The sequence below is a fragment of the Rhodopseudomonas sp. AAP120 genome (assembly GCF_001295845.1).
Classification (GTDB): Bacteria; Pseudomonadota; Alphaproteobacteria; order Rhizobiales; family Xanthobacteraceae; genus Rhodopseudomonas.
On record NZ_LJIC01000158.1, the window covers coordinates 1 to 56,545 of the forward strand.

At 67.2% G+C, this 56,545-nt stretch carries 50 protein-coding genes (1 of these 50 cut by a window edge); 29 read left to right on the top strand and 21 right to left on the bottom strand.

All coding sequences use genetic code 11. From position 1 onward, the window contains the following. The 3 genes from IP86_RS22435 to IP86_RS22445 all read left to right on the top strand — a co-directional run. Positions 1-2,230: TonB-dependent receptor family protein (locus tag IP86_RS22435; RefSeq protein WP_054164748.1), on the top strand; the 2,230-nt coding region annotated here is incomplete at its 5' end. A gap of 20 nt (positions 2,231-2,250) precedes the next feature. Beyond that, complete coding sequence (locus tag IP86_RS22440; RefSeq protein WP_054164749.1) at positions 2,251-3,462, top strand: sialidase family protein; 1,212 nt, start codon at positions 2,251-2,253, stop codon at positions 3,460-3,462. Then, on the top strand, positions 3,459-3,953 hold the full coding sequence (locus IP86_RS22445) for a TlpA family protein disulfide reductase (RefSeq protein WP_054164653.1): 495 nt from the start codon (positions 3,459-3,461) through the stop codon (positions 3,951-3,953). Before IP86_RS22440 ends, IP86_RS22445 begins: the two co-directional genes overlap by 4 nt. An 18-nt stretch (positions 3,954-3,971) precedes the next feature. Here IP86_RS22445 and IP86_RS22450 read toward each other — a convergent pair whose 3' ends face one another. After that, positions 3,972-5,765: a potassium/proton antiporter gene (locus IP86_RS22450; protein WP_054164654.1), complete on the bottom strand. Its 1,794-nt coding sequence runs from the start codon at positions 5,763-5,765 to the stop codon at positions 3,972-3,974. Positions 5,766-6,054: 289 nt separating this feature from the next. On the opposite strand from IP86_RS22450, the gene IP86_RS22455 reads away from it, so the two are divergent. Together IP86_RS22455 and map are read left to right on the top strand one after the other, a co-directional pair. Beyond that, complete coding sequence (locus IP86_RS22455) at positions 6,055-7,368, top strand: mechanosensitive ion channel family protein (RefSeq protein WP_054164655.1); 1,314 nt, start codon at positions 6,055-6,057, stop codon at positions 7,366-7,368. 98 nt (positions 7,369-7,466) lie between these two features. Next, positions 7,467-8,291: a type I methionyl aminopeptidase gene (gene map / locus IP86_RS22460; RefSeq protein ID WP_054164656.1), complete on the top strand. Its 825-nt coding sequence runs from the start codon at positions 7,467-7,469 to the stop codon at positions 8,289-8,291. Between the two features lie 204 nt (positions 8,292-8,495). Here the strand turns inward: map and ku are convergent, their stop codons facing one another. Then, positions 8,496-9,497 (bottom strand): non-homologous end joining protein Ku, encoded by a 1,002-nt coding sequence (gene ku / locus IP86_RS22465; protein WP_054164657.1) that lies wholly within the window; start codon positions 9,495-9,497, stop codon positions 8,496-8,498. 142 nt (positions 9,498-9,639) lie between these two features. Between ku and IP86_RS22470 the strand changes: the two genes are divergently transcribed. Together IP86_RS22470 and radC are read left to right on the top strand one after the other, a co-directional pair. Then, complete coding sequence (locus IP86_RS22470) at positions 9,640-9,891, top strand: hypothetical protein (RefSeq protein ID WP_054164658.1); 252 nt, start codon at positions 9,640-9,642, stop codon at positions 9,889-9,891. Positions 9,892-9,979: 88 nt separating this feature from the next. Then, a complete protein-coding gene (gene radC / locus IP86_RS22475; RefSeq protein WP_054164659.1) occupies positions 9,980-10,699 on the top strand; it encodes a RadC family protein in 720 nt (239 codons plus the stop codon). 129 nt (positions 10,700-10,828) lie between these two features. Here the strand turns inward: radC and IP86_RS22480 are convergent, their stop codons facing one another. The 6 genes from IP86_RS22480 to IP86_RS22505 all read right to left on the bottom strand — a co-directional run bounded on the left by IP86_RS22480 (position 10,829) and on the right by IP86_RS22505 (position 17,526). Continuing rightward, positions 10,829-11,611 carry a crotonase/enoyl-CoA hydratase family protein gene (locus IP86_RS22480; protein WP_054164660.1) on the bottom strand — a complete coding sequence of 261 codons (783 nt, stop codon included), beginning with the start codon at positions 11,609-11,611 and terminating at the stop codon, positions 10,829-10,831. A gap of 262 nt (positions 11,612-11,873) precedes the next feature. Beyond that, positions 11,874-12,791: a phosphoribosylaminoimidazolesuccinocarboxamide synthase gene (locus IP86_RS22485; protein WP_054164661.1), complete on the bottom strand. Its 918-nt coding sequence runs from the start codon at positions 12,789-12,791 to the stop codon at positions 11,874-11,876. Between the two features lie 66 nt (positions 12,792-12,857). Next, entirely contained in the window at positions 12,858-13,775 is a 918-nt protein-coding gene (locus IP86_RS22490) for a pirin family protein (protein WP_054164750.1), read from the bottom strand. 129 nt (positions 13,776-13,904) lie between these two features. Further along, a complete protein-coding gene (locus IP86_RS22495; protein WP_054164662.1) occupies positions 13,905-15,323 on the bottom strand; it encodes a malonyl-CoA decarboxylase in 1,419 nt (472 codons plus the stop codon). A gap of 147 nt (positions 15,324-15,470) precedes the next feature. Continuing rightward, positions 15,471-16,076, bottom strand: coding sequence for a PAS domain-containing protein (locus IP86_RS22500; protein WP_054164663.1), 606 nt, complete (start codon positions 16,074-16,076; stop codon positions 15,471-15,473). An 85-nt stretch (positions 16,077-16,161) separates the two neighbouring features. Continuing rightward, positions 16,162-17,526: an MmgE/PrpD family protein gene (locus IP86_RS22505; protein WP_054164664.1), complete on the bottom strand. Its 1,365-nt coding sequence runs from the start codon at positions 17,524-17,526 to the stop codon at positions 16,162-16,164. 164 nt (positions 17,527-17,690) lie between these two features. Here IP86_RS22505 and IP86_RS22510 point away from each other — a divergent pair, with 164 nt between their 5' ends. Continuing rightward, positions 17,691-18,806 carry an FUSC family protein gene (locus IP86_RS22510; protein WP_054164665.1) on the top strand — a complete coding sequence of 372 codons (1,116 nt, stop codon included), beginning with the start codon at positions 17,691-17,693 and terminating at the stop codon, positions 18,804-18,806. A gap of 3 nt (positions 18,807-18,809) precedes the next feature. Here the strand turns inward: IP86_RS22510 and IP86_RS22515 are convergent, their stop codons facing one another. From IP86_RS22515 to IP86_RS22525, 3 genes are read right to left on the bottom strand one after another with little or no spacing between them, the layout of a single operon-like run. Beyond that, positions 18,810-19,322: a hypothetical protein gene (locus IP86_RS22515; RefSeq protein WP_245290716.1), complete on the bottom strand. Its 513-nt coding sequence runs from the start codon at positions 19,320-19,322 to the stop codon at positions 18,810-18,812. A gap of 41 nt (positions 19,323-19,363) precedes the next feature. Then, positions 19,364-19,837, bottom strand: coding sequence for a DUF2867 domain-containing protein (locus IP86_RS22520; protein WP_082364209.1), 474 nt, complete (start codon positions 19,835-19,837; stop codon positions 19,364-19,366). Between the two features lie 48 nt (positions 19,838-19,885). Next, complete coding sequence (locus IP86_RS22525) at positions 19,886-20,347, bottom strand: DUF2269 family protein (RefSeq protein WP_054164751.1); 462 nt, start codon at positions 20,345-20,347, stop codon at positions 19,886-19,888. A 284-nt stretch (positions 20,348-20,631) separates the two neighbouring features. Between IP86_RS22525 and IP86_RS22530 the strand changes: the two genes are divergently transcribed. The 5 genes from IP86_RS22530 to IP86_RS22550 all read left to right on the top strand — a co-directional run bounded on the left by IP86_RS22530 (position 20,632) and on the right by IP86_RS22550 (position 27,053). Then, on the top strand, positions 20,632-21,249 hold the full coding sequence (locus IP86_RS22530) for a hypothetical protein (protein WP_156332593.1): 618 nt from the start codon (positions 20,632-20,634) through the stop codon (positions 21,247-21,249). Further along, complete coding sequence (gene chrA / locus IP86_RS22535) at positions 21,246-22,604, top strand: chromate efflux transporter (protein ID WP_054164669.1); 1,359 nt, start codon at positions 21,246-21,248, stop codon at positions 22,602-22,604. Before IP86_RS22530 ends, chrA begins: the two co-directional genes overlap by 4 nt. A 148-nt stretch (positions 22,605-22,752) precedes the next feature. Next, on the top strand, positions 22,753-23,931 hold the full coding sequence (locus IP86_RS22540) for an extracellular catalytic domain type 1 short-chain-length polyhydroxyalkanoate depolymerase (RefSeq protein ID WP_054164670.1): 1,179 nt from the start codon (positions 22,753-22,755) through the stop codon (positions 23,929-23,931). Between the two features lie 105 nt (positions 23,932-24,036). Continuing rightward, complete coding sequence (locus IP86_RS22545) at positions 24,037-26,520, top strand: hybrid sensor histidine kinase/response regulator (RefSeq protein ID WP_054164671.1); 2,484 nt, start codon at positions 24,037-24,039, stop codon at positions 26,518-26,520. A gap of 116 nt (positions 26,521-26,636) precedes the next feature. Beyond that, positions 26,637-27,053 (top strand): DUF1236 domain-containing protein, encoded by a 417-nt coding sequence (locus IP86_RS22550; protein ID WP_054164672.1) that lies wholly within the window; start codon positions 26,637-26,639, stop codon positions 27,051-27,053. A 79-nt stretch (positions 27,054-27,132) separates the two neighbouring features. Here IP86_RS22550 and IP86_RS22555 read toward each other — a convergent pair whose 3' ends face one another. Further along, positions 27,133-27,789 carry an MBL fold metallo-hydrolase gene (locus IP86_RS22555; protein WP_054164673.1) on the bottom strand — a complete coding sequence of 219 codons (657 nt, stop codon included), beginning with the start codon at positions 27,787-27,789 and terminating at the stop codon, positions 27,133-27,135. A gap of 234 nt (positions 27,790-28,023) precedes the next feature. Beyond that, on the bottom strand, positions 28,024-29,145 hold the full coding sequence (locus tag IP86_RS22560) for a vWA domain-containing protein (RefSeq protein WP_054164752.1): 1,122 nt from the start codon (positions 29,143-29,145) through the stop codon (positions 28,024-28,026). 124 nt (positions 29,146-29,269) lie between these two features. Between IP86_RS22560 and IP86_RS22565 the strand changes: the two genes are divergently transcribed. Further along, positions 29,270-29,749: an MmcB family DNA repair protein gene (locus tag IP86_RS22565; RefSeq protein WP_054164674.1), complete on the top strand. Its 480-nt coding sequence runs from the start codon at positions 29,270-29,272 to the stop codon at positions 29,747-29,749. 207 nt (positions 29,750-29,956) lie between these two features. Here IP86_RS22565 and IP86_RS22570 read toward each other — a convergent pair whose 3' ends face one another. Together IP86_RS22570 and IP86_RS22575 are read right to left on the bottom strand one after the other, a co-directional pair. Continuing rightward, positions 29,957-30,511: an ActR/PrrA/RegA family redox response regulator transcription factor gene (locus IP86_RS22570; RefSeq protein ID WP_054164675.1), complete on the bottom strand. Its 555-nt coding sequence runs from the start codon at positions 30,509-30,511 to the stop codon at positions 29,957-29,959. A 106-nt stretch (positions 30,512-30,617) separates the two neighbouring features. Further along, entirely contained in the window at positions 30,618-31,943 is a 1,326-nt protein-coding gene (locus tag IP86_RS22575; RefSeq protein ID WP_054164676.1) for an ActS/PrrB/RegB family redox-sensitive histidine kinase, read from the bottom strand. Positions 31,944-32,043: 100 nt separating this feature from the next. Between IP86_RS22575 and IP86_RS22580 the strand changes: the two genes are divergently transcribed. The 4 genes from IP86_RS22580 (at position 32,044) to IP86_RS22595 (ending at position 36,470) form a co-directional block, all read left to right on the top strand. Further along, on the top strand, positions 32,044-32,829 hold the full coding sequence (locus IP86_RS22580) for an ABC transporter ATP-binding protein (protein WP_054164677.1): 786 nt from the start codon (positions 32,044-32,046) through the stop codon (positions 32,827-32,829). Positions 32,830-33,107: 278 nt separating this feature from the next. After that, positions 33,108-33,938, top strand: coding sequence for an ABC transporter permease (locus IP86_RS22585; protein WP_054164678.1), 831 nt, complete (start codon positions 33,108-33,110; stop codon positions 33,936-33,938). A 118-nt stretch (positions 33,939-34,056) separates the two neighbouring features. After that, positions 34,057-35,382: a polyhydroxyalkanoate depolymerase gene (locus tag IP86_RS22590; RefSeq protein WP_054164679.1), complete on the top strand. Its 1,326-nt coding sequence runs from the start codon at positions 34,057-34,059 to the stop codon at positions 35,380-35,382. Between the two features lie 251 nt (positions 35,383-35,633). After that, entirely contained in the window at positions 35,634-36,470 is an 837-nt protein-coding gene (locus IP86_RS22595; RefSeq protein ID WP_054164680.1) for a M48 family metallopeptidase, read from the top strand. 266 nt (positions 36,471-36,736) lie between these two features. Here IP86_RS22595 and IP86_RS22600 read toward each other — a convergent pair whose 3' ends face one another. Continuing rightward, positions 36,737-39,010 carry a transglycosylase domain-containing protein gene (locus IP86_RS22600; RefSeq protein WP_054164681.1) on the bottom strand — a complete coding sequence of 758 codons (2,274 nt, stop codon included), beginning with the start codon at positions 39,008-39,010 and terminating at the stop codon, positions 36,737-36,739. Between the two features lie 188 nt (positions 39,011-39,198). Between IP86_RS22600 and IP86_RS22605 the strand changes: the two genes are divergently transcribed. After that, positions 39,199-39,450, top strand: coding sequence for a hypothetical protein (locus tag IP86_RS22605; protein ID WP_054164682.1), 252 nt, complete (start codon positions 39,199-39,201; stop codon positions 39,448-39,450). Positions 39,451-39,501: 51 nt separating this feature from the next. On the opposite strand, the gene IP86_RS22610 is transcribed toward IP86_RS22605, so the two are convergent. From IP86_RS22610 to IP86_RS22620, 3 genes are all read right to left on the bottom strand, one after another. After that, complete coding sequence (locus IP86_RS22610; RefSeq protein WP_054164683.1) at positions 39,502-39,708, bottom strand: hypothetical protein; 207 nt, start codon at positions 39,706-39,708, stop codon at positions 39,502-39,504. Positions 39,709-40,009: 301 nt separating this feature from the next. Next, positions 40,010-41,230 carry an ABC transporter substrate-binding protein gene (locus IP86_RS22615; RefSeq protein ID WP_054164684.1) on the bottom strand — a complete coding sequence of 407 codons (1,221 nt, stop codon included), beginning with the start codon at positions 41,228-41,230 and terminating at the stop codon, positions 40,010-40,012. A 143-nt stretch (positions 41,231-41,373) separates the two neighbouring features. Then, positions 41,374-41,736, bottom strand: a complete 363-nt coding sequence (locus IP86_RS22620) for a DUF1304 domain-containing protein (RefSeq protein WP_054164685.1) — start codon at positions 41,734-41,736, stop codon at positions 41,374-41,376. Positions 41,737-41,818: 82 nt separating this feature from the next. On the opposite strand from IP86_RS22620, the gene IP86_RS22625 reads away from it, so the two are divergent. The 3 genes from IP86_RS22625 to IP86_RS22635 all read left to right on the top strand — a co-directional run bounded on the left by IP86_RS22625 (position 41,819) and on the right by IP86_RS22635 (position 46,948). Next, positions 41,819-42,247, top strand: coding sequence for a DUF1330 domain-containing protein (locus IP86_RS22625; protein WP_054164686.1), 429 nt, complete (start codon positions 41,819-41,821; stop codon positions 42,245-42,247). Between the two features lie 161 nt (positions 42,248-42,408). After that, entirely contained in the window at positions 42,409-45,123 is a 2,715-nt protein-coding gene (locus IP86_RS22630) for a hybrid sensor histidine kinase/response regulator (protein WP_054164687.1), read from the top strand. Between the two features lie 208 nt (positions 45,124-45,331). Further along, positions 45,332-46,948, top strand: a complete 1,617-nt coding sequence (locus IP86_RS22635) for a GAF domain-containing protein (RefSeq protein WP_054164688.1) — start codon at positions 45,332-45,334, stop codon at positions 46,946-46,948. A gap of 7 nt (positions 46,949-46,955) precedes the next feature. Here the strand turns inward: IP86_RS22635 and IP86_RS22640 are convergent, their stop codons facing one another. Further along, positions 46,956-49,754 carry a [protein-PII] uridylyltransferase gene (locus IP86_RS22640; RefSeq protein WP_054164689.1) on the bottom strand — a complete coding sequence of 933 codons (2,799 nt, stop codon included), beginning with the start codon at positions 49,752-49,754 and terminating at the stop codon, positions 46,956-46,958. 241 nt (positions 49,755-49,995) lie between these two features. On the opposite strand from IP86_RS22640, the gene IP86_RS22645 reads away from it, so the two are divergent. From IP86_RS22645 to mutT, 7 genes are all read left to right on the top strand, one after another. Continuing rightward, positions 49,996-50,970 (top strand): aliphatic sulfonate ABC transporter substrate-binding protein, encoded by a 975-nt coding sequence (locus IP86_RS22645; protein ID WP_054164690.1) that lies wholly within the window; start codon positions 49,996-49,998, stop codon positions 50,968-50,970. A gap of 232 nt (positions 50,971-51,202) precedes the next feature. Beyond that, positions 51,203-52,060 (top strand): ABC transporter permease, encoded by an 858-nt coding sequence (locus IP86_RS22650; protein WP_054164691.1) that lies wholly within the window; start codon positions 51,203-51,205, stop codon positions 52,058-52,060. Then, positions 52,060-52,845, top strand: a complete 786-nt coding sequence (locus IP86_RS22655; protein ID WP_054164692.1) for an ABC transporter ATP-binding protein — start codon at positions 52,060-52,062, stop codon at positions 52,843-52,845. Before IP86_RS22650 ends, IP86_RS22655 begins: the two co-directional genes overlap by 1 nt. A 70-nt stretch (positions 52,846-52,915) precedes the next feature. Then, positions 52,916-53,425: an OsmC family protein gene (locus IP86_RS22660; RefSeq protein ID WP_054164693.1), complete on the top strand. Its 510-nt coding sequence runs from the start codon at positions 52,916-52,918 to the stop codon at positions 53,423-53,425. A gap of 268 nt (positions 53,426-53,693) precedes the next feature. Continuing rightward, entirely contained in the window at positions 53,694-54,935 is a 1,242-nt protein-coding gene (argJ, locus tag IP86_RS22665; protein ID WP_054164694.1) for a bifunctional glutamate N-acetyltransferase/amino-acid acetyltransferase ArgJ, read from the top strand. Then, complete coding sequence (locus IP86_RS22670) at positions 54,932-55,429, top strand: hypothetical protein (RefSeq protein ID WP_054164695.1); 498 nt, start codon at positions 54,932-54,934, stop codon at positions 55,427-55,429. Before argJ ends, IP86_RS22670 begins: the two co-directional genes overlap by 4 nt. 7 nt (positions 55,430-55,436) lie before the next feature. Then, complete coding sequence (mutT, locus tag IP86_RS22675; RefSeq protein WP_054164696.1) at positions 55,437-55,838, top strand: 8-oxo-dGTP diphosphatase MutT; 402 nt, start codon at positions 55,437-55,439, stop codon at positions 55,836-55,838. A 170-nt stretch (positions 55,839-56,008) separates the two neighbouring features. Here the strand turns inward: mutT and IP86_RS22680 are convergent, their stop codons facing one another. Next, positions 56,009-56,545 carry the 3' portion of a methyltransferase domain-containing protein gene (locus IP86_RS22680; protein ID WP_054164697.1) on the bottom strand. It continues 297 nt past the right edge of the window, so only the last 537 of its 834 coding nucleotides appear in the window; its start codon lies off the right edge, out of view — the gene reads right to left on this strand; the stop codon is at positions 56,009-56,011.

Consider the following 56,545-nt stretch of genomic DNA (forward strand, 5'->3'; position numbering starts at 1 on the left):
GGCGGCACCCGCTCGCAGCCGATCGGCTGCGGGGCCGCGCCGCGCCAATCCGGTGCGCGCCGCCGCGACCGCGCCGGTCGCCGCGCTCGTCCGGGAGACCGCGACCGCGGCGCGCGATCGGCTGCTCCAGGCGCCGAACGGCCAGACCGCGACCACGATCGATCGCAGCCAGTTCGACAACCGGCCGTCGTTTTCGGTCACCGACGTGCTGCGCGACAGCCCCGGCATCTCGGTCAAGCAGGGCAACGGCCCGCGCGATGTCGGCATCTCGATCCGCGGCTCGAACGCGCGCAACGGCTTCGCCATCCGCAACATCGTGATCTTCGACGACGGCTTTCCGGTCACCCAGCCGGACGGCCTGTCGCGCAGCGACCTGATCGATCCGCACGCCTACAGCGCGATCGACGTGATCCGCGGCCCGTCCTCGGCGCTGTACGGCAATTACGCGACCGGCGGCGCGCTCAACTTCCGCACCCGGCCGGGCGGCAGCATCGACGGCGCCGAATACGGCGTCGAGGGCGGCAGCTTCGGCTATCTCAGCAACTATCTGACGGTCGGCAAGAAGGTCGGCACCTTCGAGGCTTCGCTGTTCGCCAGCGACGCGCGCGGCGACGGCTTCATCACCAACAGCTGGTTCAACACCCAGACGGTGAACTTCCTGGCGACCTGGCAGGCGACGCCGGACGACCGTTTCACCGTCAAGCTGATCGACAACGAGCTGTCGACCCGGCTGCCGCTGCGGCTGTCGCTCAACCAGTACAACCTCAACCCGTATCAGGCCGGCTGCATCACCGCGGCAGTCGCCGGCTGCGGAACGGTGTCGCTGTTCAACAACGGTTTCAACGGCACCAAGTCGACGCTGACGGCGCTGCAGGCCGGGCTCAACCGCGACGACCGCCGCACCATCGTGGGCGGGCGTTGGGAGCACGATTTCGACAACACCACGACCTGGCGCAACCAGTTCGTGTTCGACGACCGCAACATCAGCCAGCCGACCGGCTCGACCAGCGCGGTCGGCGACTATCCGTCGTATAATTTCTCCAGCGACATCACCAAGCGCGGCGAGCTGTTCGGCATGGCGTCGACCTCGTTGCTGGGCGCCTGGTACAACACGCTCAGCGCGTCGGGCGACAGCTACAACGTGCTGCCGAGCGGCGACGCCGCGGTCGGCCGGCTGCAGAGCAACCTCGCCAGCACGACGACGAATTACGGCGTGCGCGCCCGGCAGGAACTGCAACTCGTACCGACCGTGACGGCGATCGCCGGCATCGGCTGGGAGACCACGCAGCTCAAGGGCGTCAGCACCGCCTACGCTTATCCGACGCTGAACAATCCGAACGTGGTGGTGCCGACCGTGCTCGGCGCCTCGCCGCAATTCCAGAACACCGCGCCGGAATTCGCGCTGATCTACCGGCCGAGCGCCGAGTGGACCTGGCACGCCCGGGTCGCGACCGGCTACGGCACGCCGCAGGTCAATAATCTGTTCGTGCTGCCGAGCGGCCTTGCCGGCAACAACACCGCGCTGCAGTCGCAGACCAATGTCGGCTACGACATCGGCGCCGACTGGACGCCGAACCGGTCGCTGACGCTCAGCGCCACCGCGTTCTACGAGTTCTTCAATAACGAGATCGTGTCGCAGGCGACGCCGGTCGCCGGCATCAGCTACAGCTTCAACGCGCCGCATTCGGAGCATCGCGGCGTCGAATTCGCCGGCCGCTGGGCATTCGCCGAGGGCTGGGAGGCCAAGATCGCCTATACGCGGCTCGACGAGATCTACACCGACTACACCGAAAGCATCGGCGCCTATCGGTTCAACCGCGCCGGCAATCAGATCCCCGGCATCTCGCCCAACGAACTGACGGCGCGGGTCGGCTACGACCAGTTGCGCGGCGCTCTCACGGGCCTCGGCGGCTTCGTCGAATTGGTGTGGAAGGACTCGTTCTATCTGGACAACGCCAATCTGCTGAAGGCGCCGGGTTACGATCTGGTCAATCTCAATTTGCACTACAAGACCGATCTGCAGTCGGACTATTTGCGCCAGCTCAGCGTGTTCTTCGAGATCCGCAACCTGTTCGACAAGACCTACATCGCGTCGGCCAACAACATCGCCAATACGGTGAATGCGGCCGGCGTGCAGAATCCCGCCAGCATTCTGGCGGGGACGTCCGGGTCGATCTATGCGGGCTCGCCGCGCGCGTTCGTCGGAGGCATGAAGATCGCCTTCCGGTGATCTTCGACAAGGAGGCGGCCATGGCCCGTCGAACTCTCATCGCGGCGCTCGCTCTGGCGCTGTCGGCCGCTTCCGCCGCGGCGCAGTCCGGTCATCGTCACGACAGTGAAACGGCCTGCGCGACGACCGAGTTGCGCTGCGCCTCCAAGGTCACGCCGGCCTTCGCGCGCGACGGCACGCTGTGGCTGATCTGGATGGCGGGCGGCCAGGTCTCGGTCGCGCATTCGGCCGATCTCGGCCGGACGCTGTCGCCGCCGGTGGCGGTGACGCAGGGCATGCCGAAGCTCGACTGGGGTCCGGATGCACGGCCGAAGATCGCGCTGGATCGCGACGGACACGTCGCCGTGACGTTCTCGACCTTCCGCGACGACGCCTTCAACGGCGAGGTGTTCACCAGCCGCTCCACCGACGGCGGCGCCCATTTCGCGCCGCCGCGGCCGATCACCGCCGATCCCGAGAGCCAGCGCTTCGAGGCGATCGGCTTTCGTCCCGACGGCCAGCTGTTCGCCGCATGGCTCGACAAGCGCGACCGGGCGGCGGCGCGCAGCGCGGGCAAGAAGTATGACGGCGCCGCGCTGCTGTTCGCCTCGTCGCCGGATGGCGGTGCGAGCTACACGCCGGCAACGGTCGCAGCACCGCACACCTGCGAGTGTTGCCGGCTGGCGCTGGCCTTCGATCCGGCCGGCCGCGCTGTGGTTGTGTTCCGCAATATGTTCGACGGCGGCGTCCGCGATCATGCGGTGATCACCTTCTCGGAAGCGGGCGTGCCCGGCCCGCTGCACCGGGTCAGCACCGACAATTGGCAGATCGCGGCCTGCCCGCATCACGGGCCGAGCCTGTCGGTGTCGCCGAACGGCACCTATCACGTCGTCTGGTACACCGCCGGCAAGGCGCGCAAGGGGCTGTTCTACGCGCAGTCGCGTGACGGCGGGCAGAGCTTCTCCGAGCCGATGCGGCTCGGCGATCCCGAGCGGGCGCCGGCGTGGCCCTATGTGCTGGCCGGCGCGGACCAGACCGCGATCGTGTGGAAGCAGTTCGATGGTGACGCCACCACGGTCCTGCTCATCACCTCGCCCGACGATGGAAGCAGCTGGTCGGCGCCGCGGGTAATCGCCACCACCAAGGATGCCTCGGACCATCCCTTGCTGGTGACGGACGGACGCGCGATGTATCTGTCGTGGATGACCAAGGCCGAGGGCTATCGGCTGCAACCGATCGGGCGCGAACCATGAGGCGATTTCTGCTGGTGCTGATGCTGCTGGCGGTCGGCCTGCCGCCGGCCGCGGCCTCCGAGAGCGGCGGTCTGAAGCCGTTCGGACGTGGCAGCTGGAAGCCGCTGCTGCAGGCTCATGCCGGACGGCCGACCCTGGTGCATTTCTGGGGCGTGACCTGCGGGCCCTGCAAGGTCGAGCTGCCGCGGCTCGGCGCCTTCATGGCGCAGCATCCGGGCGTCGACGTGGTGACGATCGATGCCGATCTGGTGCCGAATTCCGAGCAGCCGGCGCTGGCGATGCTGCGCGGCGCCGGGCTGTCGGCAGCGGACAATTGGGTGTTCACCGACGGCTTCGCCGAGCGCCTGCGCTACGAGATCGATCCCGCCTGGCAGGGCGACATTCCCCGCACCTTGCTGATCGCTCCGAACGGCGAGATCGTCACGATCGAAGGCATGGTCGAGCCCGCGACGCTGCAGGAATGGTCCGCCAAGCACGCGGCGGCGAAGTAGCATCCGCAGGCCGGCGACTTACGTTCCGGAGAGCGCCGACCAGACGTTCGACAGCTTGCGCCGCACCCGCTGCTTGCGGCTCGGCGGCGGGGCGTCGTCTTCGTCTTCGGGCAGGCGCAGGCCGACCACGTTGACGCGGCCGCCGCCGAGGCTGCGGGCCACCAGCACGATCGAATCCAGCGGCAGCTCGGCGCCGACCGTCGGGGCGCGGTCGAGATTGATGTCGAAATAATCGGCCAGCGTCAGCGCCTCCTCGCCGGGCTTGACGCTGATCCCATAGGCGCCGGCGAGGTCGCCCAGCGAGGTCTCGCCGGGCACCACGAAGTCGCCCAGCAGATGCGGGTCCGGGGCCGACGACGGCGGCATGTCGACGAAGAAGCGGTCGAGCGCCTCGGCCTTCTCGGGCGGCGCCAGCAGATAGACGTAGTCGCCGGCCGCGACCGGCTCGGCCTCCTCGGGGGTGAGGATGCGCTCGTCGCGGATCACCAGCGTCGGCTTCGACCAGGACGGGATCAGGCCGCGCTTGAGGTAAAGGCTCTTGGCGCGAACCGGGTAGCCGACCAGCTGCTTCTCGAGCTGGCCGGGCAGGTCGAGTTCGATGCGGCGCGGGCCGCGGTCGGTGCGCGGCAATGCGACGTGCAGCTTGCGGGCGGCGGGGCCGAGCGTCCAGCCCTGCAGCAGCAGCGAGATGATCACCACCACGAAGGCGACGTCGAAATACAGATAGGCTTTGGGCAGGTTCACCAGCATCGGGATCGAGGCCAGGAAGATCGCCACCGCGCCGCGCAAGCCCACCCAGGCGATGAACAGCCGCTCGCGCCAGTTGAAGCGGAACGGGGCGAGACACAAAAACACCGCGGCCGGCCGCGCCACCAGCATCAGCGCCAGCGCCACCAGCACGGCGGGGCCGGCGCTGGCGATCAGCCGCTGCGGCGACACCAACAGGCCGAGCAGCACGAACATCACGATCTGCGCCAGCCAGGTGGCGGCGTCGAGAAACGCCACCACCGAATTATGCGCGCGGGTCGGCTGGTTGCCGATGATCATGCCGGCCAGATACACCGCCAGAAAGCCGGAGGCGTGCAGCATCTGCGATGTGCCGAACACGACGAGCGCCGCGGTGGCGACGAACGGCGCGTGCAGGCCCTGCGGCAGCGCCACGCGGTTGAGCGCCATCACCACGGCGCGGCCGCCGACCACGCCGATCAGCGCGCCGAGCGCGGATTCGCGGACGAATTCGACGATCACATGCAAGGTTGAACTCTCGCCGCGGCTGATCAGTTCGACCAGCATCAGGGTCAGAAATACCGCGAACGGATCGTTGGTGCCGGACTCGACCTCCAGCGTGGCGCCGACCCGCGGCCGCAGCCGCAGGCCCTGCGAGTGCACCAGCAGAAACACCGCAGCCGCATCGGTCGAGGCGACCACGGCGCCGGCCAGCAGCGCCTCGGTCCAGTTCAGGTCGAGCGCATACAGCGCGACCGGCGCGGTGATCAGCGCCGTCACCAGCACGCCGACGGTGGCGAGGCCCATCGAGGGCGCCAGCACGGTCTTGATGCTGGAGAACCGCGTCCGCAAGCCGCCGTCGAACAGGATCAGCGCCAGCGCCACCGAGCCGACCAGATAGGTGGTCGAGAGATCGTCGAACTTCAGCCCGCCGGGGCCGGACTCGCCGGCCAGCATGCCGAGCAGCAGGAACACCAGCAGCAACGGCGCGCCGAACCGCAGCGCCAGCAGGCTCGACAGGATCCCCGCCATCACCAGGATGGCGCCGAGCAGGATGGCGATGCTGACGGTGTCGAGGGAATCCATGGTCCCTGTGTAGCGGAGCGACTCGCAGCTGTCGTCCCTATCGTCGTGCAGGCGCCGTGCCCGCGTCGCCCTCACCCCAACCCTCCCCCGCGAGCGGGGGAGGGAGCTCGCCGTGCGGGGGGAGAGGGCCTTTGTTTAAAACTTTGCGGTAGCCCCGAGCCGCAGCGGGCTCCCTCTCCCGCTTGCGGGAGAGGGCTGGGGTGAGGGCGCCCCAGGCAGTGAGCTGCTGGCAGAAATTCCGGCCGCCCGCTAAGACAAACCCGCCAACAGCGGGAGCGCGGCGGGGACGATGATTGATCTGACACAGGCCTACGAGGCGTTGCTGGCGGCGGCGAGTTCGGTCGGCGCGGAAATCACCTCGCCGTGGTTCTACACCCAGCTCGGCATGATCCTGGTGGCGCTCGGCATCGGGCTCGGCGGCGGCGCGCTGATCAAGGCGCGGGTCGACATGACCAAGCTGACGATGGGCTGGCCGGCGCCGCTGCGGATGTTCCTGCGGGTGGTGATCGACAGCGCCTGGACGGCGATCTTCGCACTGGTGGTGATCGCGATGCGGCTGGTGATGCTGCAGGCGACCTGGCCGAGCCGCAGCTACCTGATCGGCATCTCGGCCAAGCTGGCGCTGGCCTGGCTGGTGATCCGGCTGGTCACCAGCATCCTGCGCAACGCCTTCCTGATCCGGGTGGTGTCGGTGTCGGCCTGGTGCGTGGCGGCGCTCAGCATCATCGGGCAGCTGTTTCCGGTGCTCGAGGCGCTGGACTCCGTCTCGATCGAGATCGGCGGCTTGCGGCTGTCGCCGCTGCTGGTGCTGAAGCTGACCGTGCTGCTGGCGGTGGCGCTGTGGCTCGCCAATATCGGCAGCAATTTCTTCGAAGGCCGCATCAAGCAGACCCGCGACCTGACGCCGTCGATCCAGGTGCTGCTGATCAAGCTGATGCGGATCGGCCTGATGGTGGCGGCGATCGCGCTGGTGATGAGCGCGGTCGGCATCAACCTGCAGGCGCTGGCGGTGTTCTCCGGCGCGGTCGGCGTCGGCATCGGTTTCGGCCTGCAGAAGATCTTCGGCAACTTCATCTCCGGCGTGATCCTGCTGGCCGACAAATCGGTGAAGCCCGGCGACCTCGTCACCATCGGCGAGAATTCCGGCAAGATCAGCGCGATGAACACCCGCTATATCTCGGTTGCCGCCGGCGACGGCCGCGAATTCCTGATCCCCAATGAGGACCTGATCACCCAGAAGGTCGTGAACTGGACCTACACCGACAAGAACACGCTGGTGAAGGTCGCCTTCGCGACCAATTACGACGCCGATCCGCGCGTCGTCTGCAAGCTGGCGGTCGAGGTGGCAACCGGCGTGGAGCGGGCCTCGAAGACCAAGCCGCCGGGCTGCATCCTGACCGAATTCACCGACACCGGCATGAAGTTCGCCCTGACGTTCTGGATCGCCGAGCCGGACGGCATGGACGGCGTCAAGAGCGAGGCGATGCTCGGGCTATGGGACGCGTTCAAGCGCGAGGGCATCCGCGTTCCCTATCCGGTGCGCGAATTGCGGGTGCGCGGCGGCGCGCTGCCGGTCGAAACCATCGTCGAAATGCCGCAATAAGCGGCTCCGGTCTCGTCCGGAGCGGCTTCGGCTTGCGTGCGGCGCGTCGATGACTAGATTGCCATGAATCCTTCGTTTTCCCGAACCAGACCGGCCCAATGAGCTACGTGGACGCCTCGGACGCCGCCCTGCGCAAGACAGGGCAGATCAAACTGCATGGACCGGCCGGTTTCGCCGGCATGCGCAAGGCCGGGCAGGTCGTGGCGCAGTGCCTCGACGAGCTGGTCGACATCGTCAAGCCGGGCTTGCCGACCTCGCGGATCGACGAGTTCGTGCGCGATTTCGCATTCAGTCACGGCGCCTTTCCGGCGACGCTGATGTATCGCGGCTATCGTTATTCGACCTGCACCTCGGTCAATCACGTGGTCTGCCACGGCATGCCGGGCGACCGGCCGCTGAAGGAAGGCGACATCGTCAATATCGACGTCACCATGATCGTCGATGGCTGGTACGGCGATTCCAGCCGGATGTATCCGGTCGGCCCGATCGCCCGCAAAGCCGAGCGGCTGATCGACGTCACCTACGAGTCGCTGCTGCGCGGCATCGCGGCGGTGAAGCCCGGCGCCACCACCGGCGACATCGGCCACGCGATCCAGAGCTTCGTCGAGCCGCAGCAGATGACGGTAGTGCGCGACTTCTGCGGCCACGGCCTCGGCCGGCTGTTCCACGACGAGCCGAACATCATCCATGTCGGCAGCCCCGGCCAGGGCGCGGTGCTCAAGCCCGGCATGTTCTTCACCATCGAGCCGATGATCAATCTCGGCAAACCCTATGTGAAAATTCTGTCCGACGGCTGGACCGCCGTCACCCGCGACCGCTCGCTGTCCGCGCAGTTCGAACACTCGATCGGCGTGACGGAGACCGGCTGCGAGATCTTCACGCTGTCGCCGAAGGGCTTGGACAAGCCGCCGTTCGTGAGCTGACGGGCGCGGAGACAGCAAGCTCACTGCCTGGGGCACCCTCACCCCAACCCTCTCCCGCAAGCGGGAGAGGGAGCCCGCTGCCGCTGACGAAATGCGGCACCTGCAAGCAGACGCCAAATCATTCATCATCCTCTCCCCGCGCACGGCGCGCTCCCTCTCCCGCTTGCGGGAGAGGGTTGGGGTGAGGGCGACGCGGGCACTGAACTAACTGGCCTTCCGCGCCTTGCTACTTGCCACACTGCGCGCGGGCTTCTTCCCCTTCGCCGGTTCTTCCTTCGCCTTGCCGGCACCGCTGCCCGAGATCGGCAGCAGCATCTCCTTTTGTCCCGGCGCGGTCTTGCGCTTCTTGGTGCGGGCCGGCTTGGAGGGGACAGACTTCTCCGCGCTCTCGGACGCGGCCGGCTTCTTCGCCGATTCCGGCGCCGCCTTGCCGCTTTGCCCGAGGCTCTTGCGCAGCGCTTCCATCAGGTCGACGACATTGTCGCCGCGCGGGCGGGCCTTGGCGGCGATCGGCTGGCCGGCGACTTTCTTGTTGATCAGTTCGGTCAGTGCGGTCTCGTAGTGATCCTCGAATGTGTCCGGCTCGAAATGCCCGGATTTCTGCTCGACGATGTGTTTGGCGAGGTCGAGCATGTCCTTGGTGATCTTCACGTCCTGGATATCGTCGAAGTAATCGGCGGCATCGCGCACCTCGTAGGGATAGCGCAGCAGCGTGCCCATCAGGCCGTTGTCGCGGGCTTCCAACGCGATGACGTGCTCGCGGTTCGTCAGCACCACGCGGGCCAGCGCGACGCGGTCCATCGACCGGATGGTCTCGCGGATCACCGCATAGGCGTCGTGGCCGACCTTGCCGTCCGGCACGATGTAGTAGGGCCGCACCAGATACAAATCGTCGATCTCGGATTTCGGCACGAACTGATCGATTTCGATGGTGCGGGTCGATTCCAGCGCGATCGCGTCGAGCTCGTCGCGGGTGATCTCGATGTAGGTGTCGGAATCGACCTTGTAGCCCTTCATGATATCGTCGGACGACACCTCGTCGCCGGTCTCGGCATCGACCTTGAGGTACTTGATGCGGTGGCCGGTATTCCGATTGATCTGGTTGAAGCTGATCTTCTCGGAGTCCGACGTCGCCGGAAACAGCGCGACCGGGCAGGTCACCAGCGACAGCCGCAAAAAGCCTTTCCAATTGGCGCGAGGGGCCATTGACGCAAACTCCACGAACGCAACACACTGAGCCAGGTCGGCCCTTGGAACCGGGACTCAAGTGCAGGGCCTCGGAATCGTTCCCGGCGCGTCTATATTACCGTTTATCTGGATTACCATTCGTTTGGTTCGGAGTAGCAGGATGGTCGATCGCAGCCGGAATGCGCCCTTAGATCAGCCCCGCGACCTTGCGGAACGCATGGCGCGGCGCAGCAAGGCCGACGGGTTCGTGCGCGAGACCTTCGTGCTGCCGCGGCTCGATGCGCGGGCCAAGGCGCGGGCCTTTTTCGAGGCGTGGCCGAAGGCCGCCTATATGTCGGGCGTTGAAAGCTGGCGCGAACTGCCCGGTGATACCATCGAGTTTACGATGCGGCGGCTGCCGACGGCGGACTGATGGCTCTGCCGATCGGGGCAAACCGAGAATTGCCGGTTGCAAAAGCGGCGGCGCGCGGCATGGTTGGGCGATCAGGAACTGCGCCGTCATGCCAGCAGAGAGCGGTGAGCGTTTGCATCAGCCCGGTTTCGCCGAGGCGCCGCATTACCACGGCCATCGCGAACGGCTGCGCGAGCGGTTTCGCGAGGCCGGCGCCGACGCGCTGTCGGACTACGAACTGCTCGAACTGGTCCTTTTCCGCGCGCTGCCGCGCCGCGACGTCAAGCCGCTTGCCAAGGCGTTGATCGCGCGGTTCGGCTCGTTCGCCGAAGCCATCCACGCGCCGGATGCGCGGCTGCGCGAGGTCAGTGGCCTCGGCGAGGCAGCGATCACCGAACTCAAGCTGGTCGCGGCGGCGGCGGCGCGGGTCACCAAGGGGCAGGTGAAGCAGCGGCCGGTGCTGTCGTCATGGTCGGTGGTCATTGATTACTGCCGCACCACGATGGCGTTCGCCGACAAGGAGCAGTTCCGCATCCTGTTTCTCGACAAGCGCAATCAGCTGATCGCCGACGAATTGCAGCAGGTCGGTACCGTCGATCACACGCCGGTGTATCCGCGCGAGATCGTCAAGCGTGCGCTGGAGCTGTCGGCGACCGCGGTGATCCTGGTGCACAATCACCCGTCCGGCGACCCGACGCCGTCGCAGGCCGACATTCAGATGACCAAACAGATCGCCGCCATCGCCGACCCGCTCGGCGTCGCCGTCCACGATCACATCATCGTCGGCAAGAACGGCCATGCGAGTTTGAAGGGGATGAAGTTGTTTTAGGGCGGCGCCTCCGTCATTGCGAGCGAAGCGAAGCAATCCAGCGGCCGGGCACGGGGCTGGATTGCTTCGTCGCTTCGCTCCTCGCAATGACGGGGAGAGGCTGTGCCGAGCTAATTACTCGCTCGCCGTTCAAAACGCCCCGTGCCGGCCTTCACCCGCGCTGAAGCGCTCGGCACCCTGGAGGGTTTCGCCGCTGTCGATCACCTGCAGGCCACCGCGCATTTCGTTCATGATGGCGTCCTCTTCCGGCATGTCCCATTGCTGCAGGGCCGACAGCCGGTCGGCGCGCAGACAGGTCTGCGGGAACGCGGCGATCTCCTTGGCGAGCGTGATGGCGCACAGCGCCGCTTCGCCGCGGTGAACCAGCCGGTTAGCGAGGCCGATGCGGTGCGCCTCGATGCCGGAGACGGCGCGGCCGGTCAGGATCAGGTCCATCGCGTGCGAATGGCCGATCAGCCGCGGCAGGCGGATGGTGCCGAGGTCGATCAGCGGCACGCCGAAGCGGCGGCAGAACACCCCGAAGGTGGCGTCGTCGGCGGCGACCCGCATGTCGGACCACAGCGCCAGTTCGAGCCCGCCGGCGACCGCAAAGCCTTCGACCGCGGCGATCACGGGCTTCGACAGCCGCATCCGGCTCGGGCCCATCGGCGCGATGCTGCCATGGCCGGCGATGTCGCGCCGCCGCTCGGCGTCGCCCGACGCGACCGCCTTGAGGTCGGCGCCGGCGCAGAAGGTGCCGCCTGTGCCGGTCAGCACCGCAACGGAGGACGTCTCGTCGGCGTCGAACGCCAGGAAGGCGTCGTACAGCTTCTTGGCGGTGGCGCCATCGACCGCGTTGCGGCGCTCCGGCCGGTTGATCGAGACGATCGTCACCGGTCCGTCACGATTGATCAGCACCGTGTCCTTGGGCATGAAAAGCTCCGTCGTCGTGCGAGGTCAGGCGGATGTTGCGGATGTGATATCAGCTGCGGCTGCGTCGTCAGCCTTGATTATTATCAAAGGCCGGCGCCGCGGCGTCGTCATTCCGGGATGCGCCCGGAGGGCGCAGGCCCGGAATCCATACTCCCAGTGCCAATGAAGATGCACTTGCGCCGAGCCGCCGTGCCTTGCTGCGTCGCCAGGGGGTATGGATTCCGGGCTCGCCGCTGCGCGGCGCCCGGAATGACGAACGCTGTTACTTCACCACCAGGTCCGTTCCCGTCAGCCGCCGATAGGCTTCGAGGTAGCGCTGCGAGGTGGCGTTGACGACGTCGTCCGGCAGCTTCGGCGGCGGGGCCTCGCCGTTCCAGCGGCCGGCGCGGCGTTCGGCGTCGAGGTGATCACGCAGCGGCTGCTTGTCGAAGGAGGGCTGCGGCCGGCCGGGCTGATACGCGTCGGCGGCCCAGAACCGCGACGAATCCGGCGTCATCACCTCGTCGATCAGAATGATCCGTCCGTCCTGGTCGCGGCCGAATTCGAACTTGGTATCGGCGATGATGATGCCGCGCTCGCGGGCGATCTGTTCGCCGAGCGTGTAGATCGCGCGGGTCATGTGTTCGAGCGTGAACGCATCCTCCTCGCCGACGATCTCGCGCATCCGCGCCACGGTGATGTTCTCGTCGTGGCCGGTCTCGGCCTTGGTGGCGGGCGAGAAAATCGGCGGTGTCAGCTGGCCGCTTTCCAAAAGGCCCTCGGGCAGTTTCTCGCCGGCCAGCGTGCCGGAGGCGGCGTATTCCTTCCAGGCCGAGCCGGTGATGTAGCCGCGGATCACGCACTCGATCGGGAAGACGATCGTGCGCCTGCACAGCATCGTCCGCCCGGCGATCTCGGCGCGGTGCGGCGCCAGCACCGGCACGGCGTCGATGATCTCGTCGGTGTCGGCGCTGATCATGTGATGCGGCACCACGCCGCCGAGCTGGCTGAACCAGAACGCGCTGACCTGCGTCAGCACCGCGCCCTTGCTCGGGATGGTCTCGCCCATCACCACGTCGAACGCGCTGATCCGGTCGGTGGTGACGAGCAGCAGCCGGTCGTCGTCGACGGCGTAGATGTCGCGCACCTTGCCGCGGCCGATCTTGGTCAGCGGCAGGTCGCTCGAAAGCATCGTGGTCATGGCGGTCTCACGCAGCAGGCGACCGCCGGCGGGCGGCGGTGCGCAACAATCGGGAGCGCCAGTTTATCATTCCGGCAGCGGAATGAACTCGCTCTCGTTCGGAACGGCGGCGAAACGGCCGGTTTTCCAGTCCTGTTTGGCCTGTTCGATGCGCTCCTTGCTGGAGGAGACGAAATTCCACCAGATGTGGCGTGGCCCTTCCAGCGCGTCGCCGCCCAGAAACATCATACGGGTGTCGGTCTTGACCCGGACGGTGATGCGGTCGCCGGGGCGGAAGATCAGCAGCTGCGGCCCGACATGGCGGTCGCCGGCGATCTCGATCTCGCCATCGACGAGATAGATCGCGCGCTCCTCGTGGTCGGGATCGAGCGGCACGGAAGTCCCGGCGCGGGCGTTGACCTCGGCATAGAACCACGGCGACACCATCGTCACCGGCGACGACTTGCCGAATGCCGAGCCGGCGATCACCCGGGCGGTGAAGCCGGAGGTCTCGATCGTCGGCAGCGTCGCGGCGGCGAAATGCTGGAACGACGGCGCGATTTCCTCGCTGCCTTTCGGCAGCGCGATCCAGCTCTGAAGGCCGAGCATCGCCTGGCCGTCACGGCGTTCGACGTCCGGGGTACGCTCGGAATGCGCGATGCCGCGGCCGGCGGTCATCAGGTTCATGGCGCCGGGTGCGATCTCCTGGATGTTGCCCTCGCTGTCGCGGTGCATGATCTTGCCGTCGAACAGATAGGTGACGGTGGCGAGCCCGATATGCGGATGCGGCCGCACGTCCATGCCCTTGCCGGCAATGAACTGCACCGGGCCGAAATGATCGAAGAAGATGAACGGCCCGACCATCTGCCGCTTGCCGTGCGGCAGCGCGCGGCGCACCGCGAAGCCGTCGCCGAGGTCTCGCGTGCGCGGCACGATGACGAGATCGAGCGCGTCGCAGCTCTGCGGATCGCCGAGCTCCGGATCGATCGATGGCATCCAGCTCATGGTGGTCTCCCTGAGATCCGTCATTGCGAGGAGCGAAGCGACGAAGCAATCCAGCTCGGTGCACGTGTCTGGATTGCTTCGCTTCGCTCGCAATGACGGGGTTAGGTCATTGCTAGTATCGGCCGCGTCTCACGCCGGCGGGGCGATCGCCAGCGGCGCGGCTTTGCCGTTGGTCTTGCGCGGCTCGCTGGTCAGCGGCTTCGACGGCAGTTGCTTGCGCACCGATGATGCGGCGGCGATCTGGGCGCGTTCGGCGAAGGCCTCGTGGTTGGCCTCGATCTCGCCGAGTGCGTACAAATAGTTCACCATCAGGCCGTGCGACTGCCGCATGCCGTTGGGCGAGCGGTCGCCGAGGAAGTTGAGGGCTTCGAGCCGTGCGCCGTTGCCGAGATGGAAGCGCGCCACCGGGTCGAGCGGCAGGCCGCGCGGGTTCTTGGCCTGCAGGAAGTAAGCGGCCGCGAGCGGCAGCAGCAGCGGCTTGATGTGATCGGCCGTTTCCTGGTCCTCGAACCAGTTCGGCGTGTCGAGCACCTCGAGCGCCGCGCGGGCAGAAGCGTCAAGTAATACGGAATCAGCGTCGGCGCGTTCGCGCGCCAGCCATTTGGCGAAGCCCGGCACCGGCGACAGCGTGACGAAGCTCTGCACATTGGGCAGCTCGCGCTTGATCTCCTCGACCACCTGCTTGATCAGGAAGTTGCCGAACGAAATGCCGGCGAGGCCCTTCTGCGTATTGGAAATCGAATAGAACACCGCCGTGGTCGCATCCTTCGGCGAGATCGGCGCACGGTCGAGGTCAAGCAGCGGTGCGATCGCGTTCGGGCGCTCCAGCGTCAGCGCGACTTCGACGAAGATCAGCGGCTCGTCGACCAGCTGCGGATGGAAGAAGCCGTAGCAGCGCCGGTCTGCCGGCGCGAGCCGCGCGCGCAGATCGTCCCAGTTGTGAATGGCATGGACCTGCTCGTAGCGGATGATCTTTTCGAGAATATTCGCCGGCGTATTCCAGTCGATCCGTTGCAGCACCAGGAAGCCCCGATTGAACCACGAGGTGAACAGATGCACGAAGTCATCGTCGACATGCTTGAGCTGCGGGTGATCGCCGAGATGCCGCAGCACGCCCTCGCGCATCCGCACCAGTGACGCGGTGCCGCCGGGGGCGAGGTTGAGGCGGCGGATCAATTCTTGCCGGCGCGGCTCGGCGGCTTCGAGCAGGCGACCTGCTGCGTCCGGTGACGCACCGCTGACGTGAAACGCTTCGACCGCCGCGGTGAGCTCGGCGAGGTCGGGGCCGAACTGTTCGGCGAGCGCGTCGAGAAAGCCGATCTGATCCTGCTCGTCGGCGTCGTCGTAGCCGGACAGCAGCGTGCGCGCCAGCACCACACCGGTCGCTTCGCCGCGGCGGGACAGCAGCGTTTCGCCGAGCGCGATCAGCTCCTCTTTGGTCTTGGGCTGATTGCTGTTCGACCGGAACAAGCTGCGGCCGCGCTCGGTGAGGCTGGTGAATAACCCGCCGAGGAATTCCGACGCGCGATCGACGGTCGCTTGCGGCATTCAATTCTCCTTGTGGCTTCGGACGGAATGGCGTCGCGCAGCAGGCGCGGCTACGACGAAAGCATAAAGGCGCGGCGCGACCTGTTCCAGACGCGCGACGCCGCAGATGGTTGCGCCACGGCATCGTGATCGCGGCTGCTGCGACGGTCAGTTCGCCAGCACTTCGGCCGTCACGTCCTCGACATGATGCAGCAGGCAGATCAGCCGTCCCTCCGCGTCATGGATCGGCGTGTTGATCGGCTGCCAATAGCGTTCGACGAACGTCCCGGCGGGGTCGCGCATGTCGTAGCGTTGGACCTGCATGGCGTGCGGCTGCCCGGTCTCCACCACCGAGCTCAGTGACGCATAGAGATTGCTCACGCCGTCGGCGGTGTCGATCGCCGGATTGTCCGGAAAGACTTCGAACAAGGGCCTGCCGATGATGTCGTGGCGGTTGGCGAAGGTGGCCCGTGCGAACGCGTCGTTGATGTCGATGATCTTCAACCCCGGACCGGGATCGATCAGCATGTAGGGATGCGTCGAGGTCTCGAAGCTCGGGCGGAGCTGGGCGATCACCGAGGCGAGATCGCCGTTCGGCCGCTTCGGCGGCAGTGGCGACAGATTGGCGCCGGACATCTGCGAGTTCAGCAGCGCCAGCTCGCGCCTCGCCGAGGACAGCAGCATCAGCAGGGTTCGCCGCAGCGTCGGGTCGGTGGCTTCGCCGAGCAGCCGCGCGAAATGCGCAATGTTCTGTTCGCAAACGAACCGCTGCATCGGCCAGCCCCACCGCACAAGTGTGCCGGCCGAATTAACTACTCAGGATTGTAAGTAAGTCAATACCTTTGGGGGTTAGCGGTGCTCAGCGCGCCAGGCCAGTGACCTCCGAAACCTTGCCGAACCGCTCCAGCGACAGGATCGCGTCGGCGAAGGTCTGCGCGCCGCCGTTCAGCACCGGCCGGGCGAGTTGCAGGAATTTCTGCGCCATCGCCTGGTCGGTCGGGAAGGAGTTCGGCTCACCCGACGGATCGGCGTAGATCCGTTCGTGGACGCCGTCGTCCGTCGTAATCGAGACGCGCGCGCCGAACGGGTGGGTCTTACCTTCGAGTCGGGAGTCCTGAACGACGTCGAAGCGATCGGCCAGCGCGTCGATCGCCGGGTCGCCGAGCCGGCTGTAATCGTCCCAGCCGAAGCTGCCCTGCTCCAGCGCCAGCGCGCCGGTGAAGAACATCGAGAACTGGCCGCCGACGATCGACGACGGATGCCGCTTGGTGGCGGCGTCGCCGGTCAGCGTGATGCCGTTGCGGTGCAGGCCGACCTCGACTTTCCTGACCTGCTCGGGCGTCAGATTGTGCTCGCGGCGCATCGCGATCAGTGCGTCGATCGCCGCATGCGTATAGCGGCAGCTCGGATACGGCTTCACGCCGATCTTCATCGTCTCGTAGACTTTGCCGAGATCGGCCACCGCCTTGTCGTGATGCGGCGTGTCGGTGTAGCCGACCAAGAGGCCGTGAATGCCTTCGACCGATTCGCTGGAGCCGAGGAAGTCGTTCTTGGCCAGCGTCGCGGCGATCACGCCGTTCATCGCGGCGGCGCCGACCTGGTAGCGCTTGTTCCAGGCGCCGTTGACCAGGAATTGCAGCGAGCCGGCGGCTTGGCTGCCGGAGACGCCGAATGCCGAGACGATCTGTTCGGCGCTGAGACCGTACAGCTTGGCGGCCGCGGCGGCGGCGCCGTAGGTGCCGGCGGTCGCGGTCGGGTGGAAGCCGCGGGCGTAATGCGAGGTCGGGTCGAGCGCATTGCCGAGTCGGCAGCAGACTTCGTAGCCGGCGACGATCGCGGTCAGCACGTCGCGGCCCGAGGCGCCGACCAGTTCGCCGACCGCGAAGGCGGCCGGCACCACCGGCGCCGACGGATGCAGCGAGGAGTCGGCGTGGGTGTCGTCGAAATCGAGCGAATGGCCGAACGCGCCGTTAAGCAGGGCGGCGATCGCCGGGGTGCGGCGCTTGGCGTCGCCGAACACGGTGGCGTCGCCGTCGGCGTCGAGCGACAGCGCCTGCAAGGTCGCCAGCAGAGAGGGGGTCGATTCGGCGTCGCGCCGGGCACGGATCGCGCTGCCGAGGAAATCGAGGGTGAGCACCTTGGCCCGGGCCAACACGTCCTGCGGAATGTCGTCGAAGTCGAGCGCGGCGACGTAGGCGGCGAGCGTGGCGGTTTCGTTGGCCATCGAGGGGTCCCTTGTTGTTTTGCGCGGCACGTTAGGCGGGCCGGCGACAGGGTTCAAGCCGCGCGGCTGCACAGCGGGGCTGCGCACCGGCCGAGCCGGCGATTGCGCCGCGGCGGCCGCTATGCTCTGTCAGCCGTCACCTCAAAGGCCGCGATTCCATCTGCATGAAGCCGTTCTGGTCCCGATATCCCGCACAATGGCGCCCGCGCCGGCCGCAATGGGGGCTGGCGCTGCGCGTCACGCTGGCGTCGTTGTTAGCGCTGGCGATCGCGCAGGCGCTGCACCTGCATCTGCCGCTGTGGGCGGTGCTGACCGCCATCATCGTCACCCAGCTCAGCGTCGGCCGCTCGGTGCAGATCGCGTTCGACTATCTGGTCGGCACCATCGGCGGCGCGATCTATGGCGGGGCGATCACCATCCTGCTGCCGCATCACAACGAGCTGGAGCTGCTCGGCGTGCTGGCGCTGGTGGTGGCGCCGCTGGCGCTGCTCACCGCCATCAAGCCGTATTTCAACGTCGCCACCGTCACGGCGATCATCGTGCTGCTGGTGCCGACCATGACCAAGGTGGCGCCGCTGGATTCGGCGATCGACCGGGTGCTGGAAGTCGCGGTCGGCGCCCTGACCGGCCTGCTGGTGTCGTTCCTGGTGCTGCCGTCGCGAGCGCAGGGGCTGGCGCTCGGCTCGGCCGCGCGGGCGCTCGATCTGATGGCGGTGGCGCTCGGCGAGCTGCTCAACGGCCTGACCAAGGGGCTCGATACCGACGCGCTGCATCGCCTGCAGGACGGCATCGGCGAATCGCTGGTGAAGCTCAACCAGATCGGCGGCGAGGCCGAGCACGAGCGCGCCACCGGCCTGTCGGCCGGTCCTGACCTTGCGCCTCTGAACCGCACGCTGCTGCGGCTGCGGCATGATCTGGTAATGGTCGGCCGCGCCGTGACGGCGCCGCTGCCGGACCCCCTGAAGGATCGCCTCGGCCCGTCGCTGGAATCCTTTCGCGCGGCGGCGACGCTGCACCTCGCAGCCAGCGCCGCGGCGCTGCGCGACCGCGCGCCGCCACCGCCGCTGCGCGCCGTCACCGCCGCGCTCGACGCCTATGCGGCCGAAGTCCAGGCGGTGCGGCAGGACGGGCTGACGCGCGGCCTGTCGGGCGAGCAGATGGAGCGGTTCTTCGCGCTCGGCTTCGCCATGGAGCAGCTGCGTCAGAACTTCGTCGACCTGGAAATGCGGGTGGCGGAGTGGGTCAAGGCGAGCGCCGCCGGCAAGGCGTCGGCGGCCTGAGCTTCAGCGCGTGCGCAGCGCTTCCAGCGCGAGCTCGCTGAGCCGCTGCGGATCGTGTTCGCCGCGCGAGGCGTCTTCGAGGATGCGGTCGGACAGAAACTGCAATACGCGCGACGGCGTCTGCAGCGGCAACGTCTCGACGCAGCGTTCCAGCGCCTCCGACATCGCCGCAACGACCTGCGGGCTGAAAGCCTGCGGTGTCGTCGCCGGCTCGGCGGGCGGCGACGGCAGGGGCGCCGCGGCGGCGGTCTTCAATTTGCTGCCGAGCCGGGTGGCTTCCTCCAGCACGCACAGATGGATCAGCGCCGACTGCGCCAGCGTGTCCTCGTCGGTCTCGCCGGCACGCGCGAGCGCGACGATGCGCGCCGCCAGCCGCTTGCGGTTGTCCTCGTTGTCGACCCGCGAGCCTTCGATTTCAATGAAGCGCTCCCACGCGCTGTCGAAGGCGCGCGCCAACGCCGCCGTCGTCGCGTCCACCGCGGCTGCGCCGCTGTTCTGGTCGATTTCGCCGTCCACGTCCGCCAACCGCTGCCGTCCTTTCAAGTTCCGCCGCCGCGTCAATCCGCCAGCTGGCGCAGCATTGCCCGCACCACCATCCGGTGAAACGGCATGATACTCGCCAGATAGATCCGGCCGAGCCGGTTGTTGGTCCGCACCAGCGTCGAGGCGACGACCCGGCGGGCGGGCGCCTCGCCGTCGAGATCGATCACGACGCGGAAGTCGAGGTGGCTGTCGTCGAAGCCGGCGACGATCCGTTCCGGCGTCTGGCTGCGCACCGGGAAGATGCCGATGGTGTCGCCGCGATCGGGCCGGTTCGGATCCGGCGTCTTCAAGCCGAACGGCGCCATGATGAGATTGCGCAGCCGCATCAGCATGCCGATCCAGCTCGGGCCGTGTTCGATCATCCGGATCGCGGCGCTGCGGGCGTCCAGCGTCCGGCTGCCGATGCCGACCGCAAAGGCGTCGACGAAGTCGGCGCCGGGCAGCAGCGCGTCGCGGTCGACGGTCGGGCGGATCTCCTGGACGGGCATCGACAGCTCCTCGATGTTGCTCTGCGGCCGGGCTCGGCGCGTGGCCGGTCAGATCTTGACGACCATCACGAAGATCGCCGCGACCAGCGGCACGGTGGCGACGATCCCCCAGACCAGCCAGCGTTTGGCGTCGCGCCAGTAGCTGTCCGGAATCGGGCTGCCGTCGGCGAAGCCGCGCGCCGCGCGCGCCTGACGGATCTGCAACGGAATCAGGATGCCGAGCCACATCATGCCGGAGACCGCGAACAGCAGCTGGCCGGAGACCAGCCAGAACGACGAGAACAACGGGATGCCCTTGTGGATCGCGGCGCCGTAACCGCCGACCATGACCAGCACGATGCCGACCGCGGTGAAGATGAAATCCGAGACGGTGACGCCGCGCTGGGCGTGGGCGACGATCCTGGGATCGCGCGTCATGTCGGAGAACGCCTTCCAGAACGCGGTGATCGTCACGTTGCCGACCAGCACGACCACGCCGACGACGTGGAGGAACTTGAAAACGTCGTAGATCTGGTCCGACAAAATTCACTCCGGTCCGGGCCCGCCGGTCAGCGCCGCCGCAGCCGTCACGTGCGGCGGCCATGATCTGCTCGGGGTTTTCCGGGCGCTTGTCAAATCGACCTTCGTTGCGCGGCAGGATGGCGCGCGCACGCGGGGGCGCGGAACGTGCTGCGAGCAGTCGTGAAACCTTCGCGCGGCCACCAGTTGAGGCGGCCCCGCAGAGTTGTTAGCGTGACTAATCACGTGAGTCGCGGCGCTGCCGCGTTTCCCTCCCGCTCCATCCGGCGAGCCGCATGAGCAGACCCCAGCTTTTGCCCGAGTCTCCCAGCGAGCTGGAGATTGTTAGATTTTTGCGCCGCTTTTCCGAGCTGATCGCCACCGGCCAGAGCGCCGGCTATCTGCGTCATGCGGCCGGCCTGATCGAGCAGTTGGTGGGGCGTATCGGGGAAACCGAGGCGCTGCTGCAGCAGCAGGCCCGCGAGGCGGAGAGCAGCCGCGCGGCGACGCGCGAGGCCGAGGCGGAAGCGCGGAGCCTGCGTGAGGATGCCGCTCCGCAACAGCGGGCGCTGGCGGCGCTGCAGGACAGGCTGGCATCTGCCGAAACCGAATTCGCCGCCGAGCGCGCGCGCCTGCTGGAGCGGATCGCGCGCGCCGAGCGGCGTGTCGCCGAAGCCGACGGCGAGCTGCGCCGGCTGCGCGGCCAACTCGCGCCGCTCGGCCGCAGCCACGCGGTTGTGGCGGTCGAGACGCTCCGGCTGCTGCGCGGCCAGTTCGATGCGCTGGCGCAGGACCTTCAGCGCGGCGGCGATCTCGTCTCCGGCGCGATGTGCCAGGTCGGCATCTGCGCGATCGACCAGACCCTTGCGGCCAGATCCGCGCCGCGCCTGGCGGCGGCCCGGGAGCGTGCTTGAGCACAGCCGTGCCGCAGCCGGGGGAGGCGGATGCGCGTCGCCACGGCGTCTCGCTCGCCGAGGCGACGGCGGCATGGCTGCGGATCGCGCTGCTGTCGTTCGGCGGTCCCGCCGGGCAGATCGCGGTGATGCACCGCATCGTCGTCGACGAAAAGCGCTGGGTCTCCGAGGAGCGGTTTCTGCACGCGCTGAACTACTGCATGCTGCTGCCGGGGCCGGAAGCGCAGCAGCTCGCCACCTATCTGGGCTGGCTGATGCACGGCACCCGCGGCGGGCTGATCGCCGGCGGCCTGTTCATTCTGCCGGGCGCCCTGGCCATCATGGCGCTCAGCATCGTCTACGTCGCGTTCGGCCAGCTCGGCATCGTCGCCGCGCTGTTCTTCGGCCTCAAGGCCGCGGTGCTGGCGATCGTGCTGCAGGCGGTGGCGCGGGTCGGCGGCCGGGCGCTGAAGACCGGCAGCATGCGGGCGCTTGCGGTGGTGGCGCTGCTCGCGATCATGATCTTCGACGTGCCGTTCCCGCTGATCGTGCTCGGCGCCGGCCTGATCGGCTGGCTCGGCAACCGCAGCGGCTTGATGCCGGCGCGCGTCGCATCGGACGGCGGCGACGACGACTTGGTGACGCCAGCCGATCGCTCGTCGGCCCAGACGCTGCGGGTGGCGGGGGTGTGGCTGGTGCTGTGGCTGGCGCCGGTGGCGGCGCTGCTGGTCGGGCTGGGGCCCGACAACGTCTTCAGCCAGCTCGCGGTGTTCTTTTCCAAAATGGCGCTGGTGACGTTCGGTGGCGCCTATGCGGCGCTCGCCTATGTGGCGCAGCTCGCGGTCGATCACTATGGCTGGCTGCGGCCCGGCGAGATGCTCGACGGCCTCGGCATGGCGGAGACGACGCCGGGGCCGCTGATCATGGTGCTGCAATTCGTCGGCTACGTCGCGGCGTATCGGGCGCCGGGTGTGTTGCCGCCGGTGGCGGCCGGCGTGCTCGGCGGGCTGCTCACCACCTGGGTCACCTTCGCGCCGTGTTTTCTCTGGATCTTCCTCGGCGCGCCCTACATCGAACGGCTGCGCGGCAACGCGGCCCTGTCGGCGGCGCTCGCGGCGATCACCGCCGCGGTGGTCGGCGTGATGCTCAACCTTGCGCTGTGGTTCGCGCTGCACACCATCTTCCGCGAGGTGCGCAAACTGCCGGTCGCCGGGCTGTCGCTGGATCTGCCGGTGCTGGCCAGCTTCAATCCTTGGGCGGCGTTGCTCGCCGGGGTCGCGATGGTCGCGGTGTTCCGCTTCAAGGCCGGCACCGGTGTGGTGCTGCTGCTGTGTTCCGGCGCGGGTCTCGCGCTGCACCTCGCCGGGCTGGTCTGAGCCGGGAGGGCAGGAACCTTCAGGGTATTCGGATCTTGCAATCCGCCTGTGCTGCGCAAACTGCGCACAAAACCGCGACGTCCATTCCATATTGCAGTGCAGCAACTATATGAGCCTGCGCCTGCGGGCTGACCGATCAGGAGCTGCCGTGTCCCTCAAGAACACTATCGATTTCCTCGCTCACATGCGAAAAATGAACGGCTTCAGTGGCTTGGACCGTGGCGGCGGGGATGCCGAAACCGCCAGTCCGCTCACCGAAACGCTCGATTTCGGCGCCAATCCGGGCCATCTGCGGATGCTGTCGTTCGTGCCCGAGGGGCTGTCGCGGCGCATTCCTCTGGTCGTTGTACTGCATGGCTGCACCCAGACGGCGGCGGGCTACGACATCGGCGCCGGCTGGTCGGCCCTGGCGCGGCGCTACGGCTTCGCGCTGCTGATGCCGGAGCAGAGGCGCGCCAACAATCCCAATGCTTGCTTCAACTGGTTCGTGCCCGAGGACATCCACCGCGACCATGGCGAAGCCGGGTCGATCCGGCAGATGGTCGAGCATCTGGCGCAGCATCACGATATCGACCGGGCGCGGATCTTCGTCACCGGTCTGTCGGCTGGCGGCGCAATGGCGGCGGTGATGCTCGCGACCTATCCGGACGTGTTCGCCGGCGGCGCCGTGATCGCCGGGCTGCCTTACGGCGTCGCCACCAATGTTCGGGCGGCGCTGAAAGAGATGCGGCATCCGACGCACCAGTCGGCGCACGCGCTCGGCGACCTGGTCCGCAAGGCGTCGCCGCATCGCGGGCCGTGGCCGAAACTGTCGGTGTGGCAGGGCAGCGCCGATCGCACGGTGCACCCCGGCAATGCCGATGCGCTGATCAGGCAGTGGCTCGATCTGCACGGCCTGCCCGAAACGCCGATGGCGGAGCGCAAGGTCGACGGCTTTCCGCATCGGGTGTGGTGGAACACGAGCGGTGAGCCGACCGTGGAGTCCTACACCATCACCGACATGGCGCACGGCACACCGCTCGGTCTTGCCGACGACGAGCCGTATGGCGTCGCGGGTCCGTATCTGCTCGACGCCGGCATCTCCTCGTCTCGCCACATCGCGGAGTTCTTCGGTCTCACCGGCCGGATTCATCAGCACAAGAAATCGTTGAGCAAGCCGGTGCCCAAACCCGAGCGCGAGGCCGCGACTGCCGAGCCGCATGCCGGCAAGGCCAAACCCCGCAGTTCCGCCGGCGCGCGCGCCGGGCAGGGGCCGCGCGACCGTCGCGGCATCGATGTCAACGCGGTCATCACCCGCGCGCTCACCGCGGCGGGCCTGATGAAGTGAGTGCTTCGCCGCAGGCGCGGCGGTTCCATCTCCAGCCACGGGGTTGCGGCCGCGTCCGACGGTGTTAGGTTGCCGCAGATCGCCGCGGCGAGACCCTCCCGACAGATGCTGGACCCGACACCATCGCTGATCCCGGATTTTCTCGCCCGCGGCGGGGAAATGGGCGCGCTGATACGCCAGCATGACTGGACGAATTCCCCGCTCGGGCCGCCGCAGGGCTGGCCGCAGGGACTGCGCACCGCGTTGCGGATCGTGCTCAACACCCAACATCCGATGCTGGTGTGGTGGGGCCCCGATCAGCTGCAGTTCTACAACGACGCCTATCGCGAAGTGATCGGACCCGAGCGCCATCCGCGCGCGCTCGGCCAGCCGGCGCGCGAATGCTGGCCGGAGTTCTGGCCTCAACTCGCCCCGAAGATCGAGCAGGTCATGGGCGGCGGCGAGCCGATCTGGCGCGAGAACGACCTCGTGCCGGTGATCCGTCACGGCCGGCTCGAGGACGTCTACTGGACCTATGGCTTCAGCCCGATCGATCAGGACGACCGCGTCGGCGGCGTGCTGGTGGTGTGCCGCGACGTGACCGGCGACGTGCTGGCCTCGCTGGCGCTGCGCGAGCGCGAGGCCGAGCTGGCGCGGGTGCAACAGATCGGCCGGATCGGCGGGCTCGAAGTCGATCTGCGCTCCGGTTTCCGCAACAGGCGTTCGCCCGAATATCTGCTGGTCCACGGCCTGCCGCCGGACGCCACCCACGAGACCCACGAGGATTGGGTCCGCCGGATTCATCCCGAGGATCGCGAAGCCACCGAACAGCAGTTCGTCGAAGCGGTGAAGGGCGCCGCGCGGGACTACACGGCGCGCTATCGCATCATTCGCCCGAGCGACGGCGAGACGCGCTGGATTTCGGTGCGCTCGGTGATCGAGCGCAGCGACGACGGCACGCCGCTGCGGCTGGTCGGTGCGCATATCGACGTCACCGAACAGGTCGAGGCCGAGCAGCGGCTGCAGGCCAGCGAAGAGGCCGCGCACCGGCTGGCCGATCAGCTCGCGCAGCTCAACACCACGCTCGAACAGCGCGTTCAGGAGAAGACGCGCGAGCGCGACCGGATCTGGAACGTCTCGCAGGACCTGCTGCTCGTCGCCGGCCGCGACGGCGTGTGGCGCACCGTCAATCCGGCCTGGACCAAGACGCTCGGCTGGAGCGCCGCCGAACTGCTCGACAACACGTCGGACTGGCTCGAGCATCCGGCCGATGGCGGCGTGACCCGGCGGCACTTCGCGCGGCTCGCCGCCGGCCCCGGCACGGTGCGGTTCGAAAGCCGCATCCGCCATCAGGACGGCAGCTATCGCTGGCTGTCCTGGACCGGCGTGTCGGACGCCGAGGCGATCTATGCGGTGGCGCGCGACGTCACCGCCGAAAAAGCCGCGGCCGAGCGGCTGAAGCTCGCCGAGGAGGCGCTGCGGCAATCGCAGAAGATGGAGGCGGTCGGCCAGCTCACCGGTGGCATCGCGCACGACTTCAACAATCTCTTGACCGGCATCGTCGGCTCGCTCGACCTGATGCAGACCCGGCTCGACCAGGGCCGGCTCGACAATCTCGGCCGCTACATCGGCGTGGCGATGACCTCGGCCAATCGCGCCGCGGCGCTGACGCATCGGCTGCTCGCCTTCGCCCGGCGTCAGCCACTGGTGCCGAAGCCGGTCGACGTCAATCAGCTCGTGGTGTCGCTCGAGGATCTGCTGCGGCGGACGATCGGCGAGGCGATCGACCTCTCGATCGCTCCGGCGCCGGATCTGTGGCTGACGCTGTGCGATCCCAATCAGCTCGAAAGCGCGCTGCTCAATCTGGCGATCAATGCGCGCGACGCGATGCCGGACGGCGGCCGGCTGACGGTCGCAACCCACAATGCCAGCTTCGACGCCGCCGAGATGCCGGCGATGGTGCCGGGCGACTACGTCTGCCTCACCGTGGCCGACACCGGCACCGGGATGAGCGAGGAGGTCGCGGCGCGCGCGTTCGATCCGTTCTTCACCACCAAGCCGCTCGGGCAGGGCACCGGACTTGGCCTGTCGATGATCTACGGCTTCGCCCAGCAGTCCCACGGCCATGCCGGCATTACCAGCCGGCTCGGCGAGGGAACGGCGGTGACGTTGTATCTGCCGCGCGAGCACAGCGCGGCAGCGGCTCGAACGGACGCGGCCGCGCGCCCCGAACAGCCGGCCGCGCGTGGCGAGACGGTGCTGGTGATCGAGGACGAGGCGGTGGTGCGCGGGGTCATCGTCGAGATGCTGCGGGATCACGGCTACAACGTGCGCGAAGCGATCGACGGGCCGTCGGGGCTGGCGATCCTGCAAACCGGCGGGCCGGTCGATCTGCTGCTGTCGGACATCGGGCTACCCGGGCTCAACGGCCGCCAGCTCGCAGATCGGGCCCGCCTCGTCAGGCCCGATCTGCCGGTGTTGCTGATGACCGGCTACGCTGAAAGCGCCACGATGACCGAGGGCATCGCCGAGGTCGGCATGGAGCTGATTACCAAGCCGTTCGACCTCGGCGATCTGGCTGCCCGCATTCGCTGCATGTTGGCCACGTAGTTCCTCTCTGAACGTCGGTTCAGGCGGCAAATTTTCGTGTAGTCGGGCGTTCGCGTGCCGGAACAGAACTCGGTTCGGTGACTTGTCCTGCGCATTCCCGAACACGGAGACGAACAATGAATCGCTTTCTCGGTACTGCCGCGGTGATCCTGGCGCTCGCTGCCCCGGCCGTGGCCAACGCTCAGGGCGTCCCTGGCGGCATCGAACAAGGTGCGCGTGACGGCGAACGCGCCGCCGGTCCGCTTGGCGCTGTCGTCGGCGGCACCATCGGTGGCGTGGTCGGCGGCGTAGCCGGCGTCCTCGGCGTCGACGATCGTCCGCGCTTTCACAGCTACGTGGTCGAGCAGCGGCGTCCGTCCTACACCTATCGTGACGAACTGCGCGTCGGCGCCGTCCTGCCGGCCGAAGGCGTGACCTACTACGAAGTGCCGGACCGCTTTGCCGCCGCGCGTGAGTATCGCTACACGGTGGTGAACGGTCGCACCGTCCTGGTCGAGCCGCGCACGCATCGCGTGGTCGAGATCATCGACTAATCATCCTGACGCGGGATGACGAAACGGGCGGGTCGCATTGCGGCCCGCCCGTTGGCTTGTGATCGCCAGGAGCGCGGCGTCAGGTCAGGAACGGATTGGTCTGGCGTTCCTGGCCGATACTCGATCCCGGACCGTGGCCGCAGATGAAGCCGACATCGTCGCCGAGCGGCAGCAGCTTGTCGGTGATCGAGGCGATCAGCGTGGCGTGATTGCCGCCGGGCAGATCGGTGCGGCCGACCGAGCCGGCGAACAGCACGTCGCCAACCAGCGCGAACCGCATCGCCTCGTTGAAGAACACCACGCTGCCCGGCGAATGGCCGGGGCAATGCAGGACCTGGAATGTCAGCTTGCCGACCTCGACGTTGTCGCCCTGATCGAGCCAGCGATCGGTGGTAACGTCGCGTACGCCGCCGATGCCGAAGCTGCGGCCGCTATTGACGACGTTCTCCAGCAGGAACTGATCGTCGCGATGCGGGCCGATGATCTGCACCTTGAGCGCGTCACGCAGATCGGCAGCGCCGCCGACGTGATCGATATGGCCGTGGGTCAGCCAGATCGCCGTCACCTCGACGCCGACCTTTTCGATCGCGGCGAGAATCTCCGGCACGTCGCCGCCGGGATCCACCACCACCGCCTTGCGGGTGGCCTCGCACCACAAGAGCGTGCAGTTCTGTTGAAACGGTGTCACCGGAATGATCGTGGCGCCGGCTTTGGCTTTGGTCTGTGTTTCGGTCATGCGGGGAGAATGCCCTGCAGATGTGACCAAGTCAAAACGAAGCGGCGCCCCAAAACAGTGGTCATCGCCCGGCTTGACCGGGCGACCCAGTATTCCAGTGCGCTGGTTGCAGCGGCAGTGCACCAGCCACGAGCGCTCTGGAACACTGGGCCCTCCGCTTTCGCGGAGGGTGACGGTTTTGGGTGGAGCGGACGTCGTGCCGTACTGCTTGGCGCGGCTATCGCTTCAACTCGGCTACCGCTTCAACTGCAGCTTCAGCGTTGCTTCCACCTCTCGGTCGAACGACGAGGCCTGTTTCGGCTGCTTGTCGCGATGGCTGCGCAGGTACTTGTCGCGTTGTTTGACCAGCGCGGCGAGCTTGGCATTCAGAGCCTGACGCTTGCTGATCTGATCGTCGAGGCGCGCGGCGCGCTGCTCGGCGGACAGGGCGCGAAAAGCTTCCGGCAGGTCGACGTCCTTGACGTCGCCGAGCTTCTGCCGTCCGGACGCGACGTCGCCGACGAGATCGCCGCCGCCGGTGACGGCTTCGGCGGATGCCGGCGCGCGCTTGTTGAGGTAGCTTGCCATGTCGGAGGCGGCGGCCGGCGCGGCGGCGGCGACTTCCGACAATTGCCGCATCTTGCTTTCGGTGCGCTTCTGCAGCGGCGCCGGGCCATAGGGGATCACGGTGCCGTTGATCTCCTTCTGCAGGATGATGATGTCGTCATCATAGGGCGTCTGGATGATCACCACCTGGCCGCCGTCCTGCGGGATCGGGATGTAGCGGCCGCGGCCGCCTTCGGCGATCTCGTGCCACACCCGCTCGGTGTCCTCTGCGCTGCCGGCCTGCACGGCGTTGACGATGATGTCCTTCTGCCGCGCCACCGCCAGCGTGGTCGGGTATTTGGTGTCCTGCGCGTAGTCCATGTGCGGCGGCGCGTCGCCGACCAGGAAGACGATGCGGCGGGTGTCGCTGCCGCTGGTCCATTTCAGCTTGTTGACCGCGACGTCGAGCGCCTCGTTGACGCTCTCCGGCCAGTCGCCGCCGCCGCGCGCCTGGAGCTCGAGCAGCCGACCGTAGAGATCCTGGATATCGGACGTGAGTTCGACGCTGCGGGTGACGTAGTCGTCGCCGATGTCGCGATAGGCGACCAGGCCCATGCGGATGTCGGCGTCGGGATTGCTGTCGACGATCGTGGTGGCGATCGACCAGATCTTGCGCTTGGCGCCTTCGATCAGCCCGGCCATCGAGCCGGTGGTGTCGAGCACGAAAGCGACTTCGACCGCCGGCTTGGCGTATGCGGTCGATGCAAGGGCTGGTATCGACACGGTGAGAGCAGCCAGGGCCAGTGCCCGGAACAGGGTAATGCGGTTCATCTCGATCGTCTCCAACTGCCCCCGCAGCCATGCCTCAAAGCATCGCTGCGCGGCGCGCGGCGATGGCACGTTCCGGGGCGCTCCGCTTGGGAGCCGGCATCGGAATCGGCTAGACTTCGTCGCGATGAAAACGAATGCCGTTCACATGGTGCCGCCGCCCGATTTGCGGCAGTCGGGAACCGCGCTGCAGATCGCGCGCGGCACCACGCGGCTGCTGCGCTCGCTCGGCTTCGCCTGCGTCAGCGAATTGCCGCTGCCGTCGGGCCGGCGGGCCGATCTGGTGGCGCTGAACGAGCGTGGCGAGATCTGGATCGTCGAGATCAAGTCGTCGCTCGCTGATCTGCGCGCCGACCAGAAATGGCCGGACTACCGGGCGCATTGCGACCGGCTGTTCTTCGCCTTCACCCAGGATCTGCCGTGCGAGGTCTTCCCGGGCGACACCGGCCTGATCGTCGCCGACGGCTACGGCGCCCACCTGCACTGCGAAGCCCCCGAACACAAACTCCCGGCGCCCACCCGCAAGCTGATGATGCTCCGCTTCGCGCTAGCCGCAGCGCAACGGCTCGGGCGGCTGAGTGACCCGCAGGGATTTGAGGGAATCTGAGGTTTAGCTTGGTTGGTGAGTGAGACCTCTCCCCGACCGCAGCGCGCCCCTCTCCCGCTTGCGGGAGAGGGCTGGGGTGAGGGCGCCCCAGGCAGTGACTCAGCGACTCGCGGAGAGGAGTGCCCTCACCCGGATCGCCACGCGATCCGACCTCTCCCGCAAGCGGGAGAGGTGCGCGGTGCGCGGGGAGAGGGTGCGAGCTATCGCTTACCGCGGGGCGCGCTTCGCCAAGATCCGCTGCAGCGTGCGGCGGTGCATGTTGAGGCGGCGGGCGGTTTCGGAGACGTTGCGGTTGCACATCTCGTAAATGCGCTGGATGTGTTCCCAGCGCACGCGGTCGGCCGACATCGGATTGTTGGGCAGTTCGGACTTCTCGTTGCCGCTCGCCAGGAGCGCCGCGACGACGTCGTCGGCGTCCGCCGGCTTCGACAGATAATCCACCGCGCCCATCTTCACCGCGGTGACGGCGGTGGCGATGTTGCCGTAACCCGTGAGCACGATGGCGCGGGCGTCCGGCCGCTCTTTCTTGAGCGCCGACACGACGTCGAGACCGTTGCCGTCGCCGAGCCGCAGATCGACCACGGCGAACGCCGGCGCCTGCTTGCCGATCTGCGCCAGACCGCTGGAAACGCTGTCGCAGGAGGTGACCGAGAAACCGCGGGTCTCCATCGCCCGCGACAGGCGCTCGAGGAACGGCTTGTCGTCCTCCACGATCAGCAGCGAGCGATCGGTGTGGTCGTTCAGTTCGGGGATGGCGTTCACGGCACGGGGTCTCCTGAGCGTCAATTCAAAAGATATGGCGACGGGGTGCGACAATGCCAAGTCCCCGGCCGGCCGCGCGCCCTGCGACCGGATCGCGCGCCCCCGGTCAAGCCTCTGCGGTCGCAGCGCTTTCCGTATTCTCGAAGCGGCCGCGCGGCCACGTCAGCTGGACCACCGCGCCGTGGTCGGGGAACAGCTTGTTGCGGAAAGACACTTTGGCGCCGGTGCGCTCCAGCAGGGTGCGGGCGATGAACACGCCGAGGCCGAGCCCGGCGCGGTCGGACGGCCCGTCGTCGTCAGGATGGCGGCGGCGGGACAGATACGGCTCGCCGATCCGTTTCAGCAGGTCCGGCTTGATGCCCGGGCCATCGTCCGAGATCATGATCTGGACAGTCTCGGCATTCCACCAGGCGTTCACCTCGACGGTGTCGCGGGCGAAATCCACGGCGTTTTCCAGGATGTTGCCGATGCCATAGAGGATCGCCGGGTTGCGCATCACCACCGGTTCGGCGACTCCCGACACCGCGACCCGGATCTTGATGGCGACGCCGAAATCGCGATGCGGCGCGACCGCCTCCTCGATCAGGGTCGACAGCGGCATCTTGTCGAACGGCGCGCCGGCGGCGTTGAGGTGCGAGATCTTGGCGAGGATTTCGCGGCAGCGCTGCGCCTGCTCACGCAGCGTCCGCAGGTCGGAGGCCATCTCGGGCGGCGCCGATTTTTCCAGCTCGCGCGAGATCAGGAAGATGGTCGACAGCGGCGTGCCGAGTTCGTGCGCGGCGGCGGCCGCCATGCCGTCGATCTGGGTCAGATGCTGCTCGCGCTCCAGCACCAGTTCGGTCGCCGACAGCGCGTCGGCGAGCTTGCGCGCCTCCTCGGTGACCTGGAAGGTGTAGACGCTGGTGACGCCGATCGCGAGCAGGATCGAAAGCCAGACGCCGATCAGGTAGATTTCCGGCAGCTGGACTGCCTCGTCGCCGGCCCAGGGCAGCGGCTGGTGGGTATAGCCGAGCAGCGCCGCGCAGCCGGCCGCGAAGATGCCGAGCGCGATCGTCATCCGGGTCGGCAGCGCGGTGGCGGCGATCAGCACCGGGCCGAGGAACAGGAACGAGAACGGGTTCTGCAGGCCGCCGGTGAAATACAGCAGGCCGGCGAGCTCGGAGATGTTCAGCGCGAGCAGCAGTGCCGCGTAGATCGGCTCCATCCGCTGCATCGGGTTGAACGCGATCTGCAGCCCGAGATTGACCACCGCCGACGCGCCGATGATGGCGAGACAGGGCAGCACCGCGAAATCGAACTCGAGCCCCTGGGCGACGATGAAAATCGCCGACAGCTGCCCAAGCGCCGCCAGCCAGCGCAGCCGCAGGATGGTGTCGAGCCGGACGTGGCGGCGGGGGTGGCGGAAATCGGCGGAGATCAGATCATCGGACATGCGCCGGACACTACTCGGCGCGCCGGGCGTTCACAATTCGCGCCGTCGTCGCGGCCGCTGTGGCTTGCACTAGGGCGCCGCACTCGTCAAAACGCCTGCCATGACCCTCGAACGTTCCTTCAGCCCGACTGCGCCGACTGGCGCCGCGATCGACGTCGCGGATCTGGTTAAGGTCTACAAGACCGTACGCGCGGTCGACGGCGTGACGTTCCGCGTGCCGCGCGGCAGCATCACCGGGCTGCTCGGCGGCAACGGTGCGGGCAAGACCACGACCATTTCGATGGTCATGGGGCTGGTGCTGCCGACTTCCGGCCGGATCCGGGTGCTCGGGGTCGACATGCCGGAGCGGAGGGCCGAGGTGCTCGGGCGGATCAATTTCGAAAGCCCCTATGTGGACATGCCGTCGCGGCTGACGGTGCGGCAGAACCTCAGCGTGTTCGGCCGGCTCTACGACGTCCCCGATCTGCGTGGCCGGATCGCCGAACTGGCGTCCGATCTCGACCTCACCGAGTTTCTCGACCGCCCCAGTGGCAAGCTCTCCGCCGGGCAGAAGACCCGGGTCGCGCTGGCGAAAGCGCTGATCAACCGGCCCGAACTGCTGCTGCTCGATGAACCGACCGCCTCGCTCGACCCGGATACGGCCGACTGGATCCGCGGCCATCTCGAGACCTATCGCAAGGCGTACGGCGCCTCGATTTTGCTGGCCTCGCACAACATGCTCGAGGTCGAGCGGCTGTGCGACCGCGTGGTGATCATGAAGCGTGGCCGGATCGAGGACGACGACACGCCGGCCGCTATTATGGCCCGCTACAACCGCGCGACACTGGAAGAGGTGTTCCTCGACGTCGCCCGCGGCCGGGACCGCGAACAAGGCGGGTTGGTATGATGGGCTTGGCCGCGAGGCACATCGCAGACACGTCGCACAGAACGCCGATGTTCAGCCGCTGCCCCAGCCAGGTGTCGTCCCCGCGCAGGCGGGCATCCAGAGCCCCTGGCTTTCCAAGTGAAGGCGTCTGCCCCAGCGCAACCGCGATGCTGCGGAGTATGGGTCCTCGCCTGCGCGGGGACGACGTGGGGGGAGGCTGGGCGCAACTCGAACGACGACACTTCGCGGGAGCTCTCATGCGGATAGGACCGCGCTAATTCACGCACAGGTGTAGCGCCATGAAATCGCTGATCAACAGCCTCGAACTCGGCCAAGGTCTTGCCTGGCATCGCATCGCCGCGATGGTGCTGCGCTATTGGTACCTGCTGCTGTCGTCGTGGCCGCGGCTGATCGAGCTGGTGTACTGGCCGGCGCTGCAGATCATCACCTGGGGGTTCCTGCAGAGCTACATCGCCGAGAATGCCGGGTTCTTCGCCCGCGCCGGCGGCACGCTGATCGGCGCCGTGATCCTGTGGGACATCCTGTTCCGCGGCCAACTCGGCTTCTCGATCTCGTTCCTCGAAGAGATGTGGGCGCGCAATCTCGGCAACCTGATGATGAGCCCGCTGAAGCCGATCGAGTTCCTGATCGCGCTGATGATCATGAGCCTGATCCGGCTGGCGATCGGCATCGTGCCGATGACGCTGCTGGCGATGATCTTCTTCGACTTCAATTTGCTCGGCTTCGGGCTGCCGCTGATCGCGTTCTTTTGCAACCTGATCTTCACCAGCTGGGCGCTCGGCATCTTCGTGTCCGGCCTGGTGCTGCGCAACGGGCTCGGCGCCGAAAGCATCGTCTGGTCGCTGATGTTCGGCATCATGCCGCTGGCCTGCGTGTACTACCCGGTGTCGGTGCTGCCGCACTGGCTGCAACTGATCGCCTGGGCGCTGCCGCCGACCTACGTGTTCGAGGGGATGCGGGCGCTGCTGATGCAGCATCAGTTCCGGGCCGATCTGATGCTGTGGGCGCTGGCGCTCAACGCGGTGCTGTTCGCCGCCTCCTTCGTGAGCTTCCTGGTGATGCTGAACAGTGCACGGCGGCACGGATCGTTAATTCAAAGCGGAGAATAGGCCGTTTCCGGACAGCATTCGTCCCCGCTCTGTGCTCAACTTTCGATCTTCCGATTGACGCCCCCCGGCCCAGCGGCCACTATGCTGCGGCGCGAGAAGAGCCCGAGGGACAGATACTATGCCAGTGATTGGTGAATTTGGCCGCCCGCCGGAGATGCCGGCCGAAGTCAGCCCGGCGATGACCACGCCGATGTACTGGTTCTACGAACTCGCCCATGCGTCGCTCAACCCGGCGCGGGCGATCTCGGACGCCACCAAACTGGCGCTGAAGAATCCGCTCAATCCCTGGAGCCACACCGATTTCGGCAAGCAGATCGCGGCGGCCTGCGAAGTGTTCGAGCGCACCACGCGGCGCTACGGCAAGCCCGAATGGGGCCTCGACACCACCGAAGTCAACGGCATGCGCGTGCCGATCGAGATCCACAGCGTGTGGGAAAAGCCGTTCTGCCGGCTGCTGTATTTCGAACGCAAGCTGGAACATCCGTTGCGCCACCCGCATCCGCGGGTGCTGATCGTGGCGCCGATGTCGGGCCACTACGCGACGCTGCTGCGCGGCACTGTCGAGGCCTTCCTGCCGACTCACGAAGTCTACATCACCGACTGGTCCGACGCCCGGATGGTGCCGGTGGCGGCCGGCCGGTTCGACCTCGACGACTATGTCGATTACGTGATTGAGATGCTGCAGGTGCTGGGCGGCAACGTCCACGTCATCGCGGTGTGCCAGCCATCGGTGCCGGTGCTGAGCGCGGTCTCGGTGATGGAGGCCAATCAGGATCCGTTCGTGCCGCTGTCGATGACGCTGATGGGCGGCCCGATCGACACTCGCCGCAACCCCACGGCGGTCAACAACCTCGCGGCCGAGAAGGGCATCGACTGGTTCCGCAGCCACGTCATCACCAAGGTGCCGTTCCCGCATCCGGGTTTCATGCGCGACGTCTATCCGGGCTTCCTGCAGCTCAACGGCTTCATCAGCATGAACCTCGACCGTCACGTCGACGCGCACAAGAACCTGTTCAATCACCTGGTGCAGGGTGACGGGGACCTCGCCGACAAGCATCGCGAATTCTACGACGAATATCTCGCCGTGATGGACCTCACCGCGGAGTTCTACCTGCAGACCGTCGATCAGGTGTTCGTCAAGCACGCGCTGCCGAAGGGCGAGATGATGCATCGCGGCAAGCTGGTCGAGCCGTCGAAGATCACCCGGGTCGCGCTGATGACGGTCGAAGGCGAGAAGGACGACATCTCCGGACTCGGGCAGACCGAGGCCACGCACACGCTGTGTACTTCGATCCCCGACGATCGCCGCGTGCACTATGTGCAGAAGGGCGTCGGTCATTACGGCGTGTTCAACGGCTCGCGGTTCCGTTCGGAAATCGTGCCGCGCATTTCTGACTTCATGGTGTCGGCTGCTAACGGCGCGCGCGCGAGTGCAGCGGAGTAATCAGCAGGCGATCATCCGCATCGGTGTGGATAGTTGCTGCGTGCTTCGAGAATTGTGATGTCGAATCAAAACGAAGCGCGATTAGCACGGTGATCGTGTGCTTGGGGGAATCTGGATTCACCGGGTTCCCAATGAGTGAGGTGTGAGTCACGATTCAGGACGATCATTTGAATCAAAATTCGCTGAAAATCCCGGTTCCGGGGCCCATCTTGTAGGGGGCTGGCGCAGCCAAAACCCTGTATATTGGGCAAATGATTTGTTTTTGCGCCGAGCGCTTCCATTGGTGGCGGATATGGCAGAGTCCAGGCGACCCTTCGTTGTCCGGATCTGCAGAAATGGCCTTCCGCGCATTGCTCTATCGGCGGCCCACCGAGCCGTCGACCATCGCCGTCCGTCACGGCTCGCAGTTTTTCGCCGTTCGCATCAGGCGCCATCGCCGCGCGCGGCGCTATACGCTGCGTATTCACCCGAGTGACCGCGAAGCGATCCTGACGATGCCGCCGCGCGGCACGCTCGCCGACGCCAAGGAATTCGCACAGCGCCACGGCGCCTGGATCGCGGCGCGTCTCGGCCGTCTGCCGAAGGCGGCGCCGTTCCAGCCCGGCACGCTGGTGCCGCTGCGCGGCCACGACCACAAGATCGTGCATCGCGCGGGCCGCGGCACGGTGTGGACGGAAGTTCGCGAGTCCGGCGAGCGGATCATCTGCGTCGCCGGCGAGGCCGAACACATTGATCGCCGCGTCCACGACTTCCTCAAGCGCGAGGCGCGCAAGGATCTGCAGAAAGCCTGCGATCGCTATGCGCCCGAGCTCGGCGTCAAGGTCACGCGGCTGTCGATCCGCGACCAGTCGAGCCGCTGGGGCTCGTGCACCTCGGCTGGGTCGCTGTCGTTCTCGTGGCGGCTGATCCTCGCGCCGTCCTATGTGCTGGATTATCTCGCCGCGCACGAAGTCGCGCATCTGGTCGAGATGAACCACTCGGCGCGGTTCTGGCGCGTCGTCGGTAAGGTCTGCCCGCAGATGGAGCGCGCCAAGAGCTGGCTCGACACCCACGGCAACGATCTGCACCGCTACGGCATCAGCGACTGATGTTCGGCTGATCGCGGCGTCGTGCTCGCGTCGCCCTCACCCCAACCCTCTCCCGCAAGCGGGAGAGGGGGCCCGCAGCGGTCGGGGAGAGGCCAAGCTTACGCAGCTATTTTCAGCTATCAACAAGCGCTTTGTTCGGATGGCAGAGGTTGCTCCGCTTGCGGCGCGCTCCCTCTCCCGCTTGCGGGAGAGGGCTGGGGTGAGGGCTGCCGCGCATGCTGAAGCATGCTGCAAACAGCACTAACCCGCTAGACCTACGTCACGCATCACCGCCCGAACAACCGATCCATCAGCCAGCCATCGAGTCCCGCGTCCGCCTCGGGCCGCACATTGGCGCGCGTCGGCGGCGGCATGCGGCTCGCGCCGGGTGGTGGCGGCATGTTGGTGACCTGCGCCTCGCCGCGCGGGCCGGCTTGCGCGATCGTGCCGCCCCCTGCCGGCACGGCGCCGCCCGTCAGAAAGCCGCCGATCGCCCCGCCAATGCCGGAACTGGTGGGCGCCGCGGCACCGCTCGCCACCAGCGGACCGCCGCTCCAGCCGCCGGGCAGCGGCTGCGGGGCGGTGCCTTTCAGCGCCTCGCGCATGAAGCGGGTCCAGACGTCGACCGGCAGGCCGCCGCCGGTGGCTTTCCTGGTCGGCGAATTGTCGTCGTTGCCGAGCCAGACGCCGGTGACCAGCGTGCCAGTGTAGCCGATGAACCAGGCGTCGCGGAAATCCTGGCTGGTGCCGGTCTTGCCCGCTGCGCTCCAGCCCGGCAGGTCGGCCTTCTTGGCGGTGCCCGATTGCAGCGTCTCCTGCATCATCGTGTTCATCATCCCGATCGCGCGGGGATCGACGATGCGTGCCGCCGGATCGCTCGGCCGCGCATACACCACCTTGCCCTGCGCGGTGCGGATGCGGGTCACGACGTGCGGCGACGCCATCAGGCCGCCATTGGCGAAGGTCGCGTAGGCGCCGACCAGTTCCAGCACCGACACCTCGGAGGTGCCGAGCGCGATCGACGGATTGGCGTCGAGCTTGGAGGCGATGCCGAGCCGGTGCGCGGTGCGCACTACGTTTTTCGGCCCGACCTCGAGACCGAGCCGCACCGCCACGGTGTTCAGCGACATCGACAGCGCCTGGGTCAGCGTGACTGCGCCGAAATATTCGTGGGTGTAGTTCTCCGGTTTCCAGCCCTTCAGATCGAGCGGCGCGTCCTGCCGGATCGTGTCCGGCGTCAGCCCGGCCTCCACCGCGGTCAGATACACGAACGGCTTGAACGCCGAACCCGGCTGGCGCTTGGCGGTGACGGCGCGGTTGAACTGGCTGTCGGCGTAGTTGCGGCCGCCGATCATGGCGCGGACCGCGCCGTCCGGCGTCATCGCCACCAGCGCGCCCTGCGACACCTTGAACTTCACGCTCTTGGCGGCGAGCTCGTCGATGATCGCGGCTTCGGCCTCGGACTGCAGCTTCGGATCGATCGAGGTCTCGACCACCACCGACTGGTCGATCTGGCCGATCAGATCGTCGAGCACCTCGGTGATCCAGTCGGCCACGTAGTTGATGGTGCCGGCCCCGGTCGGCTTCACGGTGTAGACCGGATTGGCGATCGCCGTCCTGGCCTGCTTGTCGGTGATGAAGTCGGCGTCGGCCATCGCGGCCAGCACGATCTGGGCGCGCTTCTCGGCGCCTTCCGGATTGCGGTTCGGCGCCAGTCGCGACGGCGATTTGACGAGACCGGCCAGCATCGCCGCCTCGACCAGCGACACGTCCTTGGCCGACTTGCCGAAGTATTTCTGCGCCGCCGCCTCGATGCCGTAGGCGCCGGACCCGAAATACACGCGGTTGAGATAGAGCTCGAGAATCTCGGTCTTGGAGTGCTTGCGCTCGAGCCACAGCGCCAGCTCGACCTCCTGCAGCTTGCGGGTGATCGTGCGGTCCTGGGTCAGGAACAGGTTCTTGGCGAGCTGCTGGGTCAGCGTCGAGCCGCCCTGCGACACGCCCCGGTGCAGCACGTTGGCGACGGCGGCGCGGGCGATGCCGACCGGATCGACGCCGAAATGCTGATAGAATCGCCGATCCTCGATGGCGATGAAGGCCTTCGGCAGATACGGCGGCAGATCCTTCAGCGAGACGTTGGTTCCCGCCATCTCGCCGCGCACCGCGAGCTGGCTGCCGTCGGCGCCGACGATGGTGATGGTCGGCGGACGCTTCGGAATCTCCAGCGACTGGATCGGCGGCAGATGCGCCCCGACCCAGACCAGCACGCCCACCACGGCGAGCACGCCCCAGATGCCGGCCACCGCGGTCCAGTACACGGTGCCGGTGATGAAGCGGCGGATTCCACCCTTGCGGCGGGATTTGGCTTTCGGCTTGCCGCGGCCCCCTCCGCTGGATTTGGCGGCCGGAGCCTTGTCCGCAGCCTTGGCTTTTTTCCGCATGTCGTCGTCGGCTACGCTCACTCGATCCTGCGGGCTGAGGCGCAGGCCCGCCAGCGACTCGGCAAAGCCGCCGAATGTCGGCTCCCGCCGTTCGCCGGCTTTCTTTTTGCCCAACGCCATACGCTACGCCCACGCCGACCTACCGGCGCACCCTAGCGGGTCGGGTTTAAGGCCCGGTAAAGCCATGGTTAAAGCCGGGTTCCATTGCGGCGACCCGTCACGCGGTGCGCGGCTTTGAGGCATCTCAAGCGGCCTCCGTCGACGCCTGCTTTAGATCGCGGCCGGCATAGTCACGACGAAAGCGAGCAATGACCCGGGTGCTGAAGACCGCCGAGGAGATCGAACATCTGCTGCTGACCGATGTCCGTCAGCAGCGGCATTGCGACAAAGTCGAGGCCATCCGGATCACCCGTTGCCAGCCCGACGACGACAATAATCGCGCCAACTGGAAGGTGGTATCGGTCGATCCCGGCTCGGCCAGCCGCGAATTCGCCGGCGCCGCGGTGATGATCGCGATGGATCGATGGCAGCGCGAGGTCAGCCTGATCCCGTGGGAGTGATCCGGAAGCTCCGCATCCTGCGGGCTGCCGCCGCGTTCCCCTCGTCCGGGCTCAGTGATAATCGCGACGGGGCGGGGCGATGCCCATTTCGCCCATCAGCCAGCTCTTCATCTTGGCCCGGCTGGCGAAGCGCTTGGCTTCCAGCAGCAGCTCTTCGCGCTCGTTGCCCTCCGGCGTCAGCGCGGCCTCGATGTATTTGGCGACCGCGAGCTCTTCGAGCTGTTCGACGGTGAAATAGCGGCTGGCTTCTGCTTTCATCGTGCTTCCGCCGCAACGCGCGGCGCTCCCGAACTCGCTCGCATGCCGTGGCGCCTGCCACGGCGGGCATTCGACGACGATTCGGGAGGTCTGTCTGTCGTGTTTTGAACGACACGGGTTTGCCGTAAGCCGCAGTGGCGGCAAAGCCGGTGACGGAGTTACCGATTAGTTGCCCGCGGCCGCGGCCGATCCTGTGCAAACTACTTGGCTTGGTGGCCATGCCGGATGGGTGGCCGGCTCGTTGCGTCCCGGCGCGTTGCGCGCGGCCTCGCGCCGGGACGTCGTCTCACATCGCTGCGTCTCACATCGCGGCGTCGTCCTCGAGGATCGGGCCGAACAGCTCCCAGCGCTCGCCGTTGAACTTCATCATCCGCAGTTGCTTGTTGACGCGGAAGTCGGTCGGCGAGGTGTTGACCGACATGCCCGGCAGCGACAGATCGGTGGTGACGTTCTTCAGATTGGCGGCCTGGCGCATGACGTTCTCACGGGTGAGGTCGTCGCCGCACTGCTTCAGGATGGTGATCAGCAGCTCGGCGGTGCTGTAGCCGTAGCTGTTGACGGTGTTGAGCTTGTCGCCCTCCGGATAATACTTGTCCATGAAGGCGAAATATTTCTTCACGCCCTCGTCGTTGGCCCATTGCGGATCGGCGGGATCCTTGCCGTAATTGACGCTGATGATGCCCTTGGAAATGTCGAGGCCGGCCGGCTTCAGCGTCGCCGACACCGGGCTGGCGTTGATGTCGAGGATGTGGATCGGATTCCAGCCGAGGTCCGCGACCTTCTTGATCGCCTGCGCGGCGAAGCGCGGCGTCGAGGCGTTGTACAGCAGCGTGGCGCCGGCGGCCTTTAGCTTGACGATCTGCGAGTCGACGGTCGGGTCGGTGAGTTCGTAGGACGCTTCGGCGACGATCATCTTGTCGGCCTTGTCGCCCAGGGCGGTGCGCAGGCCGGTGACGTAGTCGCGGCCGAGATCGTCGTTCTGGAACAGGATGCCGATCTTGGCGTCGGGATGGTTCTGCAGGATGTAGCGGCCGTAGATCCGGCCTTCGGTCTGGTAGTTGGGGTTGAAGCCCATCGTCCAGGGGAAGTTCTTCGGGTCGGTGAAGCGCGTCGCGCCGGTCGAGGCGAGCAGTTGCGGCACCTTCTTGGCGTTGAGATATTTCTGCACGGCGGCGTTCGACGGCGTGCCGATGATCTGGAAGGTCAGCAGCACTTCGTCGCTTTCGACCAGCTTGCGGACCTGCTCGACCGCCTTGGGCGGCGAATAGGCGTCGTCGTATTGGATCAGGTTGATCTTGCGGCCGTTGACGCCGCCCTGATCGTTGATCATCCGCATGTATGCGGCCTGCGTCTTGCCGATCCCCGCATAGGCAGAAGCCGGGCCGGAGAACGGCACGGTCTGGCCGATCTTGATCTCGGTGTCGGTGGCGCCGGTGTCGTATTTCTTCTGCGCAGCCGCGGGCGCGGCGGCGAACACAATCGTGGTCACAGCCGCCGCAGCGGCCCGATACAGGCTCTTCATCGGTGGTCTACTCCCTGAGCTTGTGAACCGGCGATCTTCTGTGAGCCGCCGTTAGTTCGGGAGTGTGGAGCAGTGTCCGGAGTCTTGCAATGCCGCCGTGCGTTTCGCTTCAATACGCCGCGTGAGTGCGTTGCAGCAATCAGCTACACGAGCCACACCAGCAGCAGCGCCAGTGCCGCGGGCGCTGCCTGCACGTAGAGGATTCGCCGGCTGACGCTCCAGGCGCCGTACAGCCCGGCGACGATCACGCAGCCGAGGAAGAAGGTCGCGAGCTGGACCGCAGCAGCAGGGTTCGGATGCAGCAGGGACCAGATCAGGCCGGCGGCGAGGAAGCCGTTGTAGAGTCCCTGATTGGCCGCCAGCACCGCCGAGGCCGCGGCCTTGTCGGGCGTGTTGCGGAAGACCTTCAACCCGAGTGGCCTGGTCCAGAGAAACATCTCCAGCACGAGAAAGAACACGTGCAGCGCGGCGACGGCCGCGACGAGACAAATCGCAAGGGTGGTCAAGACGATTCTCCGGAGCAGACATCGGTGGGCGCGGCGTGATAGTAGCACAGCCAAGACGATTCAGAACAACAGGGAGAGAGCAATGACCGGGCATATCGATCCGACCAAGGAGGTGTTCGCGCAATTCCGCGAGAAAGATCGTCCGGGGCCGATCCATATGCTCAACCTGGTGCGGTTGAAGCCGCGCGCGACCTATCCGGACGGCCGCGAGGCGACCGGCGCGGAGGCTTACGCGGCTTACGGGCGCGAATCGCTGCCGGTGTTCTCGCGGCTCGGCGGCAAGGTGGTTTGGCAGGGCGCATTTGAACTGATGCTGATCGGGCCGCAGAGCGAGCATTGGGATCACATGTTCATCGCCGAATATCCGAGCGTCGCTGCCTTCGTCGAGATGATCCGCGATCCGGTGTATCGCGAGGCGGTGAAGCATCGCCAGGCGGCGGTCGAGGACTCCCGGCTGATCAGGACCAAGCCGCTTCCGGTGGGCGAAGGCTTCGGCCAGATCCCGGAGTAACTGGCGGTGCGGCCGGCGCTCACGCGATGGCGACGCCCTGCGGCGTCGGGCTGCGGCGCTCTGTAGACGATCTGCTACGCCGCGTGCGGTGGCGAGCCGCACCGGCATCATGTAGTTTGTCGATGCAGCTCGCTATTATTTCGAGGCCGGAGTTCTGACGGATGCGCTTGTCGGTGCGCCTGACGCTGGCGATGACGGCGCTGGTGCTGAGCACCGTCGCGGCGCTCGGTCTGCTGGCCTACTACAATATCGGGCACGCGATGGTGCCGGTCGGAATCCAGCGCCTGGCCGACCAGACCAAGGCCCGGGTCGGCGGCATCCAGGCGCTGCTCGGCACCGTCCGCAATGAAGCACTGGCGGCGCGGACATTTCCATCGCACCAACGGATCGTTCGGGCGCACGCCAATGGCGGCGTCGATCCGCAGGACGGCACGCCGGAGACGGCGCTGCGGTCCAATCTCGCGCAGATCTATGCGGGGCAGATGACCGCAAAGGCGGGCATTTTGCGCTACCGCTTCATCGGGGCCGCAGACGGTGGGCGTGAGCTGGTTCGCGTCGACCGGGATTCGCCCGATCACTCGCCGCGGATCGCGGCGGCGGGGGAACTGCAGCAGGTCGGCGATGCGACCTTCTTCCGGCGTGGCATGGCGCTGGCCGAGCGGGAAGTCGATATGACGTGGTCCCGCGCTGCCGCCGCGAGCGACCCGATGCCCGCGCCGCTGGTCAGCTTCGCGACGCCGGTTCGCACCGAGGCCGGCGAGCCGTTCGGCCTGATCGTGATCGACATCGACATGCGGCCGACCTTCGAGCGGATTCGCGCGGCGTTGAGCGAGGACACCAGGTCCTACATCGTCGAAGCCGACGGTCCCTATCTGGTCAATCTCCGCGAAGGTCGGATCGTGCCGACCAGCGCGGCCGGCCGCTGGCAGGACGACTTTCCGGCGCTCGCGGCGGCGCTGGGCGACAAGAACGGCGCGGCGGCCGTGCTCACTGCGCCGGACGGCCAACGCGTCGCCGCGGTGGTCGGGTTCGTTCAACTGCCCGGGGGGATGCGCGCCGGCGTGATCGAGACGGTCGCGCTCGACACCATCATGGCGCCCGCAAAGGCGCTGCAGAGCGCCAGCCTGATCGTCGCGCTGGTGGCCGCGGCGGTCGCGGTGCTGGTGTCGGTGATGCTGTCGCGCTCACTGGCGCGCCCGGTGGTGCAGATCGCCGCCGCCGTTTCGGGCTACACCCGGACCGGCCGGCTCGCGCTGCCGACCGGCCTCAGCGGCGAGTCCAGGATTCTCGCCGCGGCGTTCGCCCAGATGGTCGACCAGGTCGAACAGACCAGCGCGGCGTTGCGGGCCAAGTCGGAGGTGCTCGACAAGACCATTGCCAGCATGGCCGACGCGGTGCTGGTGATCGACGCCGATGGCCGGCGCGTGTTCGGCAATCCGCCCGCCAATGCGATCTTCGGCCATTTCGCCGACATCGGCTCGGAGAAATGGAAGCGGGAGTATCGCCGCTTCCAGCCCGACGGGGTCACGGTGATGCCGGAGACCGACTGTCCGGCGCGCCGCGCCGCCCAGGGCGAGAGTTTCGACAATGTCGAAATCGGCATCCGGCGCGACGGCGGCCAGCTGCTGCAACTGGCCGCCAGCGCCCGCACCATGCAAAAGGCCGACGGCAGTTTCGGCGGGGCCGTGATCGTGTATCGCAACGTCACCGCGCTGAAGGAGGCCGAGCGCCAGCTTCGCCAGGCGCAGAAGATGCAGGCGATCGGCCAGCTCACCGGCGGCGTCGCGCACGACCTCAACAACATTCTGACCGTGCTGACCGGCGGGGTCGAGATTCTCGCCGATGGCGTCAGCGACCGGCCGGCCCTGAAGGACGTCGCCGTGATGGTCGATCAGGCGGTCGCGCGCGCCAGCGATCTCACCAACGGGTTGCTGTCGTTCGCCCGCAAGCAGCCGCTGCAGCCGCGCAGCATCGACGTCAATGCGCTGATGGAAGAAACCGCCCGACTGCTGCGCTCGACCTTCGGCGGCCATATCGATGTCGATTTCAGGCCGACGCCCGAACTGCGGCCCGCGCTGGCCGATCCGTCGCAACTCTCCAGCGCGCTGCTCAACCTCGCGATCAATGCCCGCGACGCGATGCCGGGTGGCGGACGGCTGCTGCTCGAGACCGCCAATGTCGATCTCGACCAGGTCTATGCCGAGCAGCACGACGAGGTCACGCCGGGGCGCTATGTCGTGCTGGTGGTCACCGACACCGGCACCGGCATTCCGGCGGCGATCCGCGACCGGGTGTTCGAGCCGTTCTTCACCACCAAGGCGGTCGGCGAAGGCACCGGGCTGGGCCTCAGCATGGTGTACGGCTTCGTCAAACAGTCCGGCGGACATATCGAGATTCACAGCCAGGAGGGGACCGGAACGGCGATCAGGTTGTATCTGCCGTGCGCGCCGCAGGCAGGGGGCGAACGCATCGCAGCGGCGGCGCAGGCCCAGGGCGGTCATGAAACCATCCTGGTGGTCGAGGACGACGTTCTGGTGCGCAGCTACGTGATGACCGATCTGGCGGCGCTCGGCTACACCGCGCATGCCGCCGCCAGCGCCGTGCAGGCAATGGCGATGGTGTACGACGAGGTCGAGTTCGATCTGCTGTTCACCGACGTGATGCTGGGCGGCTGCATCAACGGCGCACAGCTCGCCGAGGAACTGCGTAAATATCGTCCCAATCTGAAAGTGCTGTTCACCTCAGGCTACAGCGACAATGCGCTGAAGCAGCAGAGCGCCGAGGTGCAGGGCGCGCTGCTGCTGGAGAAACCCTATCGCCGGGCCGATCTGGCCCGCATGTTGCGGCTGGCGCTGGATGGTCCGCCGCCGCCATAGCCACCGGGTCGCTTTCGAACGTCCGAGCCAGGCATTGCCGAAGGCGGCTCGGCGGCAAAGTTCCCGATCGCGGCGGCTCTCGGATCGTCACTGACGGGCGCCGCAGTGACTTGGCCTCGGCCTGCGGCTCGTGGTAACGGCCTTGATGGTGGTTGCGGATCAGCACGAGCAGCCCTACGACCCGAGCCGCAGCGCGCCTGGAGTTCCGTTGGATCCCCCTGACTATACGCACGATCGCGACAGGCTGGCGGCGCTTGCGAGCTTCGCCATTCTCGATACGCCACCCGAGCAGGGTTTCGACGACATCGTCGAACTGACCACGCTGATCTGCGAGACGCCGGTCGCGCTGGTCAGTCTGGTGTCGCACGACCGCCAGTGGTTCAAGGCGCGGATCGGTTTCGCCGAATGCCAGACCGACCTGAACAGTTCGGTGTGTGCGCATGCGCTGATCGAACCGGATCTGCTGGTGGTGCCGGATCTCTCGGTCGATGAGCGTACCCGGCACAATCCGCTGGTCACCGGCGAGCCGTTCATCCGCTTCTATGCGGGCGCGCCGCTGCGGACGGCGGACGGGCATGTCCTGGGCAGCTTGTGCGCGATCGACATCAAGCCGCGGCCGCAGGGACTTTCGTCCGCCCAGGCGAGCGCGCTGCGCATTCTCGGCCGGCAGGTGGTGGCGCAGCTGGAACTGCGGCGCGCCGTGGCGCAGCGCGATGGCCTGCTGATCGAACAGAAGGACGCCGAGATCCGCCGCAATGGCCTGCTCGAGATCGGCGACCGGCTGCGCGACGCCACGAGCGTCGCCGACATCACCCGCGCCGCGACGGCGGTGATCGGACAGACCCTCGGGGTTGGACGCGCGGCGTTCGGCCGGTTCGATGAAACCGCCCAATACGTCGACATCGAGCCGGACTGGACCGCCGAGGGCGTGCAGTCCGCCGCGGGGCGTCACCGTATCGCCGAGTACGGCAATCAGCTGCTGGACGGCGTCCTGCGCGGCGAGATGCTGGTGATCCCCGACGTCACCACCGATCCGGCCACCGCGGACTACACCGAGCCGTTGCGCCGGCTCAGTATCCGCTCGCTGGTCAACGTCCCGGTGATCGATCACGGCCGCACCGTGGCGATGCTGATCGTCCACACCAGCGAGCCGCGCAACTGGCCGTCGGAGACGTTGACCTATCTGCGCAACATCGCCGACCGCATCGAGATGGGCGTTGCCCGGCTGCGCGCCGAGGCGCAGCAGCGGCTGCTCAACCACGAACTCAGCCACCGCATGAAGAACACCATGGCGCTGGTGCAGGCGGTGGCGTCGCAGACGCTGAAGAACGTGCCCGACAAGGCGCCGGTCCAGGCCTTCTCGGATCGGCTGCTCGCTTTGAGCATGGCGCACGACGTGCTGCTGCAGCAGGACTGGCAGTCGGCACAAGTGCGCAGCATCGTCGAAACCGCGATCTGCATCTTCGACGATGTCGGCCGGTTCGACGTGGCGGGCGACAAGGTCACGCTGGGCTCGCGCTCGGCGCTGTCGCTGGCGCTGCTGCTGCACGAGCTGACCACCAATGCGGTGAAATACGGCGCGCTGTCGAACGACGGCGGACGCGTTGAGATCGCCTGGGCGATCGAGCGGGGCAGCGGCGACGACGTGTTCCGGCTGCGCTGGCGCGAATCCGGCGGCCCGGCGGTGCCCCCGCCGACCCGCCAGGGGTTCGGATCGCGGCTGCTGAAGATGGGGCTGACGGGCACAGGCGATGCGCGCCTGCACTATCATGCGTCCGGCGTCGAAGCGGACTTCGCCGCAAGCCTCGCGGAGCTGCAGAGCTAGAGCGCGGTTACGCCGCCGGCTTCTGCTCCGCGTCGCTGTTGGCGAGCAGGTGGACCAGGGCCCGCTTGATCGCGGCCTGCCGGGTCGGCGCGGTGATCTGGGCACCCAACAGATCGGTGACGTAAAACACGTCGCGGGCGCGCTCGCCGAAGGTGGCGACGTGGGCCGAGGCGATGTTGAGGTTGAGCTTCGAGATCGCCGTGGTGAGCTGATAGAGCAGGCCCGGCCGGTCGAGGCCCGAGACTTCGATCACCGTGTAGCGGTCCGACCAGTTGTTGTTGATCGACACTTCCGGCTCGACCACGAAGGCGCGCAGCTTGGTCTTGCCGCTGATGGCGCGGCGCGCCACCGCTTCGGGCAGCCGCAACTTGCCCTCGAGCACTTCCTCGATCATCTCGCCGATCCGGGTGGCTCTCCGTCCCTCGTCCTCGTCGCGGTCGTATTCGCGGCTGATCGAGATGGTGTCGAGCGCGCGGCCGTCGGTCGTGGTGTAGATCTGTGCGTCGACGATGTTGGCGCCGGCCGACGCGCAGGCGCCGGCGATCACCGACAGCAGCCAGGGATGGTCGACCGCCAGAATCGTCAGCTCGGTGACGCCGCGCGCTTCGTCGAAGCCGACATTGATCGCCAGCTTGTGGCCGGCCTGTTCGGAGGCGCGCAGGAAGCGGGCGTGGCGGATCTTGCGCGGCAGTTCGACCTTGAGCCAATACGCCGGGTAGTGCCGGGCGATGTAGCTGTTGAGGTCGTCTTCCGGCCATTCGGTGAAGGCGGCGCGGAACTCGGCCTGCGCGGCGCGAATACGTTCGGCGCGATTGACCTCGGAGAAGCCGCCGGTCAGCACCGGCTCGGTTTCGTAGTACAGCGTGCGGATCAGCTGCGCCTTCCAGCCGTTCCAGACGCCGGGACCGACGCCGCGGATGTCGGCGGTGGTGAGGATGGTCAGCAGCTTCATCTGCTCGACCGACTCGACCACGGCGGCGAAGTTCTCGATGGTCTTGCGGTCCGACAGATCGCGCGACTGCGCCACGGTGGACATCACCAGATGCTTGTCGATCAGCCAGGCGATCAGCTCGGTGTCGGCGGCGTTGAAGCCGAGCCGCGGGCACAGCCGCCGCGCCACCTTGGCGCCCGCCACCGAATGATCTTCCGGCTGGCCCTTGGCGATGTCGTGTAGCAGCACCGCGACGTACAGCGCCGCGCGATGGTCGGGACGGATCTTGCGGATCAGTTCGGACGACAGCGCGAACTCGTCGTTTCCGCCGCGCTCGATCTCCTGCAAATTGCCGACACAGCGCAGCAGGTGCTCGTCCACCGTGTAGCTGTGATACATGTTGAACTGCATCATCGAGACGATGCGGCCGAAGGCGCGGATGAAGCGGCCGAGCACGCCGGTTTCGTTCATCCGCCGCAGCACCTGCTCGGAATTGTCCGAGGTCAGGATTTCGACGAACAGCGCGTTGGCTTCGGGATTGTCGCGCAGCTGCGCGTTGATCAGCGCCAGCGACCGGGTCACCGTGCGCATCGCGTCCGGGTGGAAGGCGAGGCTGTTCTTCTGCGCCAGCCGGAAGATCCGGATCAGATTGACCGGATCGCGCTTGAACACGTCCGGGGTCGCGCAATTGATGCGGTTGTTGTCGATGACGAAGTCGTCGGATTCCGGCACGCGGCGGCGCGTCGTGCCCGGCCGCAGCCGTGCCATCATCCGGGTCAGGGCCGGCGCCGGCTTGGCCTGCTGGTCCTCGAGCTTGGCGCACAGGATCGCGGTGAGGTTGCCGACTTCCTTGGCGATCAGGAAGTAGTGCTTCATGAAGCGCTCGACGTCCTGCATGCCGGGATGCGAAGTGTAGCCGAGCCGCACGCCCATCTCGCGCTGCAGGTCGAACGACAGCCGCTCTTCGGGCCGCCGCGTCAGGAAGTGCAGATTGCAGCGCACCGACCAGAGGAAATCCTCGCAGCGGCGGAAGGTGCGGAATTCGACCGGGTCGAACACGCCGCGCGCCAACAGCTCGCTGGTCTCGCGCACGCGATAAACGTATTTGGCTATCCAGAACAGCGTGTGCAGATCGCGCAGGCCGCCCTTGCCGTCCTTGACGTTGGGCTCGACCAGATAGCGCGACTGGCCGGAGCGGCGATGCCGTTCCTCGCGCTCGGCGAGCTTGGCGGTGACGAATTCGGCCGCGGTGCCTTCCACCACTTCCTTGTCGAACCGCGCGACGAGATCGTCGTACAGCGCCTGGTCGCCGGCGAGAAACCGCGTCTCCAGGATCGCGGTGCGGATCGTCATGTCGGCGCGCGCCTGGCGGATGCATTCGTCGACCGAGCGGGTGGCGTGACCGACCTTCAGGCCGATGTCCCACAGCGAGTACAGCACCACTTCGGCGACCTGCTCGCCCCAGGCGGTCTGCTTGTAGGGCAGGATGAACAACAGATCGATGTCGCTCTCCGGCGCCATCAGGCCGCGGCCATAGCCGCCGGTCGCCACCACCGACATCCGCTCCGAGCTCGACGGCGTCGGCGAGTTGTACAGATACTTGGTCGCCGCCATGAACAGCAGGCGGATGATCTCGTCCTGGACGTAGCACAGCCGCTCGGCACAGCGCCGGCCATGACGGTCGCGCAGCAGCTGCGCTTCGGCCTCGGCGCGCGCGGTCGCCAGTTCGGCCTTCATCAGCTGGGCGAGGGCGTTGCGGAAAGCCTGGTCGTTGCCGGCGTGCTGCTCGGCCAGTCCGGCGATCGCGGCCGAGATCCGCGGGGTATCGAACCGCTCGTCGGCGGCCGGCTTCGAAGGTGTCGCGACTTTGTCCATGAGGACCCCGGATATCGGACGGCGCGGACGCTGTCACGGAGCAAGTTCGGCGGACAGCAAGACCATGCTGAATTTTACCGCTGACGGGTAAAGCTGTTCCTGCCTGGGTGCCGAATCGAGAACTTCATTCTGGTTGACGGTACATCCTAACTAACTGAAAAGATATACGAATTCAGACGGTCAGCAAGGCCGCGCCGGTCACGGGCCGGTGCACGTGAGTTTACCAGGGGAGAGGGGTTCGATGTCCAACATCACACGACGCGCCATGGCGGCGCTGATTGCGGCGGCCGCGCTGGTGCCGGCTGCGGCCTTCGCGGCCGACAAGCCGAAGGAAATCAGGATCGACTGGGCCACCTACAATCCGGTGTCCATCGTGCTCAAGCAGAAGGACCTGCTGGAGAAGGAGTTCGCCAAGGACGGCATCTCCATCGTCTGGGTGCAGTCGGCCGGCTCCAACAAGGCGCTCGAATTCCTCAATGCCGGCTCGATCGATTTCGGCTCGACCGCCGGCTCGGCGGCGCTGGTGGCGAAGATCAACGGCAATCCGATCAAGTCGATCTACGTCTATTCGCGGCCGGAATGGACCGCTCTGGTCACCACCAAGGATTCCAAGATCAATTCGGTCGCCGACCTCAAGGGCAAGCGCGTCGCGGTCACGCGCGGCACCGATCCGCACATCTTCCTGGTGCGGGCGCTGCTCGATGCCGGGCTGAAGCAGGACGACATCACGCCGGTGTTGCTGCAGCATGCCGACGGCAAGACGGCGCTGCTGCGCGGCGACGTCGACGCCTGGGCCGGGCTCGACCCGATGATGGCGCAGGCGGAAGTCGAGGAGGGCGCGCGGCTGTTCTATCGCAAGCCCGAGGCCAACACCTGGGGCATCCTCAATGTGCGCGAGCAGTTCCTGAAGGATCATCCCGATCTCGTCCGCCGCGTGCTGGCGGTCTACGAGGAGGCTCGCAAGTACTCGGTGGCCAACTACGACGAGGTCAAGAAGGCGTTCATCGGTGTCACCAAGCTGCCGGACGCGGTGGTCGACAAGCAGCTCAAAGAGCGCACCGAGCTGACTCACAGCCGCATCGGTGCGCCGCAGCGCGATTCCATCCTCGCCGCAGGTCTTGCCTTGCAGCAGGCCGGCGTGATCGCATCGTCGGTCGACGTCAAGGCGACGCTGGATCAACTGATCGACGACCAGGTGCCGCTGCCGACGAACTGAGCGGGCCGTCTCGGCAGAGGCTCTCTCACCCTCCCCTGGAGGGGGACGGTCGCTCGCGCAGCGAGCGGGGTGGGGTGAGCCGCGGCACGGCGGATGAACTCTTCGCCACCCCACCCCGTCGCGCATCCCACTCCGCGGTCTGCGCGCCGACCCTCCCCCTCCAGGGGAGGGTGAAGGGGCGCCGGGGAGGGTAGTCACGACTTGCAATTGCTTCCGAGAACCGCTTCTCACGATGGCCATGACGCTCGAAACCCCGGCGCTGCAGCGCTCTGATGCGATCGAACCGGCTGCGGCGCGGTGGCCCCGCCGTGCGCCGCGCTGGCGGGGGCCGGTGCTGGGGCTGTTGCTGCCGCTCACGGTCGCGCTGGGCTGGGAAGCAGTCGTGCATTTCGGCTGGTCGAACGGCCGGCTGGTGCCACCGCCGTCGAAGGTGATCGCCACCATCATCGAGCTGGCGCAGACCGGCGAGCTGACCCGGCATATCGTCGCCACCGTCGGCCGCGTCGCCGCCGGCTTCGGGCTCGGCGTGCTGGCCGGAACGCTGCTCGGCGCCGTCTCCGGCTATTGGGGGCTGGCGCGGCAGGTGCTCGATCCGACCGTTCAGGCGCTGCGGGCGATTCCGTCGATCGCCTGGGTGCCGCTGTTCATCCTGTGGCTCGGCATTTTCGAAACCTCGAAAGTCGCGCTGATCGCCGTCGGGGTGTTCTTCCCGGTGTATCTCGGGGTGATGGGGGCGATCCGGTCGGTGGATCGCAAGATCGTCGAGGTCGGTCGGACCTTCCGGCTGTCCGGGCCGGCGATGATCCGGCGCATCCTGCTGCCGGCGGTGCTGCCGGCTTACGTGGTGGCGCTGCGCGTTGGTCTCGGGCTCGGCTGGATGTTCGTGGTGGCGGCCGAGTTCATGGGCGCGTCCGAGGGACTCGGCTTCCTGCTGATCGACGGCCAGCAGCTCGGCAAGCCGGCCCAGATCGTCGCCGCCATCGTGATCTTTGCGCTGCTCGGCAAGACCACCGACTGGCTGATCGAGATTGCCACCGCGCCGCTACTGCGTTGGCAGGATTCGTTCGGCCCGCGCGAGGGAGAGGCCTGATGCTGGTCCTCGACGGCGTCGACAAGACCTACCCGAACGGCGTCCACGCGCTGGCGCAGTTCTCCGCGCAGATTCGGCTGGGCGAAATCATCGCCATCATCGGCGGCTCCGGCTGCGGCAAGTCCACGCTACTGCGCGCGATCGCCGGGCTCGACCGCGCCAGCGCCGGCACGATCACGCTCGACGGCGAGCCGATCGCCGCGCCGCATCCCAAGATCGGCATCATCTTCCAGGAGCCGCGGCTGCTGCCCTGGCTCAGCGTTGCGGACAATATCGGATTCGGTCTCGACGGCGTGAAGCGGCGGCAGCGCGAACCGCGCGTCGCGGCGGCGCTGGCACGGGTCGGCCTCGCCGAGAAGGCGAAAGCATGGCCGCGCGAATTGTCCGGCGGGCAGGCGCAGCGCGTCGCCATCGCGCGGGCGCTGGTGCCGCAGCCGGAAGTGCTGCTGCTCGACGAGCCGTTCTCGGCGCTCGACGCCTTTACCCGCCGCGACCTGCAGGACCATCTGCTCGACCTCTGGGCCGACACGCGGCCGACCTTGATCCTGGTGACGCACGACGTCGAGGAGGCGGTGGTGCTGGCCGATCGGGTGCTGGTGATGCAGCCGCGGCCGGGGCGGCTGTTCGAGGAGATCGCCGTCGATCTGCCGCGGCCGCGCGACCGCAACGCCGCGCAGTTCGAGACCTTGCGGCACCGCATCTACACAGCGCTCGACCGCTCGCTCGATCGCGGTCCGCCCGACCGCGCTGCGAAAGTGAACGTCGGCGACGCGATGTGGTGGTGACAGCGCCGCCAGTCTGTTTCTAAATACCAGTCAGAAAATCCAGCCAGACCGAACCCGAGGGAGAGATACGATGGATGCGGCCACGCTGCGCGCCACCCAGGCGCCCTACAAGGAGCGCTACAAGACCGATCCGGCTGCCGCGCTGATCACCCTGAAGGCCAAGGGCTCGGTCGATCAGGACGGCATCTCCTGCAAGGTCGAAACCGGCCGGGCGCTGGCGAGCGCCGGCCTGCATCCGGCGACCGGCGGCTCCGGGCTCGAACTATGTTCGGGCGACATGCTGCTCGAGGCGCTAGTGGCCTGCGCGGGCGTGACGCTGAAGTCCGTCGCGACCGCGATCGAGGTGCCGCTGTCGCGCGGCGACGTGATCGCCGAGGGCGATCTCGACTTCCGCGGCACGCTCGGCATCGACAAGGAAACCCCGGTCGGCTTCCGCGAAATCCGGCTGCGCTTCGAAGTCGGCACCGACGCGCCGCAGGACAAGCTCGATTTGCTGCTCAAGCTCACCGAGCGCTATTGCGTGGTGTACCAGACCATCAAGAACGGCCCGAAGGTCTCGGTCGCGCTGCAGCGGGTGTGAGGGCATAGCGCTTTGCGCAAAGCCCTATCCCCACGTCGTCCCCGCGCAGGCGGGGACCCATACGCCGCAGCCTCTCGATAAGAGCAAGGCGGCTGAGGCCTTTGTTCAGTCGAGGAGCCAGGGGGTATGGGTCCCCGCCTGCGCGGGGAGGACTCGCGGTGGTGCTGTCACCCTGGCCCGATTTTTTCTTCTCAATGCCATGCGCTTGTGAGACAGGGGTGGGGCTCCGCGCCGCGGGGCTCCGTTAGAACCTGCCGAAAGCGCTCCGATGTCCAGCTCCGTTTCGCCGCTCGCGCCCACCAACGTTCCCACGCTGCCGGAGCTTGCCGGCGTCCGTCTCGGCACTGCCGCGGCCGGCATCCGCTACAAGGGCCGCACCGACGTGCTGCTGGTCGCGCTCGATCCCGGCACGACGGTCGCCGGCGTGTTCACCAAGTCGAAGTGCCCGTCGGCGCCGGTCGAATGGTGCCGCGACAAGCTGAAGGGCGGCACCGCGCGCGTGCTGGTGGTCAATTCCGGCAACGCCAACGCCTTCACCGGCAAGAACGGCCGGCAATCGACCGCGCTGACCGCCTCGATCGCCGCCAAGGCGATCGGTTGCAAGACCGTCGAGGTGTTCCTCGCCTCGACCGGCGTGATCGGCGAACCGCTCGACGCGACCAAGTTCGACGGCGTGCTCGGCAAGCTCGCCGAGAGCGCCGAGCCGGGTCAGTGGATGGACGCCGCCAAGGCGATCATGACCACCGACACCTTCCCCAAGGTCGCGACCAAGACGGTGAAGATCGGCACCACCAAGGTCACCATCAACGGCATGGCCAAGGGCGCCGGCATGATCGCGCCCGACATGGCGACGATGCTGTCCTTCATCTTCACCGACGCGCCGCTGTCGGCCTCCTGCCTGCAGGCCCTGCTGAAGGCCGGCGTCGCCGATACGTTCAATGCCGTGACCATCGACGGCGACACTTCGACCTCCGACACGCTGCTGGCGTTCGCCACCGGCGCTGCCGCCAAGGCCGGCGCGCCCAAGATTTCGCGCGCCTCCGATCCGCGGCTGAAGGCCTTCGTCAAGGCGTTCAACGCGGTGCTGGCCGACCTCGCCGAACAGGTCGCGCGCGACGGCGAGGGCGCCCGCAAGCTGGTGGAAGTCGTCGTCGAGGGCGCCACCACGCCGGCCTCGGCGCGCAAGATCGCGATGTCGATCGCCAATTCGCCGCTGGTGAAAACCGCGATCGCCGGCGAGGACGCCAACTGGGGCCGCGTGGTGATGGCGGTCGGCAAGGCCGGCGAGCCGGCGGATCGTGACAAACTGTCGATCTCGTTCAACGGCATCCGCGTCGCCAAAGCCGGCGCGCGCGATCCGTCCTACGACGAGAAGGAAGTCTCGGCCGCGATGAAAAAGCCGGAGATCCAGATCAAGGTCGCCCTCGGCCTCGGCAAGGGCCGCGACCGCGTGCTGACCTGCGATCTGACCAAGGAATACGTCGCGATCAACGGCGACTACCGGTCGTGAACTGGGCGGTCGCTGCAGGCGTCGTCGTCACGGCGGCGGTGCTGGCGGGTGCGGCGGGCGCGCGGGCCGAGACCGCGTATCTGCGCCGTACCGTGCCGAGCGATACCGAAACCATGATCGGCATTGGGGCTCGCTTCGACAAGGCCTGCCGGAGTGTTGGTTTGTTCGATGTCCTGCTCGACGAACCACCGCAGCACGGCGCGGTGTGCGTGCTGACGGGAGAGGTCCGGCCGACGCGCCTGTTCGCTGGCTCGGGTACGAAGTGCCTGGGTCAGCCGATGCCCGGAGTTCAGATGATGTACCGATCTGATCCCGGCTACGCCGGCCGCGATACGCTGCGCTATACGCTAAAATCCCCGCGGATCAGCAAGCCGCATCAATTCACGATCGAAGTCCGCGCGACCTCCAAGATCAAAGGTGGGCGACGACCGGATGTCGAGCAACCGCGCCAGTCACCGGGCCCGATGCCGGCTTGTGTGGCCCTGACCTCGTAGGCCGTCCATGAACCTCCTCCTCGTCGTCGCCGTCGCGTTGATCGATGCCGACAATCGCGTGCTGATCGCGCAGCGGCCGAAGCACAAGCAGCTCGGCGGGCTGTGGGAGTTTCCCGGTGGCAAGCTCGATCCCGGCGAACGCCCCGAGGCGGCGCTGATCCGCGAGCTCGACGAAGAGCTCGGCATCACCGTCAAGGAAGCCTGTCTGGCGCCGCTGACCTTCGCCAGCCATGCTTACGAGGACTTCCATCTGCTGATGCCGCTGTATGTGTGCCGGCGCTGGGAAGGCCAGGTGATGCCGCGCGAAGGCCAGGAACTGGCCTGGGTCCGCGCCAACAAACTCCGCGACTACCCGATGCCGCCGGCGGATATCCCGCTGATCCCGCCGCTGATCGAATTGTTGATGTGAGGACCGTGCCCCGGACGCTGCGCAGCGCGCCGCCCTTGCGGCGTGGTGCGCTGCAGATCCGGGGTCCCGGTTTGCGCGGCGGTTAAACGAGGTCTCGGTTGCGCGGCAGTTAACCGGGGTCCCGGATCTGCGGAGCGGCAAGAGCCGCTCCTTGTCCGGGACACGGGGAGTTACTTCGGCATCAGGCCCTTCACCGCCTGCTCCAGGCTCGCCTTGGCGGACCCCGGCTTCAGTGGCTGCTGCTGGCTTTCGTGCGGGGACCAGCCGGACAGCCAGATGATCTCGAAGGTGGCGCGGATGCGGCCGTCGGGGTCGCTGAAGCGCTCGGCGTAGATCTGCGCCATGCGGGTCAGCGTCGCGCGGCGCAGCGGGGTCCTGCGGCGTTCGATCAGCACGTTGGTGGCGCCCATCCGGCGCAGGTCCTGCATCAGCGCGAAGGCGTGGTCGTAGCGCACTACGACGCGGTCGACGTCGGTGACCGGCAGCGCAAAGCCGGCGCGTTGCAGCAGCGCGCCGATATCGCGCAGATCGGCCGCCGGCGCGACGCGCGGCGACACCCCGCCTTCGATTTCGGCCTCGGCGGCGGCGAATGCCTCGCGCAGCTCCATCAGCGTGTCGCCACCGGTCAGCGCCGCCAGCAGCAGCCCATCGGGCTTCAGCGCACGACGGATCTGGGCCAGCACGCCGGGCAGGTCGTTGGCGAATTG

Excerpts from the sequence above, each read along its gene's own strand:
- IP86_RS22440 (WP_054164749.1), top strand. The coding sequence starts at position 2,251 with ATGGCCCGTCGAACTCTCATCGCGGCGCTCGCTCTGGCGCTGTCGGCC.
- IP86_RS22445 (WP_054164653.1), top strand. The coding sequence starts at position 3,459 with ATGAGGCGATTTCTGCTGGTGCTGATGCTGCTGGCGGTCGGCCTGCCG.
- IP86_RS22450 (WP_054164654.1), bottom strand. The coding sequence starts at position 5,765 with ATGGATTCCCTCGACACCGTCAGCATCGCCATCCTGCTCGGCGCCATC.
- IP86_RS22455 (WP_054164655.1), top strand. The coding sequence starts at position 6,055 with ATGATTGATCTGACACAGGCCTACGAGGCGTTGCTGGCGGCGGCGAGT.
- map (WP_054164656.1), top strand. The coding sequence starts at position 7,467 with ATGAGCTACGTGGACGCCTCGGACGCCGCCCTGCGCAAGACAGGGCAG.
- ku (WP_054164657.1), bottom strand. The coding sequence starts at position 9,497 with ATGGCCCCTCGCGCCAATTGGAAAGGCTTTTTGCGGCTGTCGCTGGTG.
- IP86_RS22470 (WP_054164658.1), top strand. The coding sequence starts at position 9,640 with ATGGTCGATCGCAGCCGGAATGCGCCCTTAGATCAGCCCCGCGACCTT.
- radC (WP_054164659.1), top strand. The coding sequence starts at position 9,980 with ATGCCAGCAGAGAGCGGTGAGCGTTTGCATCAGCCCGGTTTCGCCGAG.
- IP86_RS22480 (WP_054164660.1), bottom strand. The coding sequence starts at position 11,611 with ATGCCCAAGGACACGGTGCTGATCAATCGTGACGGACCGGTGACGATC.
- IP86_RS22485 (WP_054164661.1), bottom strand. The coding sequence starts at position 12,791 with ATGACCACGATGCTTTCGAGCGACCTGCCGCTGACCAAGATCGGCCGC.
- IP86_RS22490 (WP_054164750.1), bottom strand. The coding sequence starts at position 13,775 with ATGAGCTGGATGCCATCGATCGATCCGGAGCTCGGCGATCCGCAGAGC.
- IP86_RS22495 (WP_054164662.1), bottom strand. The coding sequence starts at position 15,323 with ATGCCGCAAGCGACCGTCGATCGCGCGTCGGAATTCCTCGGCGGGTTA.
- IP86_RS22500 (WP_054164663.1), bottom strand. The coding sequence starts at position 16,076 with ATGCAGCGGTTCGTTTGCGAACAGAACATTGCGCATTTCGCGCGGCTG.
- IP86_RS22505 (WP_054164664.1), bottom strand. The coding sequence starts at position 17,526 with ATGGCCAACGAAACCGCCACGCTCGCCGCCTACGTCGCCGCGCTCGAC.
- IP86_RS22510 (WP_054164665.1), top strand. The coding sequence starts at position 17,691 with ATGAAGCCGTTCTGGTCCCGATATCCCGCACAATGGCGCCCGCGCCGG.
- IP86_RS22520 (WP_082364209.1), bottom strand. The coding sequence starts at position 19,837 with ATGCCCGTCCAGGAGATCCGCCCGACCGTCGACCGCGACGCGCTGCTG.
- IP86_RS22530 (WP_156332593.1), top strand. The coding sequence starts at position 20,632 with ATGAGCAGACCCCAGCTTTTGCCCGAGTCTCCCAGCGAGCTGGAGATT.
- IP86_RS22545 (WP_054164671.1), top strand. The coding sequence starts at position 24,037 with ATGCTGGACCCGACACCATCGCTGATCCCGGATTTTCTCGCCCGCGGC.
- IP86_RS22550 (WP_054164672.1), top strand. The coding sequence starts at position 26,637 with ATGAATCGCTTTCTCGGTACTGCCGCGGTGATCCTGGCGCTCGCTGCC.
- IP86_RS22555 (WP_054164673.1), bottom strand. The coding sequence starts at position 27,789 with ATGACCGAAACACAGACCAAAGCCAAAGCCGGCGCCACGATCATTCCG.
- IP86_RS22560 (WP_054164752.1), bottom strand. The coding sequence starts at position 29,145 with ATGAACCGCATTACCCTGTTCCGGGCACTGGCCCTGGCTGCTCTCACC.
- IP86_RS22565 (WP_054164674.1), top strand. The coding sequence starts at position 29,270 with ATGAAAACGAATGCCGTTCACATGGTGCCGCCGCCCGATTTGCGGCAG.
- IP86_RS22575 (WP_054164676.1), bottom strand. The coding sequence starts at position 31,943 with ATGTCCGATGATCTGATCTCCGCCGATTTCCGCCACCCCCGCCGCCAC.
- IP86_RS22580 (WP_054164677.1), top strand. The coding sequence starts at position 32,044 with ATGACCCTCGAACGTTCCTTCAGCCCGACTGCGCCGACTGGCGCCGCG.
- IP86_RS22585 (WP_054164678.1), top strand. The coding sequence starts at position 33,108 with ATGAAATCGCTGATCAACAGCCTCGAACTCGGCCAAGGTCTTGCCTGG.
- IP86_RS22590 (WP_054164679.1), top strand. The coding sequence starts at position 34,057 with ATGCCAGTGATTGGTGAATTTGGCCGCCCGCCGGAGATGCCGGCCGAA.
- IP86_RS22595 (WP_054164680.1), top strand. The coding sequence starts at position 35,634 with ATGATTTGTTTTTGCGCCGAGCGCTTCCATTGGTGGCGGATATGGCAG.
- IP86_RS22600 (WP_054164681.1), bottom strand. The coding sequence starts at position 39,010 with ATGGCGTTGGGCAAAAAGAAAGCCGGCGAACGGCGGGAGCCGACATTC.
- IP86_RS22605 (WP_054164682.1), top strand. The coding sequence starts at position 39,199 with ATGACCCGGGTGCTGAAGACCGCCGAGGAGATCGAACATCTGCTGCTG.
- IP86_RS22610 (WP_054164683.1), bottom strand. The coding sequence starts at position 39,708 with ATGAAAGCAGAAGCCAGCCGCTATTTCACCGTCGAACAGCTCGAAGAG.
- IP86_RS22615 (WP_054164684.1), bottom strand. The coding sequence starts at position 41,230 with ATGAAGAGCCTGTATCGGGCCGCTGCGGCGGCTGTGACCACGATTGTG.
- IP86_RS22625 (WP_054164686.1), top strand. The coding sequence starts at position 41,819 with ATGACCGGGCATATCGATCCGACCAAGGAGGTGTTCGCGCAATTCCGC.
- IP86_RS22630 (WP_054164687.1), top strand. The coding sequence starts at position 42,409 with ATGCGCTTGTCGGTGCGCCTGACGCTGGCGATGACGGCGCTGGTGCTG.
- IP86_RS22640 (WP_054164689.1), bottom strand. The coding sequence starts at position 49,754 with ATGGACAAAGTCGCGACACCTTCGAAGCCGGCCGCCGACGAGCGGTTC.
- IP86_RS22645 (WP_054164690.1), top strand. The coding sequence starts at position 49,996 with ATGTCCAACATCACACGACGCGCCATGGCGGCGCTGATTGCGGCGGCC.
- IP86_RS22650 (WP_054164691.1), top strand. The coding sequence starts at position 51,203 with ATGGCCATGACGCTCGAAACCCCGGCGCTGCAGCGCTCTGATGCGATC.
- IP86_RS22655 (WP_054164692.1), top strand. The coding sequence starts at position 52,060 with ATGCTGGTCCTCGACGGCGTCGACAAGACCTACCCGAACGGCGTCCAC.
- IP86_RS22660 (WP_054164693.1), top strand. The coding sequence starts at position 52,916 with ATGGATGCGGCCACGCTGCGCGCCACCCAGGCGCCCTACAAGGAGCGC.
- argJ (WP_054164694.1), top strand. The coding sequence starts at position 53,694 with ATGTCCAGCTCCGTTTCGCCGCTCGCGCCCACCAACGTTCCCACGCTG.
- mutT (WP_054164696.1), top strand. The coding sequence starts at position 55,437 with ATGAACCTCCTCCTCGTCGTCGCCGTCGCGTTGATCGATGCCGACAAT.